This window comes from Herpetosiphon gulosus (genome assembly GCF_039545135.1).
Taxonomy (GTDB): domain Bacteria; phylum Chloroflexota; class Chloroflexia; order Chloroflexales; family Herpetosiphonaceae; genus Herpetosiphon; species Herpetosiphon gulosus.
Map to the genome: position 1 here is coordinate 57,672 of NZ_BAABRU010000017.1, position 57,671 is coordinate 115,342.

General features: G+C 49.8%; 49 protein-coding genes and 1 tRNA gene (1 of these 50 only partly in view). 19 read left to right on the forward strand and 31 right to left on the reverse strand.

What is annotated here, in order from left to right; genetic code table 11:
• The 7 genes from ABEB26_RS20415 to ABEB26_RS20445 form a co-directional block, all read right to left on the reverse strand.
• On the reverse strand, nt 1-472 hold the 5' portion of the coding sequence (locus ABEB26_RS20415; protein ID WP_345723914.1) for an AlbA family DNA-binding domain-containing protein. The gene continues 323 nt to the left of window position 1, outside the view; 472 of the gene's 795 nt are visible here — the first part of the coding sequence; it begins with the start codon at nt 470-472; the stop codon falls past the left edge of the window.
• A 46-nt stretch (nt 473-518) separates the two neighbouring features.
• A complete protein-coding gene (locus ABEB26_RS20420; RefSeq protein ID WP_345723915.1) occupies nt 519-1,166 on the reverse strand; it encodes a GNAT family N-acetyltransferase in 648 nt (215 codons plus the stop codon).
• 2 nt (nt 1,167-1,168) lie between these two features.
• Entirely contained in the window at nt 1,169-2,428 is a 1,260-nt protein-coding gene (locus ABEB26_RS20425) for a DUF58 domain-containing protein (RefSeq protein ID WP_345723917.1), read from the reverse strand.
• A 9-nt stretch (nt 2,429-2,437) separates the two neighbouring features.
• Complete coding sequence (locus tag ABEB26_RS20430) at nt 2,438-3,421, reverse strand: AAA family ATPase (protein WP_345723918.1); 984 nt, start codon at nt 3,419-3,421, stop codon at nt 2,438-2,440.
• A gap of 30 nt (nt 3,422-3,451) precedes the next feature.
• A complete protein-coding gene (locus tag ABEB26_RS20435; protein WP_345723919.1) occupies nt 3,452-4,336 on the reverse strand; it encodes a GNAT family N-acetyltransferase in 885 nt (294 codons plus the stop codon).
• Nucleotides 4,337-4,339: 3 nt separating this feature from the next.
• Nucleotides 4,340-5,185, reverse strand: a complete 846-nt coding sequence (locus ABEB26_RS20440; protein ID WP_345723920.1) for a DegV family protein — start codon at nt 5,183-5,185, stop codon at nt 4,340-4,342.
• 172 nt (nt 5,186-5,357) lie between these two features.
• On the reverse strand, nt 5,358-5,990 hold the full coding sequence (locus ABEB26_RS20445; protein ID WP_345723921.1) for a guanylate kinase: 633 nt from the start codon (nt 5,988-5,990) through the stop codon (nt 5,358-5,360).
• 84 nt (nt 5,991-6,074) lie between these two features.
• Between ABEB26_RS20445 and ABEB26_RS20450 the strand changes: the two genes are divergently transcribed.
• On the forward strand, nt 6,075-7,811 hold the full coding sequence (locus tag ABEB26_RS20450) for an Rqc2 family fibronectin-binding protein (RefSeq protein ID WP_345723923.1): 1,737 nt from the start codon (nt 6,075-6,077) through the stop codon (nt 7,809-7,811).
• A 164-nt stretch (nt 7,812-7,975) separates the two neighbouring features.
• Here the strand turns inward: ABEB26_RS20450 and ABEB26_RS20455 are convergent, their stop codons facing one another.
• The 3 genes from ABEB26_RS20455 to trhA all read right to left on the reverse strand — a co-directional run bounded on the left by ABEB26_RS20455 (nt 7,976) and on the right by trhA (nt 11,015).
• Entirely contained in the window at nt 7,976-8,752 is a 777-nt protein-coding gene (locus tag ABEB26_RS20455) for a DUF1295 domain-containing protein (RefSeq protein ID WP_345723924.1), read from the reverse strand.
• A gap of 15 nt (nt 8,753-8,767) precedes the next feature.
• Nucleotides 8,768-10,219, reverse strand: coding sequence for an ArnT family glycosyltransferase (locus ABEB26_RS20460; RefSeq protein ID WP_345723925.1), 1,452 nt, complete (start codon nt 10,217-10,219; stop codon nt 8,768-8,770).
• A gap of 133 nt (nt 10,220-10,352) precedes the next feature.
• Complete coding sequence (gene trhA / locus ABEB26_RS20465) at nt 10,353-11,015, reverse strand: PAQR family membrane homeostasis protein TrhA (protein ID WP_345723926.1); 663 nt, start codon at nt 11,013-11,015, stop codon at nt 10,353-10,355.
• 174 nt (nt 11,016-11,189) lie between these two features.
• Here trhA and ABEB26_RS20470 point away from each other — a divergent pair, with 174 nt between their 5' ends.
• Nucleotides 11,190-13,916 carry a phosphoenolpyruvate carboxylase gene (locus ABEB26_RS20470; RefSeq protein ID WP_345723927.1) on the forward strand — a complete coding sequence of 909 codons (2,727 nt, stop codon included), beginning with the start codon at nt 11,190-11,192 and terminating at the stop codon, nt 13,914-13,916.
• 125 nt (nt 13,917-14,041) lie between these two features.
• Here the strand turns inward: ABEB26_RS20470 and ABEB26_RS20475 are convergent, their stop codons facing one another.
• Nucleotides 14,042-15,328, reverse strand: coding sequence for an acetyl-CoA hydrolase/transferase family protein (locus tag ABEB26_RS20475; protein ID WP_345723928.1), 1,287 nt, complete (start codon nt 15,326-15,328; stop codon nt 14,042-14,044).
• 201 nt (nt 15,329-15,529) lie between these two features.
• On the opposite strand from ABEB26_RS20475, the gene ligA reads away from it, so the two are divergent.
• Entirely contained in the window at nt 15,530-17,542 is a 2,013-nt protein-coding gene (gene ligA / locus ABEB26_RS20480) for an NAD-dependent DNA ligase LigA (RefSeq protein ID WP_486348320.1), read from the forward strand.
• A 241-nt stretch (nt 17,543-17,783) separates the two neighbouring features.
• Here ligA and ABEB26_RS20485 read toward each other — a convergent pair whose 3' ends face one another.
• The 7 genes from ABEB26_RS20485 to ABEB26_RS20515 all read right to left on the reverse strand — a co-directional run bounded on the left by ABEB26_RS20485 (nt 17,784) and on the right by ABEB26_RS20515 (nt 23,835).
• Nucleotides 17,784-18,767: a hypothetical protein gene (locus ABEB26_RS20485; protein WP_345723930.1), complete on the reverse strand. Its 984-nt coding sequence runs from the start codon at nt 18,765-18,767 to the stop codon at nt 17,784-17,786.
• 156 nt (nt 18,768-18,923) lie between these two features.
• Nucleotides 18,924-20,099: an RtcB family protein gene (locus ABEB26_RS20490; RefSeq protein WP_345723931.1), complete on the reverse strand. Its 1,176-nt coding sequence runs from the start codon at nt 20,097-20,099 to the stop codon at nt 18,924-18,926.
• A 270-nt stretch (nt 20,100-20,369) separates the two neighbouring features.
• A complete protein-coding gene (locus tag ABEB26_RS20495; protein ID WP_345723932.1) occupies nt 20,370-21,248 on the reverse strand; it encodes a VOC family protein in 879 nt (292 codons plus the stop codon).
• 109 nt (nt 21,249-21,357) lie between these two features.
• Nucleotides 21,358-21,954 carry a hypothetical protein gene (locus tag ABEB26_RS20500; protein ID WP_345723933.1) on the reverse strand — a complete coding sequence of 199 codons (597 nt, stop codon included), beginning with the start codon at nt 21,952-21,954 and terminating at the stop codon, nt 21,358-21,360.
• A 68-nt stretch (nt 21,955-22,022) separates the two neighbouring features.
• Nucleotides 22,023-22,685, reverse strand: coding sequence for a hypothetical protein (locus tag ABEB26_RS20505; protein ID WP_345723934.1), 663 nt, complete (start codon nt 22,683-22,685; stop codon nt 22,023-22,025).
• Between the two features lie 329 nt (nt 22,686-23,014).
• On the reverse strand, nt 23,015-23,581 hold the full coding sequence (locus tag ABEB26_RS20510) for a hypothetical protein (protein ID WP_345723935.1): 567 nt from the start codon (nt 23,579-23,581) through the stop codon (nt 23,015-23,017).
• 177 nt (nt 23,582-23,758) lie between these two features.
• Nucleotides 23,759-23,835, reverse strand: a tRNA-Val gene (locus ABEB26_RS20515).
• A 378-nt stretch (nt 23,836-24,213) separates the two neighbouring features.
• Here ABEB26_RS20515 and ABEB26_RS20520 point away from each other — a divergent pair.
• Nucleotides 24,214-24,483, forward strand: coding sequence for a hypothetical protein (locus ABEB26_RS20520; protein ID WP_345723936.1), 270 nt, complete (start codon nt 24,214-24,216; stop codon nt 24,481-24,483).
• Between the two features lie 39 nt (nt 24,484-24,522).
• Here the strand turns inward: ABEB26_RS20520 and ABEB26_RS20525 are convergent, their stop codons facing one another.
• Together ABEB26_RS20525 and ABEB26_RS20530 are read right to left on the reverse strand one after the other, a co-directional pair.
• Nucleotides 24,523-25,326, reverse strand: a complete 804-nt coding sequence (locus ABEB26_RS20525) for a response regulator (RefSeq protein WP_345723937.1) — start codon at nt 25,324-25,326, stop codon at nt 24,523-24,525.
• 12 nt (nt 25,327-25,338) lie between these two features.
• Nucleotides 25,339-26,520 (reverse strand): ATP-binding protein, encoded by a 1,182-nt coding sequence (locus ABEB26_RS20530; RefSeq protein WP_345723938.1) that lies wholly within the window; start codon nt 26,518-26,520, stop codon nt 25,339-25,341.
• 422 nt (nt 26,521-26,942) lie between these two features.
• Here ABEB26_RS20530 and ABEB26_RS20535 point away from each other — a divergent pair, with 422 nt between their 5' ends.
• The 3 genes from ABEB26_RS20535 to ABEB26_RS20545 are packed head-to-tail and all read left to right on the forward strand — an operon-like array spanning nt 26,943 to nt 30,810.
• Nucleotides 26,943-28,106, forward strand: a complete 1,164-nt coding sequence (locus ABEB26_RS20535; protein WP_345723939.1) for a hypothetical protein — start codon at nt 26,943-26,945, stop codon at nt 28,104-28,106.
• A gap of 19 nt (nt 28,107-28,125) precedes the next feature.
• Nucleotides 28,126-29,412: a UDP-N-acetylglucosamine 1-carboxyvinyltransferase gene (murA, locus tag ABEB26_RS20540; protein ID WP_345723940.1), complete on the forward strand. Its 1,287-nt coding sequence runs from the start codon at nt 28,126-28,128 to the stop codon at nt 29,410-29,412.
• Between the two features lie 21 nt (nt 29,413-29,433).
• Nucleotides 29,434-30,810, forward strand: a complete 1,377-nt coding sequence (locus ABEB26_RS20545; RefSeq protein WP_345723941.1) for a sigma-54-dependent transcriptional regulator — start codon at nt 29,434-29,436, stop codon at nt 30,808-30,810.
• Nucleotides 30,811-31,026: 216 nt separating this feature from the next.
• Here ABEB26_RS20545 and ABEB26_RS20550 read toward each other — a convergent pair whose 3' ends face one another.
• Nucleotides 31,027-31,818: an enoyl-CoA hydratase/isomerase family protein gene (locus ABEB26_RS20550; RefSeq protein ID WP_345723942.1), complete on the reverse strand. Its 792-nt coding sequence runs from the start codon at nt 31,816-31,818 to the stop codon at nt 31,027-31,029.
• Nucleotides 31,819-31,878: 60 nt separating this feature from the next.
• Nucleotides 31,879-32,196 (reverse strand): DUF427 domain-containing protein, encoded by a 318-nt coding sequence (locus ABEB26_RS20555; protein ID WP_345723943.1) that lies wholly within the window; start codon nt 32,194-32,196, stop codon nt 31,879-31,881.
• A gap of 169 nt (nt 32,197-32,365) precedes the next feature.
• Here ABEB26_RS20555 and mnmA point away from each other — a divergent pair, with 169 nt between their 5' ends.
• The 7 genes from mnmA (at nt 32,366) to ABEB26_RS20590 (ending at nt 37,843) form a co-directional block, all read left to right on the forward strand.
• Nucleotides 32,366-33,439, forward strand: coding sequence for a tRNA 2-thiouridine(34) synthase MnmA (gene mnmA, locus ABEB26_RS20560; protein ID WP_345723944.1), 1,074 nt, complete (start codon nt 32,366-32,368; stop codon nt 33,437-33,439).
• A complete protein-coding gene (locus tag ABEB26_RS20565) occupies nt 33,436-33,693 on the forward strand; it encodes a hypothetical protein (RefSeq protein ID WP_012188398.1) in 258 nt (85 codons plus the stop codon). Before mnmA ends, ABEB26_RS20565 begins: the two co-directional genes overlap by 4 nt.
• A 159-nt stretch (nt 33,694-33,852) precedes the next feature.
• Nucleotides 33,853-34,296, forward strand: coding sequence for a hypothetical protein (locus tag ABEB26_RS20570; RefSeq protein WP_345723945.1), 444 nt, complete (start codon nt 33,853-33,855; stop codon nt 34,294-34,296).
• A 75-nt stretch (nt 34,297-34,371) separates the two neighbouring features.
• Nucleotides 34,372-35,295 carry a DUF1385 domain-containing protein gene (locus ABEB26_RS20575; RefSeq protein WP_345723946.1) on the forward strand — a complete coding sequence of 308 codons (924 nt, stop codon included), beginning with the start codon at nt 34,372-34,374 and terminating at the stop codon, nt 35,293-35,295.
• A gap of 29 nt (nt 35,296-35,324) precedes the next feature.
• Nucleotides 35,325-36,146: a DUF4388 domain-containing protein gene (locus tag ABEB26_RS20580; RefSeq protein WP_345723947.1), complete on the forward strand. Its 822-nt coding sequence runs from the start codon at nt 35,325-35,327 to the stop codon at nt 36,144-36,146.
• 68 nt (nt 36,147-36,214) lie between these two features.
• Entirely contained in the window at nt 36,215-36,745 is a 531-nt protein-coding gene (locus ABEB26_RS20585) for a GTP-binding protein (RefSeq protein ID WP_012188402.1), read from the forward strand.
• Between the two features lie 90 nt (nt 36,746-36,835).
• The gene (locus ABEB26_RS20590; RefSeq protein WP_345723948.1) at nt 36,836-37,843 is read left to right on the forward strand and encodes a DUF1152 domain-containing protein; all 1,008 of its coding nucleotides are present in this window, start codon (nt 36,836-36,838) and stop codon (nt 37,841-37,843) included.
• Nucleotides 37,844-38,149: 306 nt separating this feature from the next.
• On the opposite strand, the gene mazG is transcribed toward ABEB26_RS20590, so the two are convergent.
• The 8 genes from mazG to ABEB26_RS20630 form a co-directional block, all read right to left on the reverse strand.
• Entirely contained in the window at nt 38,150-39,295 is a 1,146-nt protein-coding gene (mazG, locus tag ABEB26_RS20595) for a nucleoside triphosphate pyrophosphohydrolase (RefSeq protein WP_345723949.1), read from the reverse strand.
• Between the two features lie 72 nt (nt 39,296-39,367).
• Nucleotides 39,368-40,315 (reverse strand): peptidylprolyl isomerase, encoded by a 948-nt coding sequence (locus ABEB26_RS20600; RefSeq protein WP_345723950.1) that lies wholly within the window; start codon nt 40,313-40,315, stop codon nt 39,368-39,370.
• Between the two features lie 133 nt (nt 40,316-40,448).
• Nucleotides 40,449-41,699, reverse strand: coding sequence for a serine hydroxymethyltransferase (locus ABEB26_RS20605; RefSeq protein WP_345723966.1), 1,251 nt, complete (start codon nt 41,697-41,699; stop codon nt 40,449-40,451).
• 87 nt (nt 41,700-41,786) lie between these two features.
• On the reverse strand, nt 41,787-44,942 hold the full coding sequence (locus tag ABEB26_RS20610) for a GAF domain-containing protein (protein WP_345723951.1): 3,156 nt from the start codon (nt 44,940-44,942) through the stop codon (nt 41,787-41,789).
• Nucleotides 44,943-44,967: 25 nt separating this feature from the next.
• Complete coding sequence (locus ABEB26_RS20615) at nt 44,968-45,744, reverse strand: enoyl-CoA hydratase-related protein (RefSeq protein ID WP_345723952.1); 777 nt, start codon at nt 45,742-45,744, stop codon at nt 44,968-44,970.
• Between the two features lie 51 nt (nt 45,745-45,795).
• Entirely contained in the window at nt 45,796-47,016 is a 1,221-nt protein-coding gene (locus tag ABEB26_RS20620) for a 3-keto-alpha-glucoside-1,2-lyase-like domain-containing protein (RefSeq protein WP_345723953.1), read from the reverse strand.
• 17 nt (nt 47,017-47,033) lie between these two features.
• The gene (gene plsX / locus ABEB26_RS20625) at nt 47,034-48,140 is read right to left on the reverse strand and encodes a phosphate acyltransferase PlsX (RefSeq protein ID WP_345723954.1); all 1,107 of its coding nucleotides are present in this window, start codon (nt 48,138-48,140) and stop codon (nt 47,034-47,036) included.
• 318 nt (nt 48,141-48,458) lie between these two features.
• On the reverse strand, nt 48,459-49,673 hold the full coding sequence (locus tag ABEB26_RS20630; protein WP_345723955.1) for a DUF2330 domain-containing protein: 1,215 nt from the start codon (nt 49,671-49,673) through the stop codon (nt 48,459-48,461).
• Nucleotides 49,674-49,849: 176 nt separating this feature from the next.
• Here ABEB26_RS20630 and ABEB26_RS20635 point away from each other — a divergent pair, with 176 nt between their 5' ends.
• Both ABEB26_RS20635 and ABEB26_RS20640 read left to right on the forward strand, forming a co-directional pair.
• Nucleotides 49,850-50,431: a GNAT family N-acetyltransferase gene (locus tag ABEB26_RS20635; RefSeq protein WP_345723956.1), complete on the forward strand. Its 582-nt coding sequence runs from the start codon at nt 49,850-49,852 to the stop codon at nt 50,429-50,431.
• Nucleotides 50,428-51,600, forward strand: a complete 1,173-nt coding sequence (locus ABEB26_RS20640) for a GNAT family N-acetyltransferase (RefSeq protein ID WP_345723957.1) — start codon at nt 50,428-50,430, stop codon at nt 51,598-51,600. Before ABEB26_RS20635 ends, ABEB26_RS20640 begins: the two co-directional genes overlap by 4 nt.
• A gap of 76 nt (nt 51,601-51,676) precedes the next feature.
• Here ABEB26_RS20640 and ABEB26_RS20645 read toward each other — a convergent pair whose 3' ends face one another.
• Nucleotides 51,677-53,128, reverse strand: coding sequence for an RICIN domain-containing protein (locus ABEB26_RS20645; protein ID WP_345723958.1), 1,452 nt, complete (start codon nt 53,126-53,128; stop codon nt 51,677-51,679).
• A gap of 513 nt (nt 53,129-53,641) precedes the next feature.
• Here ABEB26_RS20645 and ABEB26_RS20650 point away from each other — a divergent pair.
• The 3 genes from ABEB26_RS20650 to ABEB26_RS20660 all read left to right on the forward strand — a co-directional run bounded on the left by ABEB26_RS20650 (nt 53,642) and on the right by ABEB26_RS20660 (nt 57,287).
• The gene (locus ABEB26_RS20650) at nt 53,642-53,833 is read left to right on the forward strand and encodes a hypothetical protein (RefSeq protein WP_345723959.1); all 192 of its coding nucleotides are present in this window, start codon (nt 53,642-53,644) and stop codon (nt 53,831-53,833) included.
• Nucleotides 53,820-56,861, forward strand: coding sequence for a Calx-beta domain-containing protein (locus ABEB26_RS20655; protein ID WP_345723960.1), 3,042 nt, complete (start codon nt 53,820-53,822; stop codon nt 56,859-56,861). Before ABEB26_RS20650 ends, ABEB26_RS20655 begins: the two co-directional genes overlap by 14 nt.
• 153 nt (nt 56,862-57,014) lie before the next feature.
• Nucleotides 57,015-57,287 (forward strand): hypothetical protein, encoded by a 273-nt coding sequence (locus tag ABEB26_RS20660; RefSeq protein ID WP_345723961.1) that lies wholly within the window; start codon nt 57,015-57,017, stop codon nt 57,285-57,287.
• Nucleotides 57,288-57,671: the final 384 nt, after the last annotated feature.

The window sequence follows — 57,671 nt, forward strand, 5'->3', positions numbered from 1 at the left end:
GCATTCCCCCTCGTTTATTAGCAAAGGAAGCTACAATTTTCGCAATTTTCTTCTTCATTTCTGCTTTTACTTTAGATTTCGAAACTTCTCTTAATCCAGCTTTTAATTCTAACGTCTCACTTTCGCCTTTTTCAATAATTTTTCGAATGTCATCAAAAGTCACCAATTGGGAAACATTAATTAATATAAGAGTATCTTCTTTTATCTCTAAACCACACCTTGAACAATGTTCAGTGATTTCTTCAATAGGAGTTTCCTGGATAACATCATGAATAAGGCCAAAATCTTCGTATACTGTTGAGGAATAAATTCGTTGATTGGATAGTCGAGTCCATCCTAATGGCTCATCATCCAATGGAAACTGAAAATCGAAAATTAAGCCACAGTGAGGACACATTAAGCGTTGTATATTAAATAAATCTGGTTGTTTGTAATATGATTCGTCAATTGCATGAATTTGTGATATAGCCATATAACCTTCCTATTCATTTATATAATTTACGAGATAGTCGTATGTATTAAATCTTTCCACTTACCAACGGCTTTTGCATCAACACATTGGGAATCGTCACGCGATCAAGCCATTGGGGCGAACGATAGACGGTGCGATAGCCCAAGCGCTCGTATAATTTGGTGGCTTGATGGTTATCGACAATCACTTGTAGTTGTGCTCCTGCTACTTTACGCGCCACTAATTGCTGCTCAACTGCCTGCATAATTGCCGCGCCATAGCCTTGGCTGCGCTGCTGCGCTCGCACGACAATCCCATGAACATAGGCGTACTCGGGGTTGAATTTGGGCGGTGGCATAAGCATCGAGGCCGCAACGGTGCTCAAAAGGTGCAAGGTATGTTTCAAGCCAATCAGTTGCACCGCCATATTCAGCGTGCCACGTGGCACCCGATCGGGGGCTGGTTCGTTGGGAAATTGAATTCCCGCCATGCCCACAATCTCGCCAGCTTGATTGAGCGTCAAATAACGCCCCCGCACTCCGGCAAAATTATTGGCATGCAAGGTGTAGCGCAACAAGGCTTGGCGCTGGCTATCGGCTCCGCGCAACGAATCGGGCAATTCAGCATCATACAAATCGAGCAAAAGCTCGCCCAAAATTGCCAAATCGTTGGCATTGGCTGGACGTAATTCTACGCTTGGTTGGGTTTGGGTCATTCTTAGCTCCGTCCCATTGGGCGAATAGCTGGCTCGGCCAAAGCCCGATCTAAACCATCGCCAGCATGGATGCGATAAACGGGCACACGCAGTTCGGCCAAGCGGACAAAGGTTGGTTCAGGGTCACGCCAGCCGCCAAACGATTTACCATCGAGAAACATAATCGAAGCGCGTGCGCCACGATAGACCAAACGTTGAACCGCCGCCACCCAACGTTCATCGAGCGCGGCGGTGATGATCAGCAGCGAGGCGTTACGGCCAAAGCGCTGGCTTTCAGCAGCCAATAATTCAGCTAATGAGATATTGCTGGTGGCATGCAGCATCGCCAATGGCTCTAGAATTTTGTAAAGCTGGCGGGCTTCGCGCTCAGGCAGGATAATTTCGCGTTGTGCACCGTAGGTCAATAAACCCACACTGCGATTGAGCCGCAACAGATGCCGTGCCAACGAAGCTGCCAAGGTAATGCTATATTCCTCGGTGGTATTGGGAATCGCGATTTTGCCTTGCAAAGTTTTGATAATCGCCGGAATTGCTGCATCAGGCTGGCCATGGTGAAACCGTTCTTCCATGTCCAAAATAATCCAAACATCTGCTGATGGATCAAGCTCAAATTCCTTGACCATGAGATTGCCAGTTCGCGCTGTCGAACGCCAGTGAATCCGGTTGAAGCTATCGCCTGGCACATATTGGCGCACAGTCGAAACATTTGGCGTAACGTGAAAGGTGCGCGAACGCACATCTTGCCCGCCAATGAGTTCGGCGGTTGGTAGCTCAAATTTTGGTAAATCGACAGTGGCGGGATACACCAACAGATCATGGGTCAGATCGACCATTTTATGCAGTTGGAAGATGCCAAAGGGGTCGCCGCTGCGCACCGAAACTGGCCCCAAACGCCATTTGCCCCGCAAGGTACAGGGCGTGCGCACCATCCAGCGCCGTTTTTCGCGGCCTGGAATATAGCTCACAAAGCCCGAGCCATGCGAAGGCAAATCGGAATGATCGCGCACTTCGACCCAGAGTTTAGGCACAGGCCAAGTATTGTAGATCGTAATTCGTTCGCGCACAGTTTCGCCAACTTGAGCGCGAGTGGTGCTCGATTCGCGCTCGATCTCCAGCCCTTCGAGGTTGCTCCAAGCCCAGGCATAGGCGATGACTAACAAGCCTAGCATGGTATAGGTCAAGTAGTAAAAGAAAGAAATATTACTCGAAAGTCCGGTCAGAAATAGCACTACGGCCAAGCCCAAAATGCCTAATGCCCGCATATGCCGCCCCTAATGTGCAGCCGCCGGCTGCTGCCGCTCATATCGTCGCCCAGCGCGTGCGCCTGGTACGGGCACTTGGCTCAAAATGTGTTGGATCAATTCATCAGCATGAATATTGCGAATCCGCGCTGCTGGACTGATGATCATGCGATGGGCCAAAACTGGCTTGACCAGCACCTTGATGTCATCAGGAATTACATAATCACGACCTTGCAAGGCGGACAACGCTTGGGCTGTGCGATACAAGGCCAACGAGCCACGTGGGCTAGCCCCAAGGTACACATCGCTGTTGTTACGGGTGGCGGTGGTAATTGCCACAATATATTCTTTGATTTGCTCATCAACATACACATCGCGAATTTCAGCTTGCATATGTTGCAGTTCTTCGATGCTGACGACTTGTTCAAGCGCATCGATTGGATGGGATTTGCGTTGGCTTTCCAAAATCGCCAATTCATCGGCTTTGGCGGGGTAGCCTAGGGTAATTCGCAGTAAAAAGCGGTCGAGTTGCGCTTCGGGCAGCGGAAACGTACCTTCGTATTCAATTGGATTTTGGGTTGCAAGCACAATAAATGGCTGAGGCAAAGCGCGGGTAATGCCATCGACGGTCAATTGGCCTTCTTCCATGCTTTCGAGCAAGGCCGATTGGGTTTTGGGCGTGGCCCGATTAATTTCATCGGCCAGCACTAAGTTGGCAATAATTGGCCCAGGCCGAAATTCAAACTCGCCTGATTTCTGATTGTAGATCGAAACTCCACTTACATCGGTTGGTAGCAGGTCGGGGGTGAACTGAATGCGCTTGAAGCTACAGCCGATGCTGCGGGCAATTGCCTTGGCAAGGGTGGTTTTGCCCACGCCTGGCACATCTTCCAACAGCACATGCCCGCGACAAAGCAGGGCGATCAGGGTTAAATCGACCGCCGCACGTTTGCCGATGATCACTTTTTCGACATTGGCAGCGACGCGTTGAGCTATCTCTTGCACATGTTTCACTTCAAGATCCTCCCGAAAACTGAGTCGGTGCTACAAATCTTTGACTAAAACGGTTTGGCGTTCACCATTGCGCATAAACCCAAACCACTCGTAGAGCCGTTGGGCATGTTGGTTGGTGTTTTGGGTATTCAGCGAGAGCAATTGCACGCCGTTTAAACTGCACCAATCGACCAATTCAGCTAAAAGCCGCACGCCGATGGCTTGGCCTTGCAGTGCCGGATCAACCGCGATCCGCACTAAATGGGCCATCATGCCGCCATGATGCACGGTGGCAAAGGCATAGCCAACAATGGTATGGTTAAGTTCGGCTACGATATAGAAGGGTGCAACTGGGAAAACTCCGGCCAAAATCGTGCTGTTTTTGACCCATTCGTCAGCAAAGGCGGCGGCATCGATCTTGGCAATCATCGGTACATCGTCGGTCGTCGCTGGGCGAATCCAAGCCCCGGTATTGCCCCAAGCTGGAATGTTCATCGCACGTTTTTCGTAGCCCACCACATCAAGCTGGAGCTGATAGCCCTCGCGCAGCACCCACGGCAACAGCCAACTGGCATCGCGTTCGTCGCTCATAATCAACAAGCGCTCAACACCATGCCCCTTAGCATAACCCTCGGCAGCATGTAAAAATTCAGTGACCGCCTCGGCTGGGCGCAACGAATGATGCACAATCAGTGCTCGAATCCAAGCAATTGGGCCGACTGCATAGCCCATCAGCACGCAGCCCCACAATTTGCCGTTATATTCCAAAACAATACTGAGTTGATCGTTGAGGGTTAAGCGAAACTCATCGTGGGGAATCGAAAGCGAAGCCCATGGAGTTTGCTCAAGCAAGCCCATCAGCGGCGGTAGATCGCTCTCAACCAGTGGCCTCATCGCCAAATCTTGAATGCTCGGAACGCGACGAAACAAATGCATAACTTAGGCTTCTTCTCGCAAGACCGAAATACCCAACGCACCTGGCCCACCATGGACCGCCAAAACTGGGCCTGCATCGGAGATCAACAACGGCACGCCTGGAAAATGGGCCGAAACTTGCTGAGCAAAGGCTTGGGCTTCGGTTAAAGCATTGGTGTGCAAAATGCCCATGCGTCGGACTTTACCCTTGCCCACAAACTCCAAGGCTTGCTGAATCATCATAGTTAAGGAATCTGCGCGTGAGCGGGCGCGACCGACCATTTCGGCTTGGCCTTTGCGATCTAGCCCTAAAATTGGGTAGATGCCCAAAAGTGAGGCCGCCATGGCCCCGATGCGCCCCAAACGCCCACTGAGCCGCAAATAGCGCACAGTTTCGAGTGAGGCAACGGTCAAAATATTAGGAATTTGATGCTCGATTTGTGAAACGATTGAGGCTGCGCTGGCTCCGCGGGCCAAAGCTTCGGCAGCTTCGAGCACCAACAAGCCTGTGCCTAGGGCAAATTGACGCGAATCGATGTTGTAGATCATGCGGCCTTGCACCCGTGAAGCGGCTTGCATGGCGTTGGCATAACTTTGGCTGAGCATTGCCCCAACATGAATCACGATAATATCATCGGCGGAGTGTTGACGAAAATAGTTAATAAACTGCCCTGCCGATGAGGGAGCAGTCGTAGGAATCACATCTTCATGAACTAAACGGCGATAAAACTCATCGAGCGAGACATCTTCGCTTTCACGCAGATTGCCATCGACAAATTGAATGGTAAATGGAATTAATTCAATGCCATAGCGCTGAATAAGCTCCATTGGCAAGCTCGACGTTGAGGCGGTAACCAATGCAGTGGTCATGTTGTTCAATCCTCGGAGCCACACAGACACTCCAATGCAACCCTGCGGTGGAGCATAGATTAATAAGTATTATAGGGGGTTTTTAGTTTGCACGAAAGTGCTGGTTTGATGAAAAGATGCTGAGGAAATAGGCTTGATCAGCCGTATACTGCCGATCAAGCCTATTTGGGAGCTAGAGTTTAATCCGGCGAGGGCGGATACGTGATTTTTCGGCGCGAATGATTGCTTGAATCATGCTGGCAGCCTCGTCGGGCCGTGATTCGGGGTTCATCACGACATAATCAAATTCATCGACACGGCCCATTTCTGCTTCGGCCAAGGCCATCCGTTGTTCTAAACCTTCTGCCGATTCAGTGCGGCGCAAGCGCAGGCGGTTGGCTAATTCGGCACTTGAAGGTGGCACGATGAAAATCAAGACTGCATCGGGTACTAATTTGCGCATGGTGGCCGCGCCCTGCACATCGATCCGTAAAATCACATCTTTGCCGCTCGCCAAGGCATCGCGCACCTGCGATTTGGGAATGCCCTTGTATTCGCCATAGACAACGGCATGCTCCAAGAGGTCATTGTTGGCGATCATGGTTTCAAACTCGGCTTTGGAAACAAAGTTATAATCAAAGCCCTCTAATTCGCCTGGGCGTTGGCCACGGCTGGTGGTGGTGACCACAAAATGAAAGGGCATACCAAATTCGCGCATACGCATCAACACCGTATCTTTGCCAACCCCTGATGGGCCTGAAATAATGACCAGTAGTGGCACAGGAGCTTGGTTGTGCAAAATCGGGTTGAGTTCTGGGTGTGACACAATGCCTCCTAAACTAAGGATTTTTAAATTATTGACGATCCGCCAATGCTTGAGTACGATTGAGCCATTGAAGGAGAATCGTCTATGCACATTGATGCGCTAGTTGTTGCAGCGATTGTCGCTGAATTACAGATCTTGGTTGGCGGCAAAATTCAACAGGTGGTTTTGCCAAATCCCGATAGTGTGGGCTTTGAAGTCTATGCTGATGGTCAACGCCATCAGTTATTGCTTTCGGCTAATCCAAAATTTGCCCGTATGCATACCACCCCAACCAAGCTAACCCGTGATCCGAATGCCGATTCGCCTTTGTTGCTCTTATTGCGTAAATATGTTCGTGGCGGAAGGATTACCAAAATCGAATCTGCGCCATTGGAACGGGTTATTTCGCTCAGTATAGCCAAGATGCCGATTCCTCGCAAGGAACTTGAGCCTGACGATGATGACGACGATGAGGTGATGCTTACGCCGCGTTATAGTGAGTTGGTACTAGAAATTATCGGTCATTCGTCGAATATTATTTTGGTCGATGATAATGGCTTGGTCTTGGAAAGTATTCGTCACTATAACCCACATCGTTCGCAGCGCCCAATTATGCCACGCAGCATCTACGAAGCGCCGCCAAGCCAAGGCAAATCTGACCCGCGCCAAGCAACTGCTGAGCAAATTGCGGCCTTGGGTGGTGATTTGGCCAAAGCCTTGGTGACCGAATATAGTGGCATCTCGCCGCAAACTGGCCGTGAAATTGCGTGGCGGGCAGTTGGCACAACCAGCATCGAAGTTACGCCAGCACTGGATTTTGAACAGATTGCCCAGCTTTTGCGCCAACTCACCAGCCTTACCAGTATCGAGCCAACTCTTGCGCGAAATGCTGATGGTACACCAATCGGGATTGCAGCCTTTAATTTGCAGCACCAAGCCCATACTGAATCATTCCCCAGAATGAACGAGGCTTTGGCAACCGCCTTCGCTGAGCTTGATCAAGTGACGGCGCATGCTCAACGGCGTGAGGCTTTGCTTGAACGAGTGGCCGAAGCTCAGCGCCGTGTCAAAACCAAAGCTGATCAATTACGCACTCAGTTGGCGCGAGTTGAGCAACTTGAGCGTTTGCGCTGGGAAGGCGAGATGATTTTTGGCTATATTTATGCGATCAAGCCAGGCCAAAGCGAATTGCTGCTCGACCAAGGGGTAATTACGCTTGATCCAAAATTGTCTGCTGTAGAGAATGCCCAATCACGCTTTCGCGAGTACGACAAAGCCAAAGGCGCTTTAGAAGATGTTCCGCAACTCTTGGAGCAAACCGAGGCCCAAGCCGAATATCTGCAACAAACCAACGATCTGTTGAGTTTGGCCGAGAGTTTTGCCGAAATTGAGCAATTTGAGCGCGAGTTGATTGCTGGTGGTTGGTTGCGTCAAACCATTGGCAAAGCCAAAAGTAAGCCCAATTCGAGCGTTGGCCGTGGCCCGTTGCGGGTGATTTCGCCCGATGGCTGGACAATTTTCGTCGGTCGTACCGCTGACCAAAACGATGAAGTGACCTTTAAACTCGGTCAGCCCGAGGATTATTGGTTGCATGCCCGTGAGCGAACTGGCGGCCATGTGATTATTCGCATGCAATCGACCAACGTGCCGCCACGCACGCTTGAACAAGCAGCACAACTAGCAGCCTATTACTCGTCAGCCCGCAACGATGGGGCAGTTGAAGTCGATATGGCCTTGCGCAAACATGTGCGCAAAATCAAAGGCGGCCCACCTGGTTTGGTACGCTATACCGCCGAACGAACCCTGCGGGTCGAGCCCAAAAAAGAACCCAAAAGAACATAGTATAGGGATCAGGTGTTAGGGGCTAGGCTTTCTTTAATGCAGAGAGAGGGATGAAGGATAATTAGTGGAATTCGTGCAATTCGTGGCTAAAAACCTTCGTGGTTAAAAAGAAACTTTGTGGCTAAACTGAACCCTAATCCCTGACACCTAGCCCCTGCGTATATTTAGCTTTTGGGGAACCACGGCAGGAAAGCACTAGTTTTCGCGATGTAATCGGCATAGTGGGGCTTGGTTTTGACCATTGTGCGTTCTAGGAGCAGCACACCTGAAATTCGAATAATCAGCCAGGTCATGAGCAATGCACCGATAATTTGCCAATAACTGCCAGCGGCGATTGAAAAGAGCGCATAACCCCACCAGACCGTCGCATCGCCAAAATAATTGGGATGGCGGGTGTAGCGCCATAAACCAGAGCGCATAACTTGGCCTTTGTTGGCGGGATTGGCCTTGAACCGCGCCATCTGCCAATCGCCAAGCGCCTCAAAACTAAAGCCAATCAGCCAAACGCCAATTGCCAAATAATCGAGCCAATTCCAGCTTTTTGGGCCAGTTTGTGCGCCGAGCAAAGTCAACGAGATCAGCAATGCTAACACGCCTTGCAGCAAAAATACTTGGAAAAAGCTAAACCACCAATAGCGTTCAGCTCCATAACGCTGGCGAAACTCAACATAACGATAATCTTCGGGCTTGCCCCAATTACGCCAACCAATGTAAATCGATAAGCGCAAGCCCCAAATTGTCACCAAACTGCTAATGAGCAAACTGCGTTGGGCATCGCCCTGAGCTTGGCTAAAATACCACCAACTCAAGGCCACAAAACACATGCCCCAACAGATATCCACAATGCTGGCATTGGTGATTTTGACACTCCATAACCACGCCAAGGTTAATGGAATCATTACCACCGCCAAGCCCCAACCCCAGATTTGCCAAAAACTCATACGAAACTCCCACAGCTAACGCACCCAAATATCATAACCACCCAAATGCACTCGTAAACGATAGGGCGCAATTTGCAACATCGCATCAAAGCCGATTGGTCGCACGGCTCCATAAGTCACGATGACGTTTGGCGGCTGGCGGCGTAGTTGTTGCAAGGTCTGGTCGAGGGCATTGGGCAAAATCGCTAAGGGGTAATCATAGGGAAATCGGCTTGGCACAGCGTAATCGCCATATAAATAAATTTCTGGCTCAGCTGCCCAAACCCACACGCTGGCCTGCTGGCCCACATTGTTATCGATCCATTCGACAACTTTTGGCGCAAGCGCAAAGAATTCACGGCCATCTACACCATACAATTGTTCAATTTGGGCTTCGGGCGTTTTATTATACAACGGCCAGAGGCTGGCCAATGGCTGAATCGCTAGTAAAAACGCAATCAAGACAATCGAAAAATCTTTGTATTGTTGTAAAAATCCCAGCCGAACTTTGGCTAAGCCACCTGCAAAGACTGCCAAAGCTGGCACAAGCGCCTGATAATAATGCGGATAAGCCCGCAAACTGACGAAGGCGCTGGCAATCAGGCCGACGCTCCATAAGCCAGCAAGAGTCAAGCTCGGCCAGTAGCGCCGTCGTCGCCAGGCCATGGTTGCGCCCACAATCCCCGCCGCTAGCAGCAACAGCAGCGAGCGCCAAATCGGCCAAAGCTGGCTGATTGTGGCATTGGTCTGGTCGAGGTAGACTGTGTTATAAGTCCAAAGTGCTTCAACAAATTGGCTCCAACCACCAGCCAAGGCAAAATAAAGCAGAGTTGGAATCAACACCAGCGCCAAACCGTCGATCACCAAAATAGCGCGACCAAGCCGTTCGTTGACATCGCCTTTGAAGGCAACGGTGGTAATAATCAGCGCTGGCAAAATCAACAAAGCCACAGGCTTGGATAATAGCGCCAAGGCTGCGGCCACACCTGCCAACATCCACCAGGCTTTTTGTTGGCTGTCGAGTGCCTTGAGTCCAAAAAGTAAAGCCAAGCTACTGGGCAAGAGCATAATTGCTTCGCTGTTGAACGTAATGCCCTGCAAAAAGATCGCGCTATTCCAGCTTGCCACTAAAATTGCAGTAAGCACGCCCGCCGCTTCGGATCGCCACAAGCGCCGACCTGCTCGCCACATCACCAAGGTTGTGGCCACCAACCAGAGCGTCGCCCAAACCCGAATTGTTTGGATTGGCTTAGTGCCCAACAAAACTGGCGGGGCATAGGCAACATAGACAAACGGTGGCTTATGATCAAATCGATCGCGGTAGGGAATCGCTCCATCAGCCCAATCGCGGGCAATGACGGCATAGGCAGCCTCGTCACGCTCCAGCGGCAGTTGATGGAGTGGCATTCGCAGAATGATAATCAAGCTACAAACCGCCCCAATCACTGCCCACAAGGCTAAGCGTCGCCGCCGAAAACGTCGCAACATGCCTAAATTCCCCCACACCAAAACGTTGTTGAGCGCCATAATACTGGCAAATTGGCAAAAAGCCTAGCAAAAAAATAGCCCAGCCACGCAGAACACTGCATGCTGAGCCAAATTTCATCAATTGAACTGAATTTTAGCCGAGGTACAGCGCCATCACCAAGAAATGGCAAACGCTGCCGCCCATCACAAAGCCATGCCAAATTGCGTGGTTGTAGGGCAGTTTTTCCCAGCGATAAAACACCACGCCAGCGGTATAGGTCAGGCCACCAGCTACCAACAAGGCAAAAGCCCCGGTCGGCAAACTTGCCACCAAATCATCCCAAGCCATCACCGACAACCAGCCCATTCCAACATACATCAAGGTTGAAAGTAATTCAAAACGCTTGATGAAAAACATTTTAAAGCAGATTCCGGCGAAGGCACAGCCCCAAATCAAGCCAAAGAGCGTCCATGCCAGGCTACTCTGCATACTTACCAACAAAATCGGGGTGTATGTGCCAGCAATCAATAAATAAATAGCGCAGTGATCGAAAATTTTCAATAAATATTTGGCGCGAGGGTTGCGAATGCTGTGGTAGAGCGTCGAGGCCAAATACATACAAATTAGGCTGACCCCGTAGACCGTAAAGCTGGCAATTCGCCATGGGTCGCCCGTATTAATCGCCATAATCAGCAAAATCACCAAGCCAGCCACGCTCAAGGCAACCCCGATGCCATGGGTAATTGCATTGGCTAATTCTTCGGCGGCGGAATATTCGGAGTAGTGGACGTTGCGTTCTTCGATTGCTTTTGCCATATGACCTCCAGCTAAGCTATGTTTTTGCTGATTGATATTATACCTTGTAATGCAAGGTACTTTGCAGTGAAAGGTATAGTTCTTTTGGGCTAGCCATGGTAGCGATCTTTGCTATACTTGGCGTGCAGCGTTGCACCACAAGAGCGAAGATTCCTGTAGTTCGAGGTATTTGCCATGGCCAATTTGCCAAGCTACGATTTTGCCGATTTAATCAAAGCTGACCATGATGCTGAATTTGTTTTGACATGTTTCGCTGAAGTATTACAAGAATTAGGCGAGGCTGATCTCGCTGCTTATCTTGGGTTGCCGACCACGGCCTCAAGCAAGCAAACAATTACGCCTGAACGGGCGATTCAAGCGGCCTCGCTCAGCTTTCAATTGCTGAATATGGTCGAGGAAAACGCCGCTGCCCAACAACGCCGCGTACGCGAAGCTGCCGAAGGCTTTAATGCCGAAGTTGGTTTGTGGGGCAATACGTTGCAAAGCTTGAGCCAAGCTGGATTCAGTGCCGAGCAAATTGCTGCTGCCTTAGGCCAAATTTATGTTGAACCAGTGCTGACCGCCCACCCAACCGAGGCTAAACGGGCGACCATGCTTGAGCACTATCGACGTTTATATTTGCTGTTGGTTAAGCGCGAAAACCCGATTTGGACTCCGCTGGAGCAACAGGCGCTGCGCGACGAGATTAAAGTTGAGCTTGAGCGGCTTTGGCGCACTGGTGAGATTTTCCTCGAAAAGCCGAGCGTCGCCGATGAATTGCGCAATATTTTGCATTATTTGCGTCATGTGTTCCCCGCCAGTTTGGCAACGCTCGATTTGCGTTTGCAACAGGCTTGGCAATTGCAGGGCTTTGATCGGCGTTTATTACCTGCAACCGATCAATTGCCGCATGTGCAGTTTGGCACGTGGGTTGGCGGTGATCGCGATGGTCATCCTTTGGTCACAGCAACCGTCACACGCTTTGCCTTGCATGAGTTGCGGCGCAATGCACTTGAGGTTTTGCACGAACAATTAGTTCAATTAGTGATCAAATTAAGCTTATCTGATCGTTTGCAGTCGCCGCCTGCCGCCTTGCTTGAAGCCCTTGATGCTAGTGCAGCGGCGCTGGGCCAACGTGGGCAAATGGCCTTGGCGCGGAATCCCGAGGAGCCATGGCGACAATGGGTCAACTTAATCATGGCGCGATTGCCCGAATCAAACCAACCGCGCCAGCCTTGGCAGTACCGCAGTAGCAATGAAACTGTGGCCGACCTGCAATTTTTGGCTGAGCAACTGAATGTAGTTGAGGCACAACGGTTGGTTTTGAATGATCTTCAGCCTGTGATTCGTAGCGTGCAAAGCTTGGGCTTTCACAGCGCCGTGCTGGATATTCGCCAAAACAGCAAATTTCACGATTTAGCCGTTGAGCAATTGCTGCAAGCTGCTGGATTCAGCGATTATCAATTTAGTAATTGGTCTGAAACACAACGGCTCGAATTGCTTAACCGCGAGTTGCAAAGCGCCCGCCCATTTGCCCACCCCAGCCTTGAGTTGGGCAACGAAGCTAGCGCTGTACGCGATTGCTATCGTGTGTTGGCTGATGAAATTGCTCAGCACGGCACGACGGGCCTTGGCTCGTTAATTATCAGCATGACCCGTAGCCTCTCGGATTTGCTGGTGGTTTATTTACTGGCGCGTGAAGCTGGCTTGTTACAAGTTACTGAGGCTGGCTTGGCCTGTGTACTGCCAGTTGTGCCATTATTCGAAACGATCGAAGATTTGGAAATTAGCCCTGGCATTCTCGATGCGTTTTTGGCCCATCCAGTCAGCCAAGCTAGTCGAGCGTTGCGCCAAACCAGCGTGCAACAAGTGATGGTTGGTTATAGCGATAGCAACAAAGATGGCGGGATTTTGGCCAGCTTGTGGAGCCTGTATCGGGCGCAAGGCACACTAGCAGCGGTCGGAGCTAAGCATCAGGTGCGAGTACGTTTCTTCCACGGTCGCGGCGGCACAATCAGCCGTGGCGCTGGGCCAACCCACCGTTTCTTGAACGCGCTACCAGCCGCGGCCTTGGCAGGCGATTTGCGTATGACCGAGCAAGGCGAAACCATCGCCCAAAAATATGCCAACCATATCACCGCAGTTTATAATTTAGAATTAATGGTAGCGGGCGTAACCGAAGCTACCTTGCTTGGCTCGCAGCGCGATCAAACACCCCACAGCCTTGCTCCAACCATGGATTCACTGACCGCTTACAGCCGCCAACGCTACGAAAACTTGATCCAAACGCCGGGCTTTATTCAGTTTTTTGGGCAGGCTACGCCGATTGATGTGATTGAGCAAGGCAAAATTGGCTCGCGTCCCGCCCGCCGCACAGGCCAACGCACGCTTGGCGATCTGCGGGCGATTCCATGGGTGTTTAGTTGGAGTCAATCTCGCTTTTTTCTCTCTGGCTGGTATGGGGTGGGCAGCAGCTTGGCATGGCTTGCCGAGCAACATCCCGAGCAGTTTGCCCAACTCAAACAAGCGGCATTTGAGTGGTATCCGTTGAAATATTTATTGACCAACGTTAGCACTAGCATGCTCTCGGCAGATCTGGCAACCATGCAAGCTTATAGCCATTTGGTCGAAGATCCAAACGTGCGTCAGCCGATTATGGCGGCAATTGAGGCTGAATTTAAGCAAACTCAACAGCAATTAGAGCTGATTTTTGGCGGGAGTTTGGCCGAACGTCGCCCACGGATTTATCGCATGTTGCAAGGTCGTCAGTCACGATTAAGCCAATTGCATCAGCAACAAATCAATTTGCTGCACACATGGCGCAGCCTGCCCAGCGAACAAATTCCAGAGCGCGAACAGTTATTAACTCAATTATTGCTCACAGTCAATGCGATTGCCAGCGGCTTGCGCACGACTGGCTAAATGTCATTGGTGGTATGCCCTCACTCCCTAGGCTCCTCTCCGTCCGAGCGAGCGAGGGGGAACTGCACGTACAAACGCCCTTCTCCCGCCGCAGTGGGAGAAGGGTTGGGGATGAGGGAACTCAATTAATGTTTCAAGCTGGCTTCGCCGTGAAAACGCTCGAATGCGGCCCGTTCGAGCGCTTCGCGATGGTCAGGGTGGGCAATATCGATCAAGGCTTTAGCTCGTTCGCGCAAGGTTTTGCCATACAAATAGGCCACGCCATATTCAGTCACGATATATTGAACGTGGGCACGAGTGGTCACGACGCTAGCGCCTTCGTGCAGCACTGGCACAATCCGCGATTCGCCACGGCGGGTAGCTGAAGGCAGGGCAATAATTGGCTTGCCGCCCTCGGAGAGCGCCGCGCCGCGCATAAAGTCCATTTGGCCGCCAACCCCTGAATATTGATAGGTTCCAATCGAATCGGCACAAACTTGGCCCGTCAAATCAACTTCAATCGCACTGTTAATCGCCGTAACATTGGGGTTGCGCCGAATCACGCTAGTATCGTTGATGTAGGTGATGTCGAGCATAGCAATCTGCGGGTTATCATCAACGAAATCATACAAACGCCGCGTGCCCATCATAAAACCACCAACGATTTTGCCAGGGTGGGTTTTCTTCATGCGTCCGTTGATGATGCCGCGTTCAACCAAATCAATAATCCCATCGGAAAACATTTCGGTATGAATACCCAAATTTTTGTGGGTAGTCAAGGCTGCTAACACTGCATCGGGAATCGCTCCGATGCCCATTTGCAAGGTTGCGCCATCGCTGACCAAGCCGGCAATATGGCGACCAATCGCCCGTTCAACATCGCTCAAAACGGCTGGCGCATGTTCATAAATTGGCTCGTCAACCTCGACCGCAAAGTTAATCCGATTGATATGGATGTGGCCATCGCCATGGGTGCGGGGCATATGGGGGTTGATTTGGGCAATCACACATTGAGCAACTTCAACGGCTGCGCGAGTGACATCGACCGAAACGCCCAGCGAGCAGAAGCCATGTTGATCAGGTGGCGAAACTTGAATTAATGCGACATCGAGCGGCAAAATGCCCCGGCGAAACAAGCCTGGAACTTCGCTCAAAAAGACCGGAACATAATCGGCTTCGCCAGTTACCACGGCGCTGCGAATATTCGAGCCAATAAATAACGCGCGGGTATGAAAACTTTCGCGATATTTGGGATCGGTATAAGGCGCTGGCCCTTCGGTATGAATATGCACCAATTCGACGCTGCGTAATTCATCAGCGCGAGCAACTAAAGCCGCAATTAATTGTTGAGGTGCTGCGGCAACACTATGAATAAACACACGATCGTGTGATTTAATCGCTTGAACAGCTTCGTTCGCTGAAACGTAACGCATACTAAGCCCCCTAAATCGTTGGTTGGTGTAGCCTCGGCTACATCTCTATTGTGACCGATTTCTTGCCAGCACGAAGTGAAAAGAGCCATGAAATGGGTTAAGGTTTAGCAACATCAATGCACTAGAAATTGTGGCTGCATTTGACACAGACAACCGTTATAATACATCTGTTCGATTAAATTGGAGGATGCATGCATGGCCGTGTCAGAGCAGACGGTTGCCCGCGCCGCAAGCTTGCGCGATGAATTAAATGTATACAATCATCATTATTATACGCTTGATGCACCGCTTGTGAGCGATGCTCAATACGACAGTTTATTAAATGAATTGCGGGCAATTGAGGCCGAATATCCCGAATTACGCACCCCCGATTCACCAACCCAACGGGTTGGTAGTGCTCCATTGAGTAAATTTCCCAAAGTGCAACATCCCGTGCCAATGTTGAGCCTTGGCAATGCGTTTAATGCCGATGATTTGGCGGCGTGGCGACGACGTGCTGAGCAAATTATTGGTACGCAGCCAATGAGTTACACCGTTGAGCCAAAAATTGATGGCTTGGCCGTGGCATTAACCTATATTAATGGGGTGTTTAGTGTTGGTGCAACTCGTGGCAATGGCGAAATTGGTGAAGATATTACCGCCAACCTACGCACAATTCGCGATGTGCCCTTGCGCCTTCAGCCAATCGACGGCCAAGCCTTGCCCGATCGAATCGAAGTGCGCGGCGAGGTCTATTTGCCGATCGAATCGTTTAATCAATTAAATGAACGCCAAGCCCATGCTGGCGAAAAAGTCTTTGCCAACCCACGCAATGCTGCCGCTGGATCGTTGCGCCAGCTCGATTCAACGATTACTGCTGGCCGTCCGTTGCGCTTTTTTGCCTATGCTGTCGGCCCTTTTAGCGGTGTTGAACTCAATAGCCAAGCCCAAACCCTCGATACCCTGCGCAGTTATGGATTTAGCGTAAATCCCGATACCCGCCTGTTTGCTGATTTTGCGGCGGTGATTGAGTATTGCCACGAATGGATGAGCCGCCGTGAATCGCTGAGCTATGAAGTTGATGGTGTGGTGGTCAAAATTAATGATTTTGCGATGCAACGCGAATTAGGTGTGGTTGGTCGTGATCCACGCTGGGCGATTGCCTATAAATTTCCAGCTCGCGAAGAAACCACCACCTTGCTCAATATTGTGATCAACGTTGGCCGCACTGGTAAGTTGATTCCCAATGCTGTGCTCGAACCTGTCAGCTTGGGCGGCACGACCGTGCAACATGCCTCGTTGCACAATGCCGATTACATTATTAGCCGCGATATTCGCATCGGCGATCGGGTCGTGGTCAAACGGGCTGGCGATGTGATTCCCTATGTGATTGGGCCAATCGTCGAGGCCCGCACTGGTAACGAGCAAGCTTGGCCCGCGCCAACCCATTGCCCAACCTGTGGCCAGCCAGTCGAGCAAATTGCTGATGAAGTTGATATTTACTGCGTCAATAATACTTGTCCTGCGCGTTTGATTCGGTCAATCGAACACTGGGTCAGCCGTGGCGCGATGGATATTGTCGGCATGGGCGAGCGTCAAGCCAGCCAATTTGTCGAAATCGGCTTGATCACATCGATTCCTGATATTTATCGTTTGAGCGTTGATAGCTTTGTGGGGCGCGAAGGCTATGGCGAACGCCGCGTGGCTAATTTGCTGAATGCGATCGAAGAATCCAAGCAACGCCCGCTTGATCGGGTGATCACCGCTTTGGGAATTAACGGCGTTGGTACGGTGGCAGCGGCGGATTTAGCCCGTTATTTCCGTTCATTGCCAGCCTTAGCCCAAGCCACGATTGAGCAATTGACCGCGATTGATGGCATTGGTGGCAGCACCGCCCAAAGCGTGGTTGATTTCTTCGCTACGCCAGCTAACCAACAATTAATCGCCGAACTATTGGCTTTAGGCCTCAAAGCCGAGCCTGGCGAAGTCGCTGAATTGCAGAGTGACCGTTTGGCGGGCAAAAGCTTTGTGATTACTGGAACTTTGCCTGGTATTAGCCGCGAAGCCGCTCAAGCCTTGATCGAAGCGCATGGCGGCAAGGTTGGCGGTAGCGTCAGCAAGAAAACTGATTATTTGCTAGCAGGTGAGGCGGCTGGCTCGAAATTGGCCAAAGCCCAAAGTTTGGGTGTGAAAGTGCTGAGCATGGATGAATTGCATGCGCTGCTTGATGGGTAGTCGTTGATTTTTTGTTGATCCACGAAGAGCACGAAGCTACACGAAGGCTGAAATTGCGAGAGCTGAAACCGCGAAGAACGCGAAGAACGCGAAGGATGTTAGGCTACAGGCTATCGGAACAATTGTTGGCATTTCAACAAATCTCCGATAGCCTATAGCCCTACTTCGTGTCCTTTGTGGATAAAAAAGCTCGCCTCTGCGTTAAATTCTGAATCCAAATCCAGCGAAATATTCTAAGAGTCTAATCTGGTAAGTTTTGTAACCATAAATATTGCTGTCTAAAATCTTCAGGTGTTTCATATTGTAAGGAATATCCATCATCGAATACACTAAGAGGTAAGCGAGGAAGATTTTGCTTTTCACAGTTAGGATTATGAAAGACAAAAAATCGTAGAAAAAATTGATTATTACTTATCCATTCAATAAATGTCGAATTAGAGTTATCCATACATATCCAATCAAAAGTTGCTATAGCACTAATTTGAGGATTTTTACCAAAAACTCTGTTGATAATTTTTGCATAATATAAATGCTCTATCTTGATATCACCGTTTAATGAAATAGCAATGATTTTTGGTATTTGATTTAATTGCGAATTATTTGCATAAGTATCTAATTGTTTAATTCCCTTATTGATGCTGTCTGAAATTGCACGATTATTAAGTATTCCATATATAGGTATTTGTAAATATTGATCAAATCGCATTTCAATACCTGTTATTTGAAAAGAAATTTCGATTTTCCCTTCCATAAAATCATAAGAACATAAATATAAATTATTGCCATAAAAATCCCATTTATTATTAGTATGACTCCAATTTAATTGATCTTTTGGGTTGTTTTTGAGTAAATATATAATATCTTTCGTAATATCATATAAGAATTTTTTTAACATATTTTCTGATGGTATAAGCATAAGATGATTATGTATATATAATCTACAAGGTAATTTCGTATATGGCTTCTTTTGAAAGTAATCATATACTTTTTTGCAAAAATTATTTTCAAAATCCGACTGAGTATTCATTTCTCTTCGTGCCGATAAAATTGTTTTAAGTTCACATAATATTTTGTAATCATTATTTTCTACAAGAAAATCAGAAGTTAAATCAAATCCTTCTTCAATTTTATTAGCAATCCAACCTCTCTTTTTAAAATATTCCATAAATATGGTTTCATTACGTTTAGCTTCATTACTGGGTGGAACTTCATCATAATATAACATAGTTAGACCTCAATATATTTTAGACTAAATCAAACCTCTATATTGAATTCATCCAAGAAACTAGCTATAGGCTATTGGAATACCACAAAACATTCCAATAGCCTATAGCCTTACTGTTTCGTGCTCTTCGTGTCCTTCGTGGATCAAAACTCCCGATCAATCCTTATACGGATCGAACTCGTTTTCGCCAGCCATTGCCACACCCAGCGGCTGCAAGGTATGCACAATTTTGATTGTATTGGCGTGGTGGTTGAGCACCTCAGGCAAGCGTTTGTAGCAATGTGGCGATTCATCGGTGCCTGCGCCGCGCAATTCAACCCCTTGCTTTTGAATCCACTCATTCATCATTTCGCGCGAGATTTTGCCAGGTGCAATCACTTTACCAGTGCGATAATTGATTTTGCCCCGCGCGGCGGTGCGGCTCATCACCCGACCTGCGCCATGCACGGTTGAATGCAAGGCAGTTTGGGCTTCGGGCGAATCAACGCCTTCTAAAATAACCGAAATATCGCCCATTGAGCCGCCAACAAAGCCGCGCTGACCAGGAAAAGCTGGGGTTGCGCCTTTGCGCACGACCCACAAATCCACGCCGTTGTGAGTTTCGCGCCAAGCAAAATTATGGTGATTATGCACTTCTTCAAGGATAGTTGCGCCTAAAATGCGGGCAACCTCAGCACAAACCCAATCGCGGCCAGCGTAGGCATAGCGCCCAGCCAAGGCCATACAACTCAAATATTGCTCGCCCAAATCCGAGGCGGTTGGTAAGATCAACGGCGCAACATCCATGCCATCTTTGGCTCCGCCCGCCTCTAAAAAGTAGGTCGCGGTTTTGTGGCCCAAACCACGTGAGCCAAAGTGCACGCCAATCCACGTCCGATCACGCTCATCGGCGAATAAATCGACATAATGATTGCCTGAGCCAATTGTGCCAAGCTGATTGCGGGCAGTTTGTTTCAAGTCTTTGACCGCTGGAATTTGCCACGCTGGGTCATCAAACAAGTCGTGATCAACGCTTTGGCGGTTGTTCAGGCCAACACCAAACGACAACGAACGCCAGATGTCGTCCATAATCGGTTTGATTTTAGCGCGAACTTCGCTGGCTGGCAGATCGAGCAAGACGGCTTTGTTGCCGCAAGCGATATCGTAGCCAACGCCCGAAGGGCTAATTGCATCACGATAAGCGACTACGCCGCCAATTGGCACCGCATAGCCCTTGTGATGATCAGCCATCAACGCCACAGCATCGGCCTCAAGTGCACAGGTTTTAATCTGGCTCAAAGCTCCTTGATCGATTGGATCGCCCCAGATTGGAATATTCTCAACGTACTGCACGAATCTGCTCTCCTATCGCTTAAAACAAAATTGGGTTCTGATTCGATTTCATGCCCTCACCCCCTAGCCCCCTCTCCCGCAGTGCGAGGCGAGGGGGAATCCCACCAGCATGAATATTGGAACTCCCCTCGCCCGCCGCAGTGGGAGAGGGGTCGGGGGGGAGGGACATTAATGTTTGTCACTTTAATAACATATGCCGCTTAAAACAAAATTGGGCTATAGCATAGCATAGCCCAGTTCAAAAGTCGCTCGTTCGTTGGGATGATTATTTTAGGCGGCAACGATAAAGCGCAATTCTGTTTGCCATGGATCGTGCACAACCAGCCCATCGGCTTGCTCTTGAACCGCAACCTCAGCCACTTGCAAGCGTTGACGCACGATTTCGAGGGCGGCTTGGTTTGGCATAATAATTTCAAAATAGCCTAAACCAGCAGCATCGTTGGGTTGTTGTGGCCCATTTTGGCTTTGCCACACATTCAAGCCTAGGTGGTGATGATAGCCACCTGCGCTGACAAATAATGCGCCTGGATAATGCGCCACAATATCAAAGCCCAAGACCCCGTGATAAAACTCTTCGGCTTGGCGTAAATTACCCACTTGTAAATGCATATGACCAATCTTTGTGCCATCAGGAATGCCTACCCAAGCGGGTGCAGTCGGAGTTATTTCGGCCAAAACTCCATACAGATCAAGCGATTCGGTGACCATATGCACTTCGCCATTGGCTCCCCAACGCCACTCGTTGCGCGGTCGATCACGGTAAATTTCCAAGCCATTGCCATCGGGATCATCGAGATACAAAGCTTCGCTGACCGCATGATCCGAAGCGCCAAAGCGGTAGCGCACCGCCAACAACCGCTGCAACACATAGGCCAAATCGAGGCGTGTTGGCAAGAGAATTGCGGCGTGGTACAAGCCAGTGGTGTGGCTGGGGTGGCGCTTCAAGCCAGCTTCAACATCCAAGCGCAGCACAACATGGTTGGGCGACCCCAACAAAATCGTTGAGTCAGTTTGTTCTAAAACCTGAAAACCAAGTAAATCGCGGTAAAACACTAATGAGCGGCCAGCATCAGCGACACGCAGGGTAGTTACGCCGAGCGTCGTAGCGGCATCGATAGATTGTGGCGTAATCGTGCGAAATGTAGCCATAAAAATCAAGTCCTTTCGAGCAATCAGTACAGCGTTGTTACTGTCAAGCTGTAACCATTCTACGCCCGATTTGTCCTTAATGTTGTCCCCCGGTTTATCCTTGTTCGCGTCACAATTCGGCTTTATGCGCTTGATTTGGCTCGATCGGCTGAATTAGCACCAAGCCCTGTTCATCAATGTTAACCATGATTGGGAGTTGGGGTGGTGGTGTAGCCTGCCATTGAAGGTAGCGCCCGAGCAGCCAAAATGTTGCTGCTCCAACAATTAATGCCAAAACAAGCATGCCGCCGCCTAAAAAATAATTGAAACAGAACCAAAGCATGGTCACGCGCACGACCCCAAGCGCAAAGCAGAGCCAAGCCGTTCGTGCAACCATCTTTTGGCGAGCAAACATCCAACCAAATGGCGCATAAACCAGCAAGAGTTGCATTGGCCAGTGATAGGCGAAAACAATCGAGCCTGCCGCAAAATCGCTGCCAACTAAACTCAAAAGATAGCCATAATCCCACCAGCGAATGCAAGGAATCAGGTAGAGCAAGCTAACAAATGGCTCGATCAGGTTGAGTAATACGGGGCGCAACGTTCGGCGCAAATCAGGGCGTTGGCGATACAGCCCAAGCGCTTGCTTCAATAGTAGGCCAGCATAGCCAGTCAGTCCAAAAATTCCTGCAAACAAAGCGATTAAGCCTAGATAATGCATCGTCATTACATAACCTATAAATTAATTCTCCTCATTATTGATCAGTCTTTATTAATTACGTAGAGTAAACAGATTTAAGGCATATTGGTCGAGATGTGGGTTGTTTCTGGCTTGGCTGGCTCAATCGCAAGTTGTTGGTTATGCAGTGTGACGACTGGTATTGGTGCTTGCAGAATGGTTTTGGCATACTGATAGATTTTGTAATAGCTATAGATACTGAGACCCACCGCGAGTGGTACGAGGTAAGGGATTGTAAACAGTAGTAGCAATACTGTAATAACGCTAATCATACGTAAAAACCCATAAATGAAGCTGACTTGGGCGCTTTGACGGGTTATTGGATTACCGTTCAATAATCCAACTGCTGGAATAACTACCAAACATCCAAGCATTGGCCAATAAAACTCTAAATAATAGGATACAAACTCTCCAAAAATTGAAGAAAATACCTTATCTTGGTCTAACAAGATGGAGAGCATATCGTCGGATGCATGGGAAGAATATGTTCTAAATAGGATGAGTCCTATAATCCAGCCTGTCGAAATAATTGGCTCAAGCAGATTGATGATGATTAAACGCCAGGCTGCCTTGGCATGGTTTTTTGGCATAGCTACTATCCGCCCAACTAAAAATAATACCCAAATATAGATTGGGACGATCACTATTCCAACACTGATTAATCCAAAAATAACGATAGCCTCTATGCTGATACCGACCGATAGCATTATCATAGCCATATCTCCCTAACTAAAAGCTTAATTTCATGATGACACGGCTAAATGGCTTAACAATGGCGGTTGATCGGGAAAATTGTTCTTCAAATGGATGTAAACTGGATTTAGCACAATAAAAAACCACCCCTGCAAACAGGAGTGGTTGGGTTTGGTGGGTGGTATTAAACTCGAATTCATAACTTCGTTGCTGTGAACGCTATGTTCTATCCCCCAATGTCTAGCGTTCGGCGTAAATTAATGCTCAAGTAGGTTGCTCAACAGTAGGCCAGTATAACCAGTTAGCCCAAAAATCCCTGTAAACAAAGCGATTAGGCCTAGGTAGCGCATCGAATTTACTCAATCGATGGCACAATAGCTTGAATCGCAAGGCCATGTTGATCGAACACAACTGCCAGTGACGATTGAGCCATTAACGATTTGTAATAGCTATTAATCAACCGAAACGACCAAATGCTCAAACCAATCGCAATCAAAATCATCGCGCCAACCATAATAAGATTGAAGCACAACCAGACCATTGCTAAGCGCATTGCTCCCGTCCAGAGGCTGCGGATAGCGGTTGCCCGAACTTGCGAGTGAGGGATAAATAATAAAGCCAAGACTGGAATTCCAATCAGCAGTAGTGCCATTGGCCAATAGTAAACAAAAAAGCTTGAAGCTGCCGCCCAAGGCTGCTCAACTGAACCAATCAGCGACTCAAAATCAAAGTATATTAATTGAATCAGCAGCCAAATTCCCATAATAAATGGTTCGGCTAAATTAACCAGCAGTAGCCAAGCTGAAGTTCGTAGATCTGAGCGCTGTTGCGCTAATTGCACCACCCGATTAAAAATGATGCCAACATGAATATAGAAACCCAAAACACATAAACCCAGCACAAGTAAAATCATACTGCCCATCGCCTACTCCTTATGATCATTGCAAACTCTAATCTTGCTCGTTGCTGCAATCATCCTAGCAGGCTAGGTTATGTTAAATCAATACCCCTTATGGTCTAATTGGGGTATCAATCTGCATTTAATTGCTTGGCCATGGCACAGCAAAAAACCACCCCTGCAAACAGGAGTGGTTGGGTTTGGTGGGCGGTACTGGACTCGAACCAGTGACCTCGTCGGTGTGAACGACGCGCTCTAACCAACTGAGCTAACAGCCCATTGCCTTCAAGGCACTGCCGAGTATAGCATAGGCCTAGGCTTTGCGCAAATTGTGGCGTTGGGAGTTGGTTGTTGGGGAACGGGGATCGGGCGTTTTGATCCACGAAGAACATGAAGCGCACGAAGGAAGTAAGGGATCAGGATTCAGGGACGAGGGGTCAGCTTTGCATTACCTCGCCTAACCATAAATCCTGACCCCTGATCCCTAAATCCTAGTCCCTATCACCCTCTGCGCCTCTGCGTTAAATTCCGATCCCGATGTTACCTTCTGATTTTTGACTTCTGACTTTATGCTCTATGTTCTATGTTCTTCCTCGTGGTCTGCAATTTGCTCAAACAAACTTAGCGATCTTTGTTTATCAGAAGGAAGTATGGCGATGTTGAAACCAATTTTTGGGATAGTGCGGGTGCTGATTGCTGCGCAAGTTGGCTCGTATCTTGGCGATACGCCCAAGCATGGCGCTGGTACGCCCAAGGGGTTGGCGCTAGGCCCAGTTAACGTGACGCTCTCGAATGTGGCTCCAGCAGCGGTTGTAGGTGTACTGTGTGGCAATTCGATGATTTATTCGTTGCTGACAAGTTATGCCTTGAGCAGCATTATTGGCGATAAATTTGAGGAAAAGGTTTTGCAGCAAATTGGGCAATAAACAATGCGCCCAAGCATTGCAACTTGGGCGCTGGCTTGATTACTTACTTTGTGGTGCTTCGACAGCCAAGACATAGCCAGTCCCACGCACAGTCAAAATATAGCGTGGATTTGATGGATCTGGCTCAATCTTTTGGCGTAAGTGGTAGATATGTGGCTTAAGCAATTCGGCGGCTTCGCTGCTTTCGGCCTCATAGCCTTGAGCACAACGCAACAAATTGGCGTAGCTCATGACTAAGCCTGCTTGCTGAGCCAAACAGCTTAACAAACGAAATTCAGTTGGCGTAAGATTCAGGGTTTGGTCGCCAAGCCGCGCCATTTGTCGCCATAAGCCAATTTCTAGCTCACCGACCCGAATCCATTGATCGCCTGCTGGTTGCTGGGTTGGGGTTTCGTTTGGCTCTTGTTGTTTGCCGCCAAGCTCACCGACAACAGTTTGAAGCGTCGTCATCAGGCTCTTTTTATGTCGCTGTTCGGCCTGAGCTTCAAGTGCACTTTTGACCCGCGCTAGCACATCTTGCGGGCTAGAAGTTTTGAGCATATAGTCGAACACACCCAAGTGAATGCCTTCGATGGCACTATCGAGCGACCCATGGCCAGTCAAAATCAAAATTGCTGCATCAGCATAGCGTTCGCGCACCCGCTGGGCAACCGTAATCCCATCTACGCCAGGCAAGCGTAAATCCAAAAGAAACAAATCGAAAGGCCGTTGGGCAATCCGGTCGAGCGCTTCCTCGCCACTATCGGCAGTTTGCACATCGTAGCCACGTCGCCGCAGCAAATCGCCAAGGGTGGCGCGAATGGGGAATTCATCATCAACTAATAAAATCGAAGCTTGACTCATCGAAGGATACTCCTAGTTAGGTTGGTAGGGTAGCACAACACGGAAGGTTGAGCCAACCCCAACGGTGCTGTCAACCTCGATTTGGCCACCATGCTGGGTTACAATATGAGCACTAATCGGCAAACCAAGACCGGTTCCATTGGGTTTGTTGGTAAAAAATGGCTCAAACAGGTGTGCCCGAATATCATCAGGAATACCTGTTCCCGTATCGCAAATTTCTATTGTAACAAAGCTTGTGGCAGCCTCGGTTGTGACGGTTAATGTACCACCGTTGGTCATTGCATCCAAAGCATTCAAAACCAAGTTTAAAAATACTTGGCGTAGTTGGTCAGCATTGCAAACCACCGCTGGCAAATGGGTATCAGGCGTAAAGGTGATCATGGTGTTGTTATGGCGGGCGTGCAAGCCAGCCAGCGCCAAGGTTTCTTCAATTACGGCGTTGAGATCGGTGGGAGCCATCTCGCCGCGCATCGGGCGATAAAAATCACGCATGCGTTCGATAATTCCGGCGATGCGGGTTAATTGATCACGCGCTAATTGCATCACAGTTGATTCACGCACTTCTTCGGGCAAATCTTCTTCGAGCAAGAGCAAGGCGTTACGGGCCGCATACAGCGGATTGTTAATTTCGTGGGCAATCGAGGCTGAAAGCTGGCCAACTGCTGCCAAGCGTGCGCCTTGCAACAAGGCGGCTTCGGCGGCACTGACCCGTTGAGTTAAGCGATGTTCATGCTCTTTGGCCAGTTTCTTTTGCTCGGTAACATCGCGTACTACGGCAATAATTAACAATTGATCGGCGGTTTTCAATGGGCTAAGGCTAATTTCGGTGTAAAACTCAGTGCCATCACTGCGCCGCGCCAACAAATCTGAGCCAATACCCATTGGGCGGGTACGGGGTTCGCGGGTGTAATTGCTGCGATAGGCCACATGCACGCCGCGCACGCGCTCGGGAATCAACAATTCAATTGGTTGGTCAACCATCGATTCACGATCATAGCCAAAAATAGCCTCGGCTTGGGCATTGACCACACTAATAATGCCGTGGGCATTGACAATCACTACACCATCAGGAGCCGCCTCTAACAAGCTTTGAAAAAGTGGCTCGGCTGGTTGGGTCGCCAATTGATGCCGTAATAACTCAACTTCACGTTTAAGGCTGGCGTTTTCTGTTTCAAGCTGTTCACGACTCAGCATACCAAAAACTCCCTTGAATGATTGGCAATCATAGCATATTTGAAGGCGAGAGGTCAGAGGTTAGGGTTGATCCACGAAGGACACGAAGTGCACGAAGGTTAATTTTTTAGCCACAGATTACCCAGATTGTTTGATTCTTCTGTTCTACCCATCCACTTTCTATTTTGCCACTGCCTTTCCTGATCCCTGATCCCCGGCCCCTCCATCTCTCTGCGCCTCTGTGTTAAAAGCTGATCTCCAACCCCTGACAATCAATCAAAAATCCTATTGCTCTATGTTCTATGCTCTATGCTCTATGCTCTATGTTCTATGCTCTTGTCATGGCCTGAATTATGCTAAACTAGCAGGCTCGCTCATATGTGTCTGAGAAGCCAAAAGCGCCTATGTTATAATGCAGTACATTCATATGCCGAGGAGGATGTGTGAGCCGCTTCAGCGATGTCACCAACATTTGGTCAACCATAAAAGAAATTGATGTGCGCGATATTCGCGATCAGGCTGATTTGCCGTGCCGGATTGCGTTACTTGGCCATGCAACGTTCGGGCGAGATTTGATTATGCGGTTGTTGACGCTTGGCGCTCAACGCTTTCCAGCCCGTACTCCGCAAGTCAGCATCGTCGATTTACCCTTGGGCCGCGAACAGGCCGCCGATCTCAACCGTGTCGATTTGATTGTACTCACGCTCGATGCTAACCAAGCCTTGAGCTACGACGAATTTCTAGCCTACGAAAAATTGGCGATTTTGCCAGTGCCACTGTTGATCGCCGTTTGGGGTACGAATCTCCCCAAAAGCTCCGAAAGCACCCACCAAGCCGATCTGCAAGCCTCGCCAGCAGTATTGCTCGACCCACAAGCCGAGCCGGCAACTCAGCGCAAAATGCTGGCCAAAGCAGTGCTCGAACTCGTACCAGAAGCTTTGCATATTGCGGCTGCTCGGCGCTACCCTGGTTTGCGCAGCGAAGTTACCAATAATTTGATTGGCAGCGTTTCGCTGAGTAATGCGACCTTTGCCTTTACTTCGGGCATCCCCGAGATGATTCCCGTTTTGAATTTGCCATTAAATGCTGCCGATATGCTGGTACTGACTAAGAATCAGGCGCTATTGGCCTATCGGGTGGCCTTGGCCATGGGTGCTGAAGGCGACTTTAGCGCCATGATTCGCGAATTGCTGCCCGTGGTTGGCGGTGGTTTCCTCTGGCGACAACTGGCCCGGCAACTGGTCGGCCTAATTCCAGGCATTGGCTTATTGCCAAAAGTTGCAGTGGCATATGCTGGCACGTTTGTGACTGGAATTGCGGCGTGGCGCTGGTATGAACGTGGCGAGTTGGTGAGCAAAGCCGAATTACAAAGCTTGGTCAAAGCAGCCTTAGAAGAAGGCCGACAACGGGCCAAGGCGCTGATTGGTAATCGTAAAGCTACTGACGATACTGCCACTGCATCAGCCAAACCCAGTTTGCGCCAACGGATCGGCGCAGTGCTGAACCCCAAAAACTGGTTCAAGGCACTACGTGCCCGCTTGAGCCGTAAACCTAAATCAATGCAAAAACCAACCGAGCCAACCGATCATTCCAACTCTGCTGCTTAACCATTGAGGATTATTATTCGTGGAAACCTTTGTGATTGAGGGCGGTCATCGCCTGAACGGGACGATTACGCCTGCCGGAAACAAAAATGCTGCCTTGCCATTGTTAGCGGCCTGTTTGCTCAGCGACCAACCAATTATTCTGCGTAATATGCCCGATATTGCTGATGTGCGCGTCAAGGTACAGTTATTGCAGTCATTGGGCATCGAATGTAGCTGGCTCGAAGAGAATGTACTGCGGGTTCACGCCGCCACCATCAATACCTCGGAGCCGGATACTGCGCTTGCGCGGCGAATTCGGACCTCGATTTTGCTGGCGGGGCCGTTGTTGGTGCGAACTGGTCGGGCAGTTTTAGCGCGACCAGGTGGCGATTCGATTGGCCATCGGCGTTTGGATACGCACTTTTTGGCGCTCACTGCCTTGGGTGCTGAAGTTGAAGTAACCAAACAAGCCTATGAACTCAAAGCCGATGGTTTGGTTGGCACGGATATTTTCCTTGATGAAATGAGCGTAACTGGCACTGAACAGGCGATCATGGCGGCTGTGTTGGCTACTGGCACGACCACAATTGTCAACGCCGCTTCTGAGCCACATGTGCAAGATCTGTGTCGTTGTTTGTTTGCCATGGGCGCTAAAATTACGGGCATCGGCACAAATAGCTTGCAAATTCAAGGGGTTTCGCGGCTGAATGGTACTGAATATACCCTCGGCCCCGATTTTATGGAGGTTGGTTCGTTTATCGGCTTGGCGGCAGTAACGGGCAGTAACATTCGCATCGCCAACGCACGCCCCGAAGAACACCGCATGACGCGAATTATGTTTGGGCGCTTGGGTGTAACATGGCAAGATGAAGGCCCGGATATTGTGATTCCTGCTGAGCAAGAGCTACGGGTGCGTGACGATTTGCACGGGGTTGTGCCCAAAATCGACGATATGCCATGGCCTGGCTTCCCACCTGACTTGATGAGCATTGCTTTGGTGATTGCGACTCAAGCTCAAGGCACGGTGTTGATCCACGAAAAGATGTTTGATGGACGCTTATTCTTTGTTGATAAATTGCTAAGCATGGGCGCACGGGTGATTTTGTGCGATCCGCATCGGGCGGTGGTGGTTGGCCCAGCCAAACTCTATGGCGAACGCCTGACCAGCCCTGATATTCGCGCTGGCATGGCCTTGGTAATTGCTGCCTTGTGTGCCAAAGGCACGAGTGTTATTTCGAATATTGCCCAAATTGATCGGGGCTACCAACGGATTGAACAGCGGCTGGCTGCGCTTGGAGCGCGGATCGAACGCCGTCCTGCTGAATAATGGCCTGTAAGGAGGGTCGGTGTGACCAAAGCTACCGAACAACGACATATCTTAATTGCTGATGACGATCCAGGGATTCGTGGTCTGTTATGCGAGGTCTTTGATGAAGAGGGCTATCTGACCGAGCCTGCTGAGCATGGCGGCGAAGTTTTAGCCAAAATGACCAAGAAACATCCCTATGATCTGTTGATTATGGATGTGCGCATGCCTGGCCAAGATGGCTTGACTATCCTTGAGCAATTGCGCAAAAATGGCATCACCACCCCAGTAATTATGATGACCGCTCATGGCACTTCATCAACCGCGATTCGAGCGATTCAAATTGGTGCCTACGATTACGTCATCAAGCCGTTTGATGTTGAAGAAGTAACTTTGGTTGTCAAACGCTTGTTCGATCATCAGCAATTGGCTTCGAAAGTGCGCGAACTCGAAGCCAAAAGTTTTGATCCCCGCGATAAGATGATTGGCAATAGCCCAGCCATGCAGGAGATCTACAAGCAAATTGGGCGTGTTGCTCACACCGACGCAACCGTTTTGATTACGGGCGAAACTGGCACAGGCAAGGAAGTTTTGGCCAACCTGATTCACGTGAATTCAGCGCGACGCAACGGCCCAATGGTCAAAGTCAATTGTGCCGCTTTGCCTGAATCGTTGCTCGAAAGCGAATTGTTTGGCCATGAAAAAGGCGCGTTTACTGGGGCAGTCGCTCAGCGCAAGGGTCGCTTTGAATTAGCCCACAAAGGCTCAATCTTCCTTGATGAAATTGGCGAAATGACCCTTGCTACCCAGAAAAAGCTGCTGCGCATTTTGCAAGAGCGCGAGTTCGAGCGAGTTGGCGGCACAACCACCGTGCGGGTTGATGTGCGGGTGATCGCGGCCACCAATCGTGATCTTGAAGCCGACGTGCGGGCTGGCACGTTCCGCGAAGATTTGTACTATCGTTTGAATGTGATCACGTTGCATTTGCCAGCCTTACGCCAACGGATTGGCGATATTCCCTTGTTGGCTGAATTTTTCTTGGATAAATATCGTTATGCGCCCTCATCGCCACCAGCTCGCATCTCCGAAGATGCCATGGAGCGCCTGAATAATTACGATTGGCCAGGCAATGTGCGCCAACTTGAGCATGAGATCGAGCGAGCGGTGATTTTGGCTCGTGGCAGTGTAATTACTAGTGAGCATATGTCGTTGGTTCCATCGTCACGCTCGGCTTTACAAGTTGATATTGCTGCTCGTTTGCGCGAAAAATCGACGCTTGATGAGTTGCTGGCCGATGTTGAACGTTTGGCCTTGCAAGAAGCACTGGTTCAGCACGACGATGATATTAAGGTTGCCGCTCGTAGCCTTGGCCTGAGCGAAGCCGATTTCCAAAAACGCCAGAAAAAGTATAGTTCGTAGGGGTTAGGGATCAGGGGTCAGGGGATAGATCTGCTATTACTCGCTGGTTTTAACGCAGAGGCGCAGAGAAAGATGAGGGATCAGAGGTCAGGGGCCAGAGATCAGGACGTTGGCATAAGTAGTCTTCGCGATCTTCGTGTTCTTCGTGGTTAAAATAACTTCTGACCTCTGACTGCTAGTCCCTGACCTCTGTATCCTAGTCCCTGACCCCTAGTTTTACTCGCCCTTGAATTCGGCGGCGCGGCGGGCGATTGCTGCTTGGACACCTTCGCTAAAATCGGTGGTGCGAATCAATTGGCTTTGGGCCCAGCCTTCGAGTAACAAGCCCCGATCAATATCAAACATGCCATCGATCACCCGCTTGGCCATACCAACAGCCAATGGCGCTGCCGAAATTAACTCATCAGCAAACGCTTGCACCACAGCATTTAACTCATCAGCATCAGCTAATTGATTGACAATGCCCCAGCGCTCAGCATCAGTGGCGCTGAACATTCGCCCGGTCATAATCAATTCTTTGGCGCGGCCAACTCCAACCAAGCGGGTTAAGCGAGTTGTGCCACCAACGTCAGGTACGATCCCCAAGCGGGTTTCAGGCAAGGCCAATTTCGTACCTTGGGCAGCAATCCGAAAATCACAAGCTAAGGCAATTTCCAAGCCCAAGCCAAGGCACATGCCATGCAAGGCAGCGATGGTGGGAATTTCCAAGCGTTCGAGGCGAGTGGTCAAAGCTTGCCAATCGTCGGTGATCGTGCGCATTTGGCGTAACCAGTGCTCACCATAGCGATTGGGCAAATCCATCAAATCGCCAAGATCGATGCCTGCCGAAAAGACCGAGCCATATCCGCTCAACACAACCACCCGCACGCCCGAAGCACTGGCGGCCTGATCGATCGCCGCGCGTAAATCCTTGCCAACTTGCCAACTAATAGCGTTGCGCTTTTCAGGTCGATTGAGGGTAATGCGAAAAATCGCGCCAGTTTGTTCAGTTGTGACTAAACCACTCACAGCATGCTCCTTTGCACAAAAAAAGACGCTGCATCGTTGATGCAACGTCGATTGTACCGCTTATGCTTCGGCTGTGGCGTGGCGATTGCCGCCGTAAAAGGCAATTTTATCCTTAATATGTTCGTAATTGGGCTTGACGATGGTATAAACCCAGCCGATATCCGCCACCACGCCTGCATCAGTCACTAAATCAATCCAGAAGCAGGTGCCTTTATGGGGGCAAACATAGGTGCGTTCAGTCACCCGTAAATTGTGCATATTGACTGCTGCTTGGTCAAAATACCAATTGCCTTCGAGCCTAAAAACCGACTGAGTTTCAACCCCTTTGGCCAAGGTCGCATTATCATGTTTCGCTTTAATGCTAATTTCCCGTAACATGGATCGCCCTCCGTTGATAACAGAAAAATCGTACCACGAAAAAGCCCCTAAATCAGGCCCAAGATCGAGCGCAAGGCGAAATCGTGGTATGATTTTGGCAGCTACGACGCGCCATGCATTTCCGGCGCGTTAATCATCTTTAGTTCAAACCAATCTAGGATTAGCAATTATGGCAAAGATTATGGTCGCCATGAGTGGCGGCGTGGATAGCTCGCTCACCGCAGTTTTGCTCAAAGAACAAGGTCACGATGTGACTGGCGTGACCATGCACCTGTGGGAAGGCGATGATAATGGAATCATGGAAAGTCAATGTTGCTCAGTCGAAATGACTGCTGGAGCGCGGCGCGTCTGTGCCCAATACGACATTCCCTACTATGTATTCAATTATCAAAAAGATTTTCGCAAGCATGTGATCGATTATTTCTTGCGTGAATATTCGAGCGGAGCCACCCCCAACCCGTGCTTGGCCTGCAACCGTGATCTTAAATTTCGGGTGCTGCTCGAACGGGCTGAACTTTTGGGCTTTGATGGCTTAGCTACGGGCCATTTTGTGCAGATTACAGGTGGCGGCGAACAGCCTTACGATCTGCGGCGCGGAATTGATATCAACAAAGATCAATCGTATGTGTTGTATATGCTGAGCCAACGTGAATTGAGCCGTTTACACTTTCCATTGGGTGGTTTTACCAAGCCCCAAGTACGCCAAATGGCCCGTGAACGCGGCTTAGTGACCGCCGACAAGCCCGAAAGCATGGATATTTGTTTCATACCCGATAACAACTATCGACGCTTTTTGAACGAAGAACGACCTGAAATTATGCAACCAGGCCCAATTGTCAATCGCCATGGCACAGTGCTTGGTCAACATAAAGGCTTGCCGCAATACACGATTGGTCAGCGCAAAGGCTTGGGAATTGCCGCAGGCTCGCCATTATTCGTGATTGAAATCGACACGGTACGTAATTTGCTGATTGTCGGTGACGCAGACGAACTTGAACGCCGCGATTTTGTGATCGACGATGTGCGCAGCGTCTATGGTCAGATCGAAGCCGGAACCTATGCGGTGCAAATCCGCGCTCATGGCGAAGCCGTGCCAGCTACCATCACCTCCCGCGAGGATGGCACGCTGCACATTCGCTATGACCAACCACAACGTTCGGTGACTCCAGGCCAAGCTGCCGTGCTCTATCGTGATGATCGAGTCTTTGGTGGCGGTCGGATCAGTACGGAGCGCTATTCGTGAGCGAGCTAGAGCCAGCAGCATTAATTATTGCGCTGCTTGCCAGCGTTTACGGAGCCTTGGCGCATCTCTTTTGGGGCCAGCGTTGGCGACATTTGCCACTTTTTCTAGGCACAGCGCTGATTGGCTGCCTGATGAGCTATGCCTTTAATTTGCATTTTATTGGGGCTGGGCCAGTTCCAGCAGGCGTACCATTGGTTGAATCGACGATCGCCGCATGGATTATGTTAATCCTAGCAACCCGACTGCGCGTTTAACCCCTAGGAATGCAAAAAAGGCGACAATATTCCTGTGGTGAAAGTGTGGCATATTTCTAGGCAATATGCTATAATCGCCGCGATCAAATCCCTCTTTGTAAAGCATTAAATGTACCTTTCGACGTTTTGATTGGTCGTGTCGGTACGCTGGAGGATTGCTTGAAGAAGTTTGCCATCATCGGGGGCATCGTCCTCCTTGTTCTTGGGATTGGTCTCCCGATTTTGTTGATATCGATGGGCTGGCTGAACGAAGCCCGTGATCTTGCGATTATCCTCTTGGCAATTTTCCAACTCTTCTCTGTCACCTTAATGATTATTTTGGTGGGCGTGTTGGTGGTGATGGTCAACGAGTTACGCAACTTGGCCAAGGAAAAAATCTCGCCCAAGGTCGAAGATGTGCTGGAACGGGTCAAAGACATTACCGAAAACGCCAAATCGACGACCACAACTGCCAAGCAAACTGCCTCGTATGTGGCTGAAGGCGTAGTTTCGCCAGTGATCAAGGCTGCGAGCTTGTTGGCAGGAGTCAAAGCCGGAGCTAAGTCGTTGGCGCGACGGCAAGCGCGTGGCACATTGCCCAACGATCATAACCAAAATAACTAGGCTGCCCTCTTGTCAAACGACAAGGGCTAGTGGTACGATACACAGACCAACCCATCCTCCTATGTGGTGAACGCTATGGCTGAACGGTTTCCGTATGGTGGACAAGCGGTAATGGAAGGCGTGATGATGCGCGGTTTGCACCGGGCTAGTGTCGCTGTCCGTTCACCTTCCGGCCAGATCGTCATCCGCGACCGTGAACTAAACTTAGAGCGGCGGGTTTTTTGGAGTCGGCTACCACTGCTGCGAGGCATTCAGCTTTTGGGTGATGCCTTAGTGATTGGGATGTGGGCCTTGATGTTCTCGGCGAGTGTAACCGACGATCAAGCCGAGCAACCCTTGAGCAAAGGGCAAACAGCACTGCTGGTAACTACCTCGGTCGGCATATCGATCGCCTTATTTTTTGTTTTGCCTTTGCTAGTGGCTTCGGGAATTGCCAGTTGGGCCAATCTCGGCATCTACAGTCGCGAAACGATTGAAGGCATCACCCGCTTAGTGATTTTTGTTGGCTACTTGGTACTTGTCGGGCGAACCGCCGAAATCCGCCGAGTTTTCGGGTATCATGGGGCTGAGCACAAAGCCGTTTCGGCCTACGAAGCTGGTTGTCCATTGACCGTTGAGCATGTTCGACCGTTCACAACCATCCACCCGCGCTGTGGCACAACCTTATTACTGATTGTGGTGGTGCTCAGCATTCCTGTATTTGCATTGCTTGGCACGTTTCCCTTTTGGCTACGTTTGCTAAGTCGAATCATCCTAGTGCCGTTTGTGGCGGCGCTTGCCTACGAGCTTATGCGGCTAACCGCAAGCAAGGCAACCAACCCGATTGTGCGTGGTTTGATGACACCAGCATTGGCGCTGCAACGCTTGACCACCCGCGAACCCGACGATGCCATGCTTGAGGTAGCAATCGCTGCACTGGCGCGGGTCTTGGCCGCCGATGGTCAAACGGTTGAAAGTCAGCCAATCGCGGTCGATATTCGGCCTGCACTTACGTCCTAACATCGTACATCCAGAGTGAGGGCATCTGTATGGCTCTTGTTGGTAATTTGCGCGACTTTGCACTCGCTGATTTTCTTTATCTGATCGATCGCGGGTACAAAACTGGCAGTTTACAACTGAACCGTCAAAGTGCCGCAGCAACGCTCTACTTTGAAAAGGGAAAACTGCTCTACGCCGCGCAAACGCAAGAACGCGAAACGCTCGGCGAAATGTTGCAGCGCACGGGGAAACTCACGCCGCAACAAGCGCAGCAGGCGGTGCAACTGCAGCAAACTGATGGCAATCAATCGCTTGGAACGGTGCTGATCGACAGCGATATTCTTACGCGCGAAGATCTGCAACGCCATATCCAAACCCACATAGAAGAGACGGTGTACAGTCTGTTTGGCTGGCCCGATGGTGAGTTTTGCTTCAATGCCGGGGTGAAACTCGACCGTGATGATGTCCAATCGCTGGTACCGCTTGGGGTGGAAAACCTCATTATGGAGGGTGTACGCCGCGTCGATGAATGGGGCCGCATCAAGGATCATATTCCCAATACCGATATGATCGCTCGCTTTGTCGATCAGCCACTCGAAAAGGCTAAAAGCATCAACTTAACGCCCGATGAATGGCGAATTTTTGCCCGCATCAACGGCAAAGATTCGATCAAAGAAGTGATTAGTCGGACTGGCTTGAGTGAATTTGATGTGAGCCGCATTGTATACGGCTTCATTTCGGCAGGCTTGGTTGAGGTAACCCGACCTCGCCCTCCTGTCCCAGCGACGGGACGCGCTGGTGCTGGTGCCGCTGCAGGAGCACCAAAACGCAGCCTCGTCTCACGGATCATCAATCGTATTAGGGGAATGTAGAAAGGCGGCGCTGCGCTGGAACACTCCCACACTCCCACCGGCAACCTAGCTCCGTCTTAGGAGGACGTATGCAGACTGTCAAAATGGTTATCAGTGGCGCGGTTAACGCTGGTAAAACACAGTTCATTCGTGCCATTAGTGAAATCGAGGTGGTTTCGACCGAACGGAAGGCCTCCGACGATACCAAGTTACTCAAAGGCGAAACCACCGTTGCAATGGACTTTGGCCGCATTACCATCAGTGATGATTTGGTGTTGCACTTGTTTGGCACACCCGGCCAAAAACGCTTCGACTTTATGTGGGAAATCTTGTCCGAGGGGATGCTCGGCTTGATTGTGTTGGTCGATAGCACCCGGCCTGAAACGTTCCGTGAAACAAATCGGATTATCGATTTCTTCACTTCGCAACGTGATGCGCCGTATGTCGTCGCTGCCAATAAGCAAGACCACGAGAACGCTTGGGCACCTGATGAGTTGCGGCTCGCCTTGCGGTTGCCAGCCCATGTTAAAATTGTTCCCTGTGTGGCAACCCAAAAGGATTCGGTTAAAAATGTGCTGCTAGAATTGCTCTACGTTATTATGCAGCGCTCAACCGACTAAAGGCGATTCCTTCACGCTTCATTGCTCTTTTTCGCCATGCCGTACTCTGCCTCAGAGTGCGGCTTTTCGCCATTCTAGAGAGAGGTTTCGATGCAGCTTAATTTGCCAATTCTCGACCAATTGCAGGGTCGTCGTTCTATCCTGATCGCAGGCATGGGCGGCGGTTTTGATATTTTTTGTGGTTTGCCGATTTTTTTGCAATTACGCCAACAGGGCTTTAATGTGCACTTGGCCAATTTCAGTTTTAGCGATCTTGAGGCTGCCAGCAATCTGCATTATCTTGGCGATACCGTTTATGGTGTGCCAAGCTTGCCGCATGAGCCAGAGTTTGTGCCCAGTCATAGCCCAATTGATGCAACCCAAGTGGTCTTGTTTCAGCGCTACAGTCCGTTTATCTATTTTCCCGAGTTGTATTTGGCCGAGTGGTTTCGCCAAACCTATGGCGAGCCATTAACGGTTTGGGCTTTTTTGCGCAGCGGGGTTAAGCCACTTTTGGCTAGTTATCGTCGCTTGGTGCAGCATCTCTCAATTGATGCCATCATTTTGATTGATGGTGGGGTTGATGCTTTGGTACAGGGCGACGAGGCCGAAATTGGCACCTTGGTTGAAGATTCAATCTCCTTAGCCGCCGTCAATCAGTTGCATGAGGTTCCGACCAAAATTGTGGCCTGCATTGGCTTGGGCGCTGAACGCGATATGCATTATCCCCATATTTTTCAAAATATTGCTACGCTGGCTGAGGCCGAAATTTTGCTAGGCACATGTAGCCTGGTCAAGCAGATGCCAGTTTATCAAGCCTACGCGGCGGCGGTGCATTGGACACAATCACGAATTTATCAAGACCCTAGTGTGATCAACAGCTCAATTATTTCAGCGGTTGAGGGCTATTTTGGCGATTATCATCTGACCAGCAAAACCGAGGGTAGTAAACTTGATATCAATCCGTTGATGAGTATCTATTGGTTTTTTGATTTGGTGGGTTTGGCTGAGCAGCATTTGTTGCTGGAGCCGCTGTTGGAGACTGAACATTTGCGCGAGGTGGTGCAGTGGGTGCATACGCTACGGGCAAATTTGCCAATTCGTCCGCGCTTACGTTAATTGCTTTGCTTCATTCCAATCAGCTGTAATTTGAATTAGGCGAAAACTAAATTGATCACCACCCTTCCGTCCCGCCTCCAGGCGGGAGACGCAGGGCGCTTTAATCCCCTGCATCCCCTCAATGACATGTGGTGGTGAACAGGCATTCAACGATGAATCACGGGATTGGTGGTTCACAATGGAAAACGGTTAAAAACCTACCCTTGAAAGCTAGCCCCCGTTCCCGTCCAGCAAGCGAGGGGGGAACCACGAAACCAAAAGCCCCTCGCCCGCCGCAGTGGGAGAGGGGTTGGGGTGAGGGCAATCTTATTGTTTCTCAGTTCGTTTGGCTGCTTCCCAGAGCGTGTCGGCTTCGCTCAAGCTGAGTTGGCTCAGTTGGCGGCCTTGAGCTTGGGCGGCTTGCTCAACGGCCACGAAACGGCGGCGAAATTTGCTAATTGTGCCACGCAAGGCACTTTCTGAATCAATTTTGAGCCAACGGGCAAGATTGGTTAGCGCGAAGAGTACATCGCCAAATTCAGCGGCTTGTTCTTCAGGGCTAACGGCGGCTTGTAATTCAGCAATTTCTTCATGGACTTTGGCCCAAACCCCACTAATATCGGGCCAATCGAAGCCAACCTTGGCGGCTTTTTTGCCAATGAGTTGAGCGGTTGCCAGCGGTGGCAAGGTTTTGGCAATACCATCAAGCGCACTGTGGCGTTGACTGCCTTTTTCTTGATGCTCGGTCGCCTTAATCGCATCCCAGTTGCGCAATACTTCGTCGGCATCGCTAACCTCGGTAGTGCCAAAAATATGTGGGTGACGACGAATGAGCTTGCTGTTGATCGCTGTATAGACCTGATCAAGATTGAAGCGGCCTGCTTGGCGACCAAACTCGGCATGAAAGACGATTTGCAAGAGTAAATCGCCCAATTCTTCTTTGAGATTTGGCCAATCCTCGGCATCAAGTGCTTCGAGTGTTTCATGGGTTTCTTCGAGCAAAAATTCGCGTAAGCTGGCAGGCGTTTGTTTGCGATCCCATGGGCAGCCGTGTGGCCCCGCCAAACGCGCCATAACCCATTCTAAAGTGCTTGGGCTAGCCAAATCGGCTTCGATGCTGAGTGCTGGCAGATACCAAGCTTGGGCACTGCTGGCAGTGGCGAGCGTTTGTTGGTTCAGGCTAGTTTCATTTAAGCGATGCACGGGATGTTCGGCAGGATAGCGCCGTAATAAACTGGCTCGAACCGCTGATAGATTGCTTGAATCGATTTCGGTGATGATCAAGGCTTGGGCGGATTGAAAGGGCAGCGGGCTAAGCAAAGCTTGGTATTCAGCGATATTTTGCAATTCGCACCAAGCCCGATCAGCGCCCTCGGCAGGAGTGGGAATTGGAGCTAGTAATTTGTGGGCAGGCACAACTTGGAAGCCTTGGCTCAAATCAAGTGGTAATTGCGCGAGAAGTTGACTTAACATTCTTGCTCCTAAAATAAAGAGCGACAGGATGAGCAATGCATCCTGTCGTAACGCCCATTGGCATTGCTCTGATTATTGATCTTGGAAAACGGTGACTGATTCAGGGAAGGGCACTTCCTCGGCTCGCACGTAATTTTTGATCAAATCGTTTTTGCGATATTCTTCGACTTTGGCTTGAATATAGGCATTGCCTTCGGGCGATTCCATTAATTCTTGGAATGAGCCAAAGCCAATTGCATTGCGGCTTTCGGTAATTTTGATGATGTGATAGCCAAATTGAGTTTGAACCGGCTCACTCAATTCCCCAATTTCGAGCGCATTCAGGGCCGCAGCAAATTCGGGAACGAAGCCAGCATATTGCTCTTGGGCATACCAGCCAAGGTCGCCGCCGTTGCTACCACTGCCAGGATCAGCCGAATATTGTTGGGCTAAGGTTGAAAAATCTTCGCCGGCTTTTAATTGGGCCAGCAACTGGTTGGCTTGTTCTAGCGCAACGCTCGGGCTGACGGTTTCGCTTGAAATCAAAATATGAAACAAATGGAATTGAGGGGTCGCACTAGGTATCTCGACCTTTTGGGCATAGCTTTCGTAGGTTAAAATTTGCGCCACATAGGCTCGCATATTTTCAACCGTGCCAAAGCGATTTTGTTTGGCAAAGGCTTCGTAATCGGCGTAGGTTGGTTTTTCCTTGGCCACAGCCTGATCGATCATCATCGTGGTTTGTTCGGCTGAAACGCTATCGATGCCCGCCCCAAGTTTAGCGCTTTCTTCCAAAATTACTTTTTGCAAAATCATTTGATCTAAAAGTTGTTGACGGGTGGTATTGGCATCAAGGCCACTGGCATTTTGGTTGATAATATTCGAATTCAAATCTAAAAAGGTTGTAAATTCTGCTTCGGTGATCGAGGAATTGCCAACCTCAACCAAGACTTTGGATTGGCTGGTAGTAATTTCACTACCACAGCCTGCTAGGATTGCGATTACCAAACAGAGCAGCAACCACTGGGCGTGTCGTCGCATGAGCGAAAATCCTCCACATTCTTGAAATGCTAAATTATATATCTCATTGATACCGCAGCCATGGCCGCTTGTCAAACGCCAAGCGAGACAGCCGTAGTTCGACTGCCTCGCTTAAGCTAGTTAATTGGTTGATTTAGGCGTATTCTGGCTGGCCTGGCACTGGAAATGCCGCGCACAATTCGCGTACTTCGCCAGCAATTTTGGCTTGTAGGCTCTTGTTACCCAATTCACGCACGATTTGGCCGACCCAAACCGCAATTTGGCGCATTTCGTTTGGCCCAAAGCCCTGGGTCGTCGCAGCAGGCGTACCAAAGCGCAAGCCGCTGGCCGTCATTGGTGGCTTGGGATCGAATGGAATGGCGTTTTTGTTGACGGTGATGCCAGCATGGTCAAGGGCTTTTTCAGCGTCTTTGCCTGTGGCATTCACGGGAGTCAAATCGACCAGCAATAGGTGGTTATCGGTGCCACCGCTAACGATTCGCAAGCCTTCATTGGTCAAGGCTTCGGCCAAAACTTTAGCATTTTCGACTACGCGCCGCATATAGTCGCGATATTCAGGTTGCAGCGCTTCACCAAATGCCACGGCTTTCGCCGCGATCACATGCATCAACGGGCCACCTTGCACGCCGGGAAATACGGTTTTATCGATATTTTTGCCATGCTCAGCACTGCACATAATCATGCCACCACGCGGGCCGCGCAGGGTTTTGTGAGTAGTGGTCGTGACGTATTGGGCCACGCCGATTGGCGATGGGTGCAAACCTGCAGCGACAAGACCCGCAATGTGAGCAATATCGGCCATCAAAATTGCCCCAACATTGTCGGCAATCGTGCGTAGCAAATCGAAATTGATCACCCGAGGGTAAGCGCTGGCCCCACAAATAATCATTTTGGGCTGGGTTTTGTGGGCAATCTCGGCAACTTCTTCATAATCGATCTGTTCGGTTTCGCGATCAACGCCATAGCCGTGAATCTCATACGATTTGCCCGAGAAGTTGAGTGGATGACCATGGGTTAAGTGGCCGCCATGAGCCAAACTCATGCCCAAGACGCGGTCGCCATGCTCAAGCGTGGCCAGTTGCACCGCCATATTGGCTTGTGCTCCAGAGTGGGGTTGCACGTTGACGTGTTCAGCACCAAAGAGCTGCTTAGCGCGTTTGATCGCCAAGTCTTCAGCAACATCAACAAACTCGCAGCCACCATAGTAGCGTTTGCGCGAATAACCTTCAGCATATTTATTGGTCAACACCGAACCTTGGGCAGCTAATACAGCGGTGCTGACATAATTTTCAGAGGCGATCAACTCAATCCCATGGCGTTGGCGTTCAGCTTCAGAGTCGATAGCTTGCGCCAAATCGGGATCTTGTTGGCGCAATACATCCATTAACGACATGCGTACACTCCTTGTCTACGTGGAAACATCCTTGCAGCCGGTTGGGCTTGGTGCGACGATGCGAAATTGACCCGCTCCCTATGATACACGGTTTGGGCTTTGTGTGTTGCGGGCTTGAATCAAATCGGCGACGGTGCTGCGCAGGGTTTGCATCTCAAATGGCTTGCCGAGCACACTATCGACACCTCGGGCCGCAGCATAATCGGCATCATGTTGATAGCCCCAGCCAGTAATTAAAATGGCGATGATATTTGGGCGGCGCTGGCGAGCTTGCTCCAGCACATCCCAGCCATTCATCCCAGGCATACCCAAATCAGAAATAATCAGATCAAAGGCTTGTTCGTCGATCCAGCGCAAAGCCTCTTCACCAGAGCCAGCTAAGGTCACTTCATGCTGATCGTGGCGCAACACTTTGGCCACGATATTGCGCACTGCTGGCTCATCATCAACGACCAAAATCCGCTGAGCCGCAGTTTTGGGCACAATCGCCACAGGGCGAGGTTTGGGCTGGGGAGCATGATGAATTGGCAGTAACACGACGAAGCGAGCGCCATGTGGATACACATCTTCAGTTAATAACTTGCCACGATGGCGTTGCACAATGCTTAATGCCACCGCCAAGCCCATACCTGTGCCCTCGCCAATTGGCTTGGTCGAGAAAAATGGCTCGAAAATGCGGGTGCGATCTTCGGGGGCGATGCCTGGGCCATTATCGGCAATTGTAAAGTACGACCACTCGCCAGTTGTGCCAGTGCTGATCGTAATCGTGCCGCCTTGGGGCAAGACATCAATTGCATTGACCACCAAATTAACGCAGACTTCGCGCAACTCGGCGGCGCTACCCTGAACATGAGCGGCAGCCAAGTGGGTGCTAATATCAAGCTTAATTCCACGTTGCTGGGTTTTATCGCGCCACGATGGGCGGGTAAATTCGAGCGCAATATTGACCACATCACGTAAATCAACAATATCGTCGTAGATTGTTTCGGATGCTCGGGCAAACTCTTGAATCCGGCGCACCGTGACTGCACCATCTTTGGCAGCACGTTCGATCACTTGCAGGGCATCGCGGCGCTCAGCATGCTCTTCGTGAATCAGCAAAAATTGGGCATTGCCCAAAATTGAGGCCAAAAGATTATTGAAATCATGAGCAACACCGCTGGCAAGTTGGCCTAAAGCCCGCAACTTTTCCGAATTAATCAAGGTTTCGCGGGTATTTTCTAGCTCGTCGAGCACGCTGCGCAACTGGTAATACGATTGCTCGGCATCGGTGCGCAGCAAATGCTCTTGCTCATAACGACGGGCTGTATGAATTGCTTGCGAAATTTGTTGGGCAATCGAGGCCGCCAGATGGCTTTCCTCGGAGTTCCAAACCCGCACATTGCCACGGCTATACATTTGCAACCAACCACTAAACCGCCCATCGACCATCAATGGTTGGGCAAAGAGCGACGATAAACCCTCAGCGCTAGCCGGATCGCCGCCAATCAGCGAGACACGGCGAATGTCGCTAATATACAAGGGTGTTGGTGGCTTGAAGCGCGAAATCCAATAATTAACTGTATCGGTGTTCATTTCCAGCGAATCAAGATAGCGCTCGGAAAAGCCGGCGTGGGCTACCACCTGCATGGCGCTGCCATCGTTATGCCACATCAGCACCGCAGCGGCGGCAATTTTGAACACATCAATTACTTTTTCGACCACATTGCCGCACAAGGCATGCAAATTGAGTTCGCCGCTGATTGCCCGAATAATTTCTTGTAAGGCTTCTAATTCGCGGCGGCGCTGGCGTTCGGCCTCGTAGAGCTGCATTTGGCGTAAGGCTAAGGCCAATTGATCGGCTACATCATTGATTAAACGCAAATCATCAAGCGTCCAAAGGAATGGACGCTGCACTTTATAGACGCAAACAAAGCCCAGCCATTGGCCATTGGCAACCAAGGGAACCCACGCCAAGGCATGAATATTCAAGGCCAGCAGCCGTTCGCGCAATTCGGGGTCTTTGCTATCGTGATATTCGTCAATTGTCAGCGAGCGCTTTTGCTGAAATGCTTGCAACATTTCGCTATGTAACAAGGCCTCGGCAGCCGTCAGATGATCGGGCAGCAGCAAGGTGGTATAGGTTCCATGAAAGCGCAAGCGTTGCTCTTGCTCATACAAGGCAACGGTGCAAAAATCGGCACGTAAACCCAAACCGAGAGTTGCCAAGACATCCTGCCAGACCTCACGCAAATTCATGGTTTGGCGAATATGGCTGACAATCCGAGCAAACAGCACATTGCGTTCGTTGGCAACATACATCGAGCGAAACAGCCGATTATGCTCCAAAATATAGCCTAAACGTGCGCCAAACTCTTGCAACGCCAGCAAATCGGTGGCTTCAAACGGAGTTGCGGGAATCAAATGCAATAAACCAAGATTGGCTTGATTGCCTGGCACATGAATATCGATGCCATGCTGGCCTGCCAACAACATTTTGGCTGAACTATGGCTCGATTGCTGGCCGATTTGATCGTAATAACTTGAGCTGAGCGGTTGAATTCCACGATGAGTTGGTACGTGGGCAGCATTGATTTGGGTTAATAAGCCTAAACCTTGCTCATCGTATAAATACAACGCAGCGCCTTGCAACGGCAAAAAGCGCCAAATCAATTCGATAATCTGTTGTGGTTCGGCCAGCACATCAAGGTGTTTCAAAATATGCAGATTGATTTTTTCGATGATCTGGGTGCATTGATCTTCGCGATAATGTTGACGATGGCTAGCCAGTGTGCCCAAGGCTAGTGCTAATTGCTGGGCGATCATCTCGATAATTGGTTGCAAGAGGCTTAGTTTATGTTCAGGTTGTGGGCTTTGAATATCGATTAATCCTAGCAATTGACCATTGCGCAGAATTGGCACACTGAGTTGGCAAATTCCCGCTGAGGTTGTTGCAGGAATAATCACACTGCGTTGGTGGTGCCAAACCGCTCCCGCGTTATAGACCAAACGCGGTGCTTGCTGATAGCTTGGATCTTCTAAGGGGCCAAGGGCGCTGGCAACTGGCACAAAGCTATCGTGTTGAATCAGGGCGATGGTGACACGCGGCGTTTGCAAATAGTGGCTGATCAGTGCGCAAATGCGTTGAATCAACAATTCGGCATTGTGCAGGCAAAAATGTTCTTGAGCGGTTTTTGTTAACAACTCAAGTTGCTCATGCCAAATGGTTGACACCACGCTATCACCATCGTACATAGCGGCTATCCTTTCGTCGAAGGTCTTACCATTGCGGTTTGCGCTTGTTCAAAAATGCAGCTAAGCCTGCTTGGCCCTCGGCGCTGGTGCGAGCTTGGGCGATCGCCTCGATGGCGTAGCGTTTGGCGGCGCTGCGCTCCATTTCCCAGATCGCTTGAACCAACTTTTTGGCTTGAGCCATGGCTTGTGGGCCGCCGCTGAGCATCCGTTCTACCAAATAGCCGACGGTTTGATCAAGCTCATCTTCGCTGGTAATCGCGTGGATCAGGCCAATTTCGAAGGCCCGTTCGGCACTGAAACGCTCGCCTGAAATGAACAAGGCTCGGCTCTGGCTGACTCCAATTTTGGGTACAACATATTGGGCAATTACTGCTGGAATCAAGCCTAATTTGACTTCGGTAAAACCAAATTTAGCTTGCTCGACGGCTACTGCTAAATCGCAACAAGCGACTAATCCCGCGCCACCGCCGAGGGCTGCGCCATTGATCCGCCCGATAACTGGTTGTGGCATGCTATTGAGCAAGTCGAACATGGCATCAAGATTTTCAGCATCGGCAATATTTTGCTCAGCCGTGTAACTGGCGCTGGCTTGCATCCAGCTTAAATCGCCACCAGCCGAGAACGAAGCACCGTTGCCAGTTAAAATCACCACCCGTGTCGAGCTATCGGCGGCGATTGCAGTCAGCGCTTGGCGTAATTCTCCAATCAGTTCGGGATTAAAGGCATTGTGCAATTCTGGCCGATTAAGACTAACCGTGGTAACTGCGGCCTGCTGGCTGATGCTGATCAGTTGATATGACACAAAACTACTCCGGCTGGCCCAACCGCGTTGTTGGGCCAGATTGACATTGGCCTAGGGATAAGCCATGCGTAAATTATCAAATTCGGTTAAGGTATCGCCGTTATCAAAGGTGCTTGCGCCAAAGCCCACCGCACCGTTGGCATAGGTATCATCGTTGTAGCTGGCAACTTTTTCACCATTCAAATAGAAGGTAAAGTTCGAGCCAACTGCAACCACGCGTAGCCGATTGGTTGCGCCAATCCCATCATTGCCAACCGAGCTAAATTTCCAATCGACAAGGTTAGTCCATTCTTCAGTTTGTTTGTCATAACGACGGAAGGCAATATTACTTTGACCATCGATTTGGTAGACATACAAACTGCCAGCAGCATCACCATCGATTTGCTCACGCAGCACGAGGCCTGCTGCATTGGTTGGGTCGCCGCTGACCATTTTTACATCAATTTGCGCATCAACATCGCTATATGTTTCATTAGTTGATGTCCAGATGATGCGTTCATTGACATACACATGAATTTGATAGGCATCTTCGACATAGGCATATTTGCCTGATTTGCTGGCAGTTTCTTGATCGGGCCACGCTTCATCGGTTGTCGAAAAATCGTCTTCTAAGAAGGCTAATCCACCAGTGCTAGGCTCTGATGTTGGGGCTTCTGGTTCTTCGGTTGCTTCTGCCGCTGGAGTGCGGGTTGGGCGAGCAGTGGCTGTGGCGACGCTGGTCGCATTGCCTGCGACGAGTTTATTATTTGGATCATCATTATCGCCATCCATTAAAAACGCTACGCCTGCCCCGATCAGCACCAGAATCCCCACGACGATCCCAATTATAATTCCGGTGTTGCTGCTACGTTTGGTTGGTAGGCTGGCATTGGGATAGGCTGCGCCATAATTTGGTTGTTGATAGTTGGCGGGCGTGTACTGTTGCTGATTGCCATAATTTTGTTGTGGTGGCGGTGGATAGCTGCCGCCTTGACCGTAATTTTGTTGTGGTGGCGGTGGATAGCTACCAGCTTGACCGTAATTTTGTTGTGGTGGCGGTGGATAGCTGCCAGCTTGACCGTAATTTTGTTGTGGTGGCGGTGGATAGCTGCCAGCTTGACCGTAATTTTGTTCTGGTGGATAGCCGCCAGCTTGCCCATCGTAGCGCGGCAGAGCTTGAGTTGGCCCTTCGGCAGCCGTTGGCGCAGCGTTGAGCCGGGTTCCACACTCAGAACAAAACGGATTTACGTCATCTACACTTGCCCGACAATTAGGACATTCACGAAGCGCCATACGGTTTACCTCCTAAGCTAGGCCGAGGGTACTAATTCAACGGTTTCGAGGGCATGGCTAATGGTTGCGACCACCCGTTGTTCAACAGCATTGCGAGCTTGACCAATTGCATTCTGAATCGCTAAGGCATCGGATTTGCCATGAGCAACAATCGCAATTCCATTAACACCCAACAATGGTGCGCCGCCATGGCTGCGATAATCCATGCGTTTGCGTAAGGCCAAGAGTGGTGCAATAGCCATGCTCGCAGGCAACGTCAAGCCAGTTAGGCCAGCGATTAATGCTCGCCAACGACCTTTGCCAGGCAGAGTCAAGGCCACTAAGGCTGGCAACAAGCCTAGCGCCAGATTTTTGCGCCATTCAGCTTTGATGTTATTGCTGGCGGCGGTGGTGATCATTTTAAAGACCCCTTCGCCGAATTTGAGCACCAAATTACCAACAAAACCATCGGCCACGACCACATCGGCGCTACCATTGATTAACATATCTTTGGGTTCGACGTTGCCAATAAAGGTCAAATCGCTGCGTTGCTGTAACAGTCCATGGGTGTCTTGTACCAGTTTATCACCCTTATTAGCCTCTTCGCCATTCGCCAAAAGGCCGATTCGCGGCATGGCGATATTGGCGATTTTTTGGGCATACACGTTGCCCATTTGAGCAAATTGCACCAAATATTCAGGCTTACAATCAGTTGTTGCGCCCGAATCGAGCAATAAAGCATAGCCCTTGACGGTTGGAAAATGGGTGACCAAACAAGGCCGTTCAATCCCACGAATTCGCCCAAGGATGAATAACGCTCCAGCCATGGTTGCGCCGCTATGGCCAGCCGAAACAAAGGCATCGGCCTCGCCATCGCGCACCAAACGCAGGCCGATCGCGACTGAAGAGTTGCGTTTGCGGCGAATCGCTTGGGCTGGATGCTCGGTCATTTCGATCATTTCAGGCGCATCAACCACTGGTAAATCGAGGTTGCTGGTATCGTGTTTGGCGAGTTCAGCCCGAATTGAAGCCTCATCGCCAACGAGAATAATTTGGTCGCCCCAAGCGCGGGCAGCAGCGATTGCGCCTGCTACTGTTGCTTGAGGGGCGTGGTCGCCACCGCTGGCATCCAAAACAATACGCACAGATAATCCTCCAAACAAAACAGTTGACCTCATCGGGCATCATAAATCGAGTGATGAGGTCAAGCTGCTACTGGTATCTTAATGGGTTTTTGGTTGAACTGCAATACGCTAATTACGGCCTAGGAGCGTAGTTCTAGGCACTGGGTGGCTCCCTCACCTTTCAATGGTAGGTTTTTTACAATGGGGTTTGATTTATCGTTGATGTTTATGCCCTCATCCCCTGGCCCCCTCTCCCGCCGAGCGAGCGAGGGGGAACCCGCCCATTTGACCATGGAAATGCCCCTCGTCCGCCGCAGTGGAGTGGGGCTCAGCCTCGTTCTAGGCGCTGGGGCGGCGTTTGGGCCGACGGGCCAAGAGCCAGATCGAACCCATGGTTACGCCAATTACCAACAGCGTGCCGATACGCAAGGGGCCACGGCGCAAATTGGCAGTTGCTTCTTCTTCTGATGAGCGATTGCCTTTGGCTGCGTCGTATTGCTGGCGACGCACGGTGTGCAAGGTCGCAGTTTCGCAATCGTATGGTTCGGCGCGATAGGTCAAATCGATGTTGTTGGAAAGTGGTGGCAGATCAGGGCTATAACCGAAAGCTGGATCAAACAGCATTTCTTCGGGCGAAATTTCAGCATACAACCGCGTCAAGAACGCATATTTGTTGGTTAATTCTTTGAGCAGGCTATCTTGGGGGTTGAGAAATTTGCTTTGTTGGGCGTATTCGGTCAGAAAGCCTTTGCCGGCTACGCTTGCCAATACGCCGCTACGCAATTCTTTGTAATTATTCGAGCCATCAAATGCAGTGAGTGCCAAATCGTTTTCGCGCATTGTAAAGCGCTCAGTATTGGTTGGAATTGCCTGGGCAGCGCCGAAAATCCAGACCGTAATTGGAGTTTTGGGTTCGCTGCTCAATGCTGCCAAGCGCAATGGCAGCATTGGAGTTGTGCCAGTGAAGCTGATCGCGACAGGCTGAATATCTTTAGTATCAGCGCCAGCTTTGAGTTTCATGGCAATCAAGGGCATTCCTGCTTCGGTATAGGGCTTGAGCGCGGCTTCTAAACCAGCCGGAGTTTGATAGCCGTTGGTTTTGAGCCATGTTTCAAGCGCCGCCGGATCACGGTCTTCAATCACACTGTAATCGTAGGGGCCGACTTGGCCTTGCTGCAACACATCAGGCGCTTGACCAGCTCCCTCTGGTGCTGCTCCGGTGATTGCCGGAAAACATTCAGGTGGCGAAGGGAAGGTCACCCGTGGATCGGTCAGGCTATGTAATTCAGCAAACGTGCTAGCCTCAATCACATCGACTTTTGGATTATTGGGCACTGGCAAGATCCAGGCAAACTCAGCGGGATCGCCAACATAATTAATTTGAATATAGGCGGTGGTTTGGTTGGCTTGACCATCAACGGCAAAAATCACATTTAGGCCAGCCTGGCGAATCTGATCATCGGCGGGAATCAACGCTCCACAAGCGGCAGCAATTGAGGGCAGAGTAAAGCTTAAAATGCTACACAGCGCAAAGACTGTGGCGAAACGGCGCATGGAAATCCTCCTTGAAATGTATGCAAGCTCAATCATAACACGCCGCGTTGCATGCTGTTATTCGTTCCAAGGCCTGATCCTTGTGATGGACATTGTTGTTAATATTGCTGCATTGTGGCGAATGCCATGGCTGATTAATCGATGAGTGCAACTGTAACTTGCCAAAGGAGTGTGTCATGGAAATTCGTGCTTTAGTTGCTGATCAACACTTGCTCGACCAAGCGGCTGAGCTGTTGGTACTGGCCTTTGCTGAACATTGGCCCGAAGCTTGGCCGACACTCGACGATGCCCGTGAAGAAATGCAAGAGGCGCTATTGCCCGAACGAGTTGGTTTTATGGCACTGATCGAGGGTCACGTAGTTGGTTGGATTGGCGGCCAACCAAATTATGATGGCAATGTGTGGGAATTGCACCCCTTGGCAGTTCACCCCGATTACCAAGGCCATGGCATTGGTCGCGGTTTAGTCCAAGCCTTGGAGGCTGAATGTAGTGCCCGTGGTGGCCTGACCTTGATGTTGGGCACCGATGATGAAGCCTTTTTGACCTCGGCCAGCGGCATCGATGTTTTCCCCAATCCGCTGCAACACCTCGCCACGATTCAGAACCGCCGCCGTCACCCCTTTGAATTTTATCAACACTGTGGATTCAGCATCATTGGTATGATTCCCGATGCCAATGGTTTGGGCAAGCCCGATATTCTGATGGCTAAGCGTTTGGTTGCTTGGCCAAGCCATTTTCCAACAGGAGGCCTAGAGTGAATTATTGGTATGGTAACGCCGTCGAGGATGATATTACAGTTTTAGCGCCATTGTTAGGCCAAGCCTTACATTTCAATATGAACCGTGAAGCTTTGGTCGAATGGATGCAAAAGCGCGGGGTGAGTTTATATCGGGCCTTTAAAGTTGATGGCGCAATCGCCGCAGGCTTGGGGATTTTGCCGATGGGTCAGTGGTTTGGCGGCAAAGCCCAGCCAACCGCTGGGATTACGGTGGTTGGGGTTGGCCCTGAATGGCGCGGGCGCAAAGTTGGCGGCTTGATGATGGAAGCCATGTTGCGTGAGCAATATGAGCAAGATGTGGCGATTTCGACGCTCTATCCTGCTACAACTCAATTTTATCGCACGCTTGGCTACGAGCGAGCTGGCAGCCGAATTTTATATGAATTGAACCCCGCGCTGATTAAGCCCAAGCGAGATCATGGCGTGACGCTGCGCCAAGTGCTCGAAACTGATTATGCCCCATTTGCGGCGATTTACGATCCGTGGGCGGCAAGCCAAGCTGGGGTGCTCGAACGTTCGCAATTGATGTGGGAACGGGTGATGGTTTCGCCTCGCGCTGAACGTTTGCGCTACATTTTGAGCGATCAGGCTGGTCAAGCGGTGGGCTATGTGGTGTATGAGCAGGCTGGCCAATTTGAAGATGTAAAAGTCATCGATTGGGTGGCAACCACAGGCGCGGCCTTGGATGCGCTGCTGGATTTTTGGGCTGGTCATCGCTCATTAGTTAGTAAAATTGTCTTGCCTGGTGCGCCGATAGACCCACTGCTGTTTCGCTATCACGAACAGGGTGTTGAATATAACTGGCATTTGGATTGGATGTTGCGGATCATCAATGCGCCGCTGGCGATCCAACGCCGTGGGTTCCCGCACTGGCTGAATTGCGAAATTGCCCTTGATTTAATTGACCCACGCTTGGATTGGAACCATGGTCGTTGGGTATTGCAACTCCGTGATGGGGTTGGCACATTAGAGCGTGGTGGCAATGGCGCAGTTTCGCTGCATGTACGCGATCTGGCTGCCTTGTATAGTGGCTACCTTGCGCCGCATGATTTACGTTTGGCGGGCAGCTTGCAGGCCGATGCTGAGCAATTAGGCTTGTTGGCAGCGATTTTTGCTAGCCCACGCCCGTGGATGAGTGATATGTTCTAAACAAACAGCAAGGCCACTGGATGTCCCAGTGGCCTTGCTGCTGTGGTATGTGTGCTAAGGAGTGATAGCGCTGGACTTATTGCATTGGCTCAAATACAAATGATTGACAATCGTTGTTGGTTGGATTGACTTGTTGCAATTGCACGCCGCTGGCTGCATCGCACCATGGAATATCAACCGCTAAGCCACTGTGACGGGCAGTAATGGTTGAATAGCCATTGCCGAGGTTGTTGATGCGCCATTGTTGGTTGGCCCCACCGACCCATTCCCATTGATGGATCTTGGCTCCATCGCTCGTTGAGGCGGTGCTTACATCCATCACTTTGCCGGTGGCCCGTGAGACGAAGCGCACAAAGCCATTGTCAGTCGAAATCAATTGCCATTGTTGATTGTGTCCGGTATGGCAATCCCATTGCAGAATGACCGTGCCATTAGCGGGGTTGCCACCCTCGGCAACGTCGATACACTTGTTGGTGGCTTTGTTGCGCACCCGATAGTAGGTTGCGCCAGGTGCTTGCTTCAACAAGAACTTATTGTTGGCCGAATTCCACTTGGTTGCCAAGTAGCTGCCTGCTGGCGGATTGGTGTGGTAGTAATCGTCGTGGTTACAATCGAAGCGGCCATATTGGCTGGCACCACAGCGATTTTGCATTGGTGGTGTGCCTGGGCCGTCAACGTAGCACATAATATCTTCGTCATCGATACAGTGGCCATAGGCGGTGCTGTTGGGAGCTGAGCGTTGCACCGCGCCCATCGTGTGCATATGTTCGTGCGCAGCAGTCGCGCCGTTCCAGCAGCCGTTATCCATACGTGCAAAGCCGGGCCCGAAGTTATTGGCGTTATTTTGATCTGGGCGATCATCGAGCATATAGAAGGCTACGCCACACAAAATGTTGTTATCGACGAAGGTCAAATATTTGCGATCGGCGCGGTTGTGGCCGAGTGCTCGCAAAGCATTGGCGGTTTTGTCGATTGAATCGTCGCCATCGGCTGGCACGACCACATTCATCACATAAATTTCACAATTGTTGGTGACGAAGTTGACGGCGCGGAAGCCGCCAGTTTCTTGGGCACTGGTTTGATAGATCCGATCCATATCTGATGACCATTGGCGAATCGAACCAACAAATTGGTTGAACCGATCAGGGCGGTCGGAAGCCCGCACATACATCACTTGGGTGCGGTTGCCAGCGTGGCCATCGCCGTTACAGACGATCATTGGGTTGATTTCAGCTTTTTCGAGCGGCAAGGTTTCGTCTTTAACCGATTTGCCTTTGGCAATTGGGTCGGGGCCGTGGCTACAGAAGATTTGATCGCCAACTTTGACCTCAAACATGCCAGCACAAGGGCCAGTTTTCGCTGGAGTCAAGCCATCGTAGATCATGCCGCGTTCGGGGTCGTTGACAGGAACTGTTACATCATTGTTGTCAACCTCGCCATCTTTGCGCGATTGAGCTTGGGTTGAGGGAAGAGAACTACCAAAAAGAACAAGTAACGCAAAAATCCACATAAACCGTGAGGGTTTCATACAATTCCTCCATGAACTGTAACTACAAGTCTGCCTAATCTTCGATAATCTCGCCGCTGAGATTGTAGGGTTTGCGCTTGGCCTCCTTGCTGAAACGTATTCCAGTGAATAAATTAATATTCCTAACTATTACGCCATAGCCAGCAGCAAAAGTCAATATTTTCTTAATAATATGACTAGAATAAGTCATATCAGCATGATTAGGCTAGACTTGTAGCACGATGGGGGTTGGAGTTTAACGCAGAGGCGCAGAGCGATATGAGGGGTCAGGATTCAGGGGTCAGAGGCCTGAAAGATGCTATTCAAGCTGGCCCCTGACCTCTGATCCCTAGCCCCTTTGTGCGCTTTGTGTTCTTCGTGGTTAAAAACTTAAAAATGCAGTTAAGCTGCTGCGATCTTGCTGCTTTTTTGCTACAGCTGCTTACAGGGGTTTGCTACACTTGGCTTAGGCCAATTCGGCTATAATCAGCATAAGCGTTGAAATACGCTTGTAGTTCGTGTAGGAGACTCATTGTGGAAAGACGTTTTCGGCGTTTGATGCAGGTTTTATTGGTTTGTATGCTTGCCATGCTGTTGGTTCCTCAACCATATTCGCTGGCTGCCCAACCAAACCAAACCAAACCAAACCAAACCAAACCAATCCAATCCAATCCAAACCAAACCAATCCAATCCAATCCAATCCAATCCAACATGATGCCGATTGATCCGATCAGTTGTAGCATTGTGCCAGCAACGACCTATCCGCCACGGATCTATGCCCCGTTTGCGATGGGCACAAGTGGCTCGACGATTGTGGCCCAACTTGAACAGCCTAGCTATCAATTTAATGAAACGCTTGGCACTGCAACCATGAATGTGTTGCTCAGCGATGCCTCGGCAATTGAAGTGCGTGTGCCCTATGAATTTAGTGCTGGTACAGCTAGTGTTGGTAGCGACTACAGCGCAATTAATGGCACATTGGTGTTTAGTCCAGGCGAAACCAGTAAATCAATCAGCTTGAGCTTCATTAATGATACGACCGCTGAATCAGGCGAATATCTCTATCTCCGATTGCTAGAACCAACCAATGCGCGGCTTGAATTTCGTGGAGCAACCACGATTAGCATTTTAGATGACGATCAGGCGATAACCCTGCAAAGCGCCATTCAAGTATCGGCAATTCAAGCTCGGCGTGATTACCAATGGGCCTTGACTGTCACTCCAAATGATGCGCAATTGAATATTGCTGTTGGTCAAACCAAAACGGTGAGCTTCCAGGTTAATGCTGAACGCGGCAGTCTTGGTCCAACTATTTACGATATTACGGGCAGCGTGTTGGCAACCAACACGGGCAATCTTGCCGCCGATCTACAACAGGCAACAGTGCGGGTCGAATATCAAACAACCAGCAGCACTTGGGTAACCGCGACCACCGATCTGCTGCTCCAAGCGCCACAAGTGAGCTTGACCCCCAACCAGCAACAAACAATTCCGATCAACCTGAGTTTTGCATGGGCTACTGCTGATGGCAGCATGCCCGCCAATGTCAGTGCCTTACGTTTGGTGAGCAACATCAGCTTGTTTGGTGAAGCAGGCATGAGCATTGGGCCATTTCAAGCTATCCAAAGCCTAAGTTTGCCCAATCAAACCCCAACCGTTAATTATGCCACGATTCAATTGGCCCAAACGGGCAGCATCAGTCCGAGCACTGCATTTAATCTCAGTGGTGGTGGGGCAAATCATAGCGTTGGCAGCACTCCACTGACAATCCAAACCAGCTATCAAGTGACTCGTTTGAGTGCTGGCGATGCGAGCATGAGTCACTTAATTACGGCTAGCCCGATTGGGATTGGGGTGAGTGGTGAGACCCTGATTCAAGCAGCTATCACCAACGAAGTTCCTGTCGTTGAGTTTCGTGAGCTAACGCCACGCTCAGTCTATAGCAACCAAACCAACGCCTTGGAAGCACAGGTGCGCATCCGGCCTAGCCTTGGATTAAATACCAATGCGATTGATTTGGTTGAGCTTGATAGGGCAGGTAATGTACTACAAAGTTTGGCTCCCTTGTATGACGATGGGCTGCATAACGATCAACTGGCTCGTGATGGGATTTATGCGACCCAAGTTAATCAACAATGGAGTAGCACAGGCTATAAACGGTTGGCAGCCCGCGCAATATTGCTCAATGGGCAAGTCTTGCTGGATCAAGCCTTTGATCTGCATGTGCTCCCAGAGCGTCCCGAAAGCGACTGGCAAATCTACTCGTGTGTGGGGCAAGCGGCCTATCGCATGTTCAGCACAGGATTAAATCAAGGTGCGACGCTTGAGCAAGCCCAGCAACAAACCCTCGTTTGGCTGAATCAACAACCGAGTGTGGCTAGTGCCAGCCTCAACGAATCAGTGATTGACATTGACTATAGCTTTGGGTTGAGCAATGAAGTGTGGGTTGGGCATCCCAACTCGACCGTGCTTGGCAATGGCTCTGCCGTGGTTGAAACACCACCTGCAACCCACCCTGCATCACCGCTGATTGTGCAGCAAACCCCTGCCAGCGCGGCAATCTTCCCCGCAAGCAATAAGGCAATTATTCTACATTCGGTCTATACGATGGTAGGTACTGCTGATCCAAAAGTTTTGCAAGTTCAACGCCAATTAGCCAATGCAGGCTATGCCGTAACGGTAAAAATTGGAACTGAGGATGATCTTGAAACTCGCAAAACGCTTGATAGCTATGGTGTTATTTGGACAATTGGCCATGGAAATTGGCCAGAGGATGTGCTTGGACAATATACCTTCTCAACAGGTCACTTAGCAACTGAATCCGCACGGAAGAAATATGCACCCGATATTGATGCAGGAAGACTTAAGACTCGTACCGATGCAGAGGGAAATGTTTTCTACACGCGATCATCGTTCTATGAAACATACTATGCTAAGAAGATGTTTCCTAATAGTTTGTGGATAATGCTTAATTGTTCAGGGACAAAGCGTCAACATTTTGCTAATATACTTCATAATAAACGTCTTAGTGCTTTTATTGGCTTCAACGAATTAGTGCCTGCTAATACAGGACTCGATTATATTGCTCAATTTTTTGAGCAATTAACCGTAAAACGGCGGTCAGTTGATGATGCCTTGGGGGCAATTCCAAATCGTACATTTACATGGATTGATTCAGATACTGGTGAAAACGTAACTACTACATTTGGTGCATCTAGTGGATCGAATTTACAACTACGTCTAGTAAGTGGATTACGCAATGGTGATTTTGAGCTTGGCAATACGGAGGGATGGAATATCGAGGCAGGCCGACGGCTGGTTAATGTTTTCCGTGTGCCACCAGCATTTGTCTCGATTGCGGGAACCTATGGGTTGCGCTTAGGTCCAGTTAATTATCCTCCAGCCAATGGAGTTGGAACCAGTGTGGCTGGCAGTGATGGGCTTCGGCAACGGGTGGTTATCCCATTAAATAGCACCAAACTCAGCTTTGACTATGTGATGTCATCATATCTCCCTAGTAATGGATCGTTCCGCATCAAAATTTATGCAGCAAAATCCAATACCCTCCTGCTCAATCAAGTGATTCTCCAAGCGGGAACAGGCAATAACCCAACCTTTTGGCATAGCGGCCAACGCCGATTCAACCTCAACATCGGCTCATATACCAACCAAGAGATCGATATCGTGCTTGAAAATCAACAAAATGGCACAAACGATCAAGCTGTCTATATCGACAATATCAGTATTCGCTAAAGTATCGATTGTGGGCTACGGTGCTGAATTAATTTAAGCACCGTAGCTTTGCATTAGAAAGAGTTTTCCATGTATCTCGCACCGCAAACTATTAAACGAACCAATCACTTACTCACGAATCAAAATTTGCTTGGTTGGCTATTACGAAGCTGCATGCATTGGTATTTGCCAGCGGGCCTCGGCTTAATCTGGCTTTTATCTCCCCACTGGCTGATTGATAGTCCGCTTCAGCCAATAATTAATCAATCAATTCAGCCATTTAATCGAAATGGTGTGGGGTTTGCTGATATTCCAGTATTACGCTATTTCCTGATACTGACATTTGCGATTGGCATTCTTAGTTGGTGTAGTGGATTGTTTGAACGCTCACGGCTGCTTGGCGGGATCTTCATCATCCTGCTGGGAGTTGGCTGGTTTTATTGCTGAAACAATCATCATTAATGGATCTGCTCCATTAATCTGGTCAGTTAGCTTTGGCGAACTCGAACGCTATCGACTTTTTAGCGAACACATAATCCTGTCGGGAGTTTTAGCCCTAAGTCTCATGATTCCAATTGTGCTAAGTCAATGGTTTGTCCGTCGTCCAATCTTCCTTTGGGTTTTTGACTATGGGGCGTTATGGATAACCTTGATGGCTCTATGTATGATCAAGTATGGAGCCATAAGTTCTATGTTTTATTAAGTAAATATTCAGCTTGAACCCATAAAATAGCCAAACTGAATACGAGAATTGAACGACGAAGCACATGAGGCATGCACCGAAGTCATTGGCGAAATTCAGAATTGCTGACGGATGCTAAAGAACCGTAA

What these genes read in the sequence shown, in the direction of transcription:
- ABEB26_RS20575 (WP_345723946.1), top strand. Translation starts at nt 34,372, where the DNA reads ATGGCTGAACGGTTTCCGTATGGTGGACAAGCGGTAATGGAAGGCGTG.
- ABEB26_RS20510 (WP_345723935.1), bottom strand. Translation starts at nt 23,581, where the DNA reads ATGGGCAGTATGATTTTACTTGTGCTGGGTTTATGTGTTTTGGGTTTC.
- ABEB26_RS20440 (WP_345723920.1), bottom strand. Translation starts at nt 5,185, where the DNA reads ATGACCACTGCATTGGTTACCGCCTCAACGTCGAGCTTGCCAATGGAG.
- trhA (WP_345723926.1), bottom strand. Translation starts at nt 11,015, where the DNA reads ATGGCAAAAGCAATCGAAGAACGCAACGTCCACTACTCCGAATATTCC.
- ABEB26_RS20485 (WP_345723930.1), bottom strand. Translation starts at nt 18,767, where the DNA reads ATGTTATATTATGATGAAGTTCCACCCAGTAATGAAGCTAAACGTAAT.
- ABEB26_RS20475 (WP_345723928.1), bottom strand. Translation starts at nt 15,328, where the DNA reads ATGCGTTACGTTTCAGCGAACGAAGCTGTTCAAGCGATTAAATCACAC.
- ABEB26_RS20525 (WP_345723937.1), bottom strand. Translation starts at nt 25,326, where the DNA reads ATGAGTCAAGCTTCGATTTTATTAGTTGATGATGAATTCCCCATTCGC.
- ABEB26_RS20630 (WP_345723955.1), bottom strand. Translation starts at nt 49,673, where the DNA reads ATGCGCCGTTTCGCCACAGTCTTTGCGCTGTGTAGCATTTTAAGCTTT.
- ABEB26_RS20585 (WP_012188402.1), top strand. Translation starts at nt 36,215, where the DNA reads ATGCAGACTGTCAAAATGGTTATCAGTGGCGCGGTTAACGCTGGTAAA.
- ABEB26_RS20590 (WP_345723948.1), top strand. Translation starts at nt 36,836, where the DNA reads ATGCAGCTTAATTTGCCAATTCTCGACCAATTGCAGGGTCGTCGTTCT.
- ABEB26_RS20655 (WP_345723960.1), top strand. Translation starts at nt 53,820, where the DNA reads ATGATGCCGATTGATCCGATCAGTTGTAGCATTGTGCCAGCAACGACC.
- ABEB26_RS20635 (WP_345723956.1), top strand. Translation starts at nt 49,850, where the DNA reads ATGGAAATTCGTGCTTTAGTTGCTGATCAACACTTGCTCGACCAAGCG.
- ABEB26_RS20470 (WP_345723927.1), top strand. Translation starts at nt 11,190, where the DNA reads ATGGCCAATTTGCCAAGCTACGATTTTGCCGATTTAATCAAAGCTGAC.
- mnmA (WP_345723944.1), top strand. Translation starts at nt 32,366, where the DNA reads ATGGCAAAGATTATGGTCGCCATGAGTGGCGGCGTGGATAGCTCGCTC.
- ABEB26_RS20450 (WP_345723923.1), top strand. Translation starts at nt 6,075, where the DNA reads ATGCACATTGATGCGCTAGTTGTTGCAGCGATTGTCGCTGAATTACAG.
- ABEB26_RS20600 (WP_345723950.1), bottom strand. Translation starts at nt 40,315, where the DNA reads ATGCGACGACACGCCCAGTGGTTGCTGCTCTGTTTGGTAATCGCAATC.
- ABEB26_RS20520 (WP_345723936.1), top strand. Translation starts at nt 24,214, where the DNA reads ATGTTGAAACCAATTTTTGGGATAGTGCGGGTGCTGATTGCTGCGCAA.
- ABEB26_RS20460 (WP_345723925.1), bottom strand. Translation starts at nt 10,219, where the DNA reads ATGTTGCGACGTTTTCGGCGGCGACGCTTAGCCTTGTGGGCAGTGATT.
- ABEB26_RS20495 (WP_345723932.1), bottom strand. Translation starts at nt 21,248, where the DNA reads ATGGCTACATTTCGCACGATTACGCCACAATCTATCGATGCCGCTACG.
- ABEB26_RS20645 (WP_345723958.1), bottom strand. Translation starts at nt 53,128, where the DNA reads ATGAAACCCTCACGGTTTATGTGGATTTTTGCGTTACTTGTTCTTTTT.
- ABEB26_RS20620 (WP_345723953.1), bottom strand. Translation starts at nt 47,016, where the DNA reads ATGGCGCTTCGTGAATGTCCTAATTGTCGGGCAAGTGTAGATGACGTA.
- ABEB26_RS20610 (WP_345723951.1), bottom strand. Translation starts at nt 44,942, where the DNA reads ATGTACGATGGTGATAGCGTGGTGTCAACCATTTGGCATGAGCAACTT.
- ABEB26_RS20580 (WP_345723947.1), top strand. Translation starts at nt 35,325, where the DNA reads ATGGCTCTTGTTGGTAATTTGCGCGACTTTGCACTCGCTGATTTTCTT.
- ABEB26_RS20455 (WP_345723924.1), bottom strand. Translation starts at nt 8,752, where the DNA reads ATGAGTTTTTGGCAAATCTGGGGTTGGGGCTTGGCGGTGGTAATGATT.
- ABEB26_RS20435 (WP_345723919.1), bottom strand. Translation starts at nt 4,336, where the DNA reads ATGCATTTGTTTCGTCGCGTTCCGAGCATTCAAGATTTGGCGATGAGG.
- ABEB26_RS20605 (WP_345723966.1), bottom strand. Translation starts at nt 41,699, where the DNA reads ATGGATGTATTGCGCCAACAAGATCCCGATTTGGCGCAAGCTATCGAC.
- mazG (WP_345723949.1), bottom strand. Translation starts at nt 39,295, where the DNA reads ATGTTAAGTCAACTTCTCGCGCAATTACCACTTGATTTGAGCCAAGGC.
- ABEB26_RS20500 (WP_345723933.1), bottom strand. Translation starts at nt 21,954, where the DNA reads ATGACGATGCATTATCTAGGCTTAATCGCTTTGTTTGCAGGAATTTTT.
- ABEB26_RS20425 (WP_345723917.1), bottom strand. Translation starts at nt 2,428, where the DNA reads ATGCGGGCATTAGGCATTTTGGGCTTGGCCGTAGTGCTATTTCTGACC.
- ABEB26_RS20555 (WP_345723943.1), bottom strand. Translation starts at nt 32,196, where the DNA reads ATGTTACGGGAAATTAGCATTAAAGCGAAACATGATAATGCGACCTTG.
- ABEB26_RS20505 (WP_345723934.1), bottom strand. Translation starts at nt 22,685, where the DNA reads ATGGCTATGATAATGCTATCGGTCGGTATCAGCATAGAGGCTATCGTT.
- ABEB26_RS20420 (WP_345723915.1), bottom strand. Translation starts at nt 1,166, where the DNA reads ATGACCCAAACCCAACCAAGCGTAGAATTACGTCCAGCCAATGCCAAC.
- ABEB26_RS20660 (WP_345723961.1), top strand. Translation starts at nt 57,015, where the DNA reads ATGCATTGGTATTTGCCAGCGGGCCTCGGCTTAATCTGGCTTTTATCT.
- ABEB26_RS20530 (WP_345723938.1), bottom strand. Translation starts at nt 26,520, where the DNA reads ATGCTGAGTCGTGAACAGCTTGAAACAGAAAACGCCAGCCTTAAACGT.